Annotated in this window: 44 protein-coding genes (1 of these 44 running past the window's edge); 26 read left to right on the top strand and 18 right to left on the bottom strand. The window is 63.9% G+C overall.

The annotated features are described in order from the left end of the window. Window positions 1-53 precede the first annotated feature (53 nt). The 4 genes from JQ631_RS17515 (at window position 54) to JQ631_RS17530 (ending at window position 4,466) form a co-directional block, all read left to right on the top strand. Complete coding sequence (locus JQ631_RS17515; protein ID WP_212327927.1) at window positions 54-1,094, top strand: MBL fold metallo-hydrolase; 1,041 nt, start codon at window positions 54-56, stop codon at window positions 1,092-1,094. 89 nt (window positions 1,095-1,183) lie between these two features. Then, window positions 1,184-1,345, top strand: a complete 162-nt coding sequence (locus JQ631_RS17520; protein ID WP_212327928.1) for a hypothetical protein — start codon at window positions 1,184-1,186, stop codon at window positions 1,343-1,345. Between the two features lie 121 nt (window positions 1,346-1,466). Continuing rightward, entirely contained in the window at window positions 1,467-2,675 is a 1,209-nt protein-coding gene (locus JQ631_RS17525; RefSeq protein ID WP_212327929.1) for an MFS transporter, read from the top strand. Between the two features lie 75 nt (window positions 2,676-2,750). Beyond that, window positions 2,751-4,466 (top strand): N-acyl-D-amino-acid deacylase family protein, encoded by a 1,716-nt coding sequence (locus JQ631_RS17530; RefSeq protein ID WP_212327930.1) that lies wholly within the window; start codon window positions 2,751-2,753, stop codon window positions 4,464-4,466. An 85-nt stretch (window positions 4,467-4,551) separates the two neighbouring features. On the opposite strand, the gene JQ631_RS17535 is transcribed toward JQ631_RS17530, so the two are convergent. Continuing rightward, window positions 4,552-5,898: an MFS transporter gene (locus JQ631_RS17535; protein WP_212328636.1), complete on the bottom strand. Its 1,347-nt coding sequence runs from the start codon at window positions 5,896-5,898 to the stop codon at window positions 4,552-4,554. A gap of 144 nt (window positions 5,899-6,042) precedes the next feature. Between JQ631_RS17535 and JQ631_RS17540 the strand changes: the two genes are divergently transcribed. The 4 genes from JQ631_RS17540 to JQ631_RS17555 are packed head-to-tail and all read left to right on the top strand — an operon-like array spanning window position 6,043 to window position 10,645. Beyond that, window positions 6,043-6,696, top strand: coding sequence for an ABC transporter ATP-binding protein (locus tag JQ631_RS17540; RefSeq protein WP_212327931.1), 654 nt, complete (start codon window positions 6,043-6,045; stop codon window positions 6,694-6,696). Beyond that, entirely contained in the window at window positions 6,693-9,155 is a 2,463-nt protein-coding gene (locus tag JQ631_RS17545) for an ABC transporter permease (protein ID WP_212327932.1), read from the top strand. Before JQ631_RS17540 ends, JQ631_RS17545 begins: the two co-directional genes overlap by 4 nt. Continuing rightward, a complete protein-coding gene (locus JQ631_RS17550; protein WP_212327933.1) occupies window positions 9,145-10,227 on the top strand; it encodes a lipocalin-like domain-containing protein in 1,083 nt (360 codons plus the stop codon). The genes JQ631_RS17545 and JQ631_RS17550 overlap by 11 nt, the downstream gene beginning before the upstream one ends. 28 nt (window positions 10,228-10,255) lie before the next feature. Then, complete coding sequence (locus JQ631_RS17555; protein ID WP_212327934.1) at window positions 10,256-10,645, top strand: MAPEG family protein; 390 nt, start codon at window positions 10,256-10,258, stop codon at window positions 10,643-10,645. A gap of 92 nt (window positions 10,646-10,737) precedes the next feature. Here the strand turns inward: JQ631_RS17555 and JQ631_RS17560 are convergent, their stop codons facing one another. The 3 genes from JQ631_RS17560 to JQ631_RS17570 all read right to left on the bottom strand — a co-directional run bounded on the left by JQ631_RS17560 (window position 10,738) and on the right by JQ631_RS17570 (window position 16,465). Further along, complete coding sequence (locus JQ631_RS17560) at window positions 10,738-11,928, bottom strand: ABC transporter substrate-binding protein (protein ID WP_212327935.1); 1,191 nt, start codon at window positions 11,926-11,928, stop codon at window positions 10,738-10,740. Window positions 11,929-12,098: 170 nt separating this feature from the next. Beyond that, a complete protein-coding gene (locus tag JQ631_RS17565) occupies window positions 12,099-15,263 on the bottom strand; it encodes an efflux RND transporter permease subunit (protein WP_212327936.1) in 3,165 nt (1,054 codons plus the stop codon). Continuing rightward, complete coding sequence (locus tag JQ631_RS17570) at window positions 15,260-16,465, bottom strand: efflux RND transporter periplasmic adaptor subunit (protein WP_212327937.1); 1,206 nt, start codon at window positions 16,463-16,465, stop codon at window positions 15,260-15,262. The genes JQ631_RS17565 and JQ631_RS17570 overlap by 4 nt, the downstream gene beginning before the upstream one ends. Before the next feature lie 370 nt (window positions 16,466-16,835). Here JQ631_RS17570 and JQ631_RS17575 point away from each other — a divergent pair, with 370 nt between their 5' ends. From JQ631_RS17575 to JQ631_RS17605, 7 genes are all read left to right on the top strand, one after another. Continuing rightward, a complete protein-coding gene (locus JQ631_RS17575) occupies window positions 16,836-17,990 on the top strand; it encodes an iron-containing alcohol dehydrogenase (protein WP_212327938.1) in 1,155 nt (384 codons plus the stop codon). 17 nt (window positions 17,991-18,007) lie between these two features. Continuing rightward, on the top strand, window positions 18,008-19,558 hold the full coding sequence (locus JQ631_RS17580) for an AMP-binding protein (protein WP_212327939.1): 1,551 nt from the start codon (window positions 18,008-18,010) through the stop codon (window positions 19,556-19,558). Between the two features lie 233 nt (window positions 19,559-19,791). Then, window positions 19,792-21,390, top strand: a complete 1,599-nt coding sequence (locus JQ631_RS17585) for an ABC transporter substrate-binding protein (RefSeq protein WP_212327940.1) — start codon at window positions 19,792-19,794, stop codon at window positions 21,388-21,390. Window positions 21,391-21,419: 29 nt separating this feature from the next. Next, a complete protein-coding gene (locus tag JQ631_RS17590) occupies window positions 21,420-22,367 on the top strand; it encodes an ABC transporter permease (protein WP_212327941.1) in 948 nt (315 codons plus the stop codon). Window positions 22,368-22,376: 9 nt separating this feature from the next. Continuing rightward, window positions 22,377-23,270 (top strand): ABC transporter permease, encoded by an 894-nt coding sequence (locus JQ631_RS17595; protein ID WP_212327942.1) that lies wholly within the window; start codon window positions 22,377-22,379, stop codon window positions 23,268-23,270. After that, on the top strand, window positions 23,270-24,277 hold the full coding sequence (locus JQ631_RS17600) for an ABC transporter ATP-binding protein (RefSeq protein ID WP_212327943.1): 1,008 nt from the start codon (window positions 23,270-23,272) through the stop codon (window positions 24,275-24,277). The genes JQ631_RS17595 and JQ631_RS17600 overlap by 1 nt, the downstream gene beginning before the upstream one ends. Next, window positions 24,274-25,260: an ABC transporter ATP-binding protein gene (locus tag JQ631_RS17605; RefSeq protein ID WP_212327944.1), complete on the top strand. Its 987-nt coding sequence runs from the start codon at window positions 24,274-24,276 to the stop codon at window positions 25,258-25,260. The genes JQ631_RS17600 and JQ631_RS17605 overlap by 4 nt, the downstream gene beginning before the upstream one ends. A gap of 6 nt (window positions 25,261-25,266) precedes the next feature. On the opposite strand, the gene JQ631_RS17610 is transcribed toward JQ631_RS17605, so the two are convergent. The 7 genes from JQ631_RS17610 to JQ631_RS17640 form a co-directional block, all read right to left on the bottom strand. Continuing rightward, window positions 25,267-27,240 carry an acetyl/propionyl/methylcrotonyl-CoA carboxylase subunit alpha gene (locus JQ631_RS17610; protein WP_212327945.1) on the bottom strand — a complete coding sequence of 658 codons (1,974 nt, stop codon included), beginning with the start codon at window positions 27,238-27,240 and terminating at the stop codon, window positions 25,267-25,269. Continuing rightward, window positions 27,237-28,853, bottom strand: a complete 1,617-nt coding sequence (locus JQ631_RS17615; RefSeq protein WP_212327946.1) for an acyl-CoA carboxylase subunit beta — start codon at window positions 28,851-28,853, stop codon at window positions 27,237-27,239. The genes JQ631_RS17610 and JQ631_RS17615 overlap by 4 nt, the downstream gene beginning before the upstream one ends. A 114-nt stretch (window positions 28,854-28,967) precedes the next feature. Continuing rightward, window positions 28,968-29,834 carry a beta-keto acid cleavage family enzyme gene (locus JQ631_RS17620; protein ID WP_212327947.1) on the bottom strand — a complete coding sequence of 289 codons (867 nt, stop codon included), beginning with the start codon at window positions 29,832-29,834 and terminating at the stop codon, window positions 28,968-28,970. Between the two features lie 196 nt (window positions 29,835-30,030). Continuing rightward, window positions 30,031-30,834, bottom strand: a complete 804-nt coding sequence (locus JQ631_RS17625) for a helix-turn-helix domain-containing protein (RefSeq protein WP_212327948.1) — start codon at window positions 30,832-30,834, stop codon at window positions 30,031-30,033. Between the two features lie 176 nt (window positions 30,835-31,010). Then, entirely contained in the window at window positions 31,011-31,667 is a 657-nt protein-coding gene (locus JQ631_RS17630; RefSeq protein ID WP_212327949.1) for a glutathione S-transferase family protein, read from the bottom strand. Window positions 31,668-31,732: 65 nt separating this feature from the next. Then, entirely contained in the window at window positions 31,733-32,893 is a 1,161-nt protein-coding gene (locus tag JQ631_RS17635) for an acyl-CoA dehydrogenase family protein (RefSeq protein WP_212327950.1), read from the bottom strand. Window positions 32,894-33,023: 130 nt separating this feature from the next. Further along, window positions 33,024-34,160, bottom strand: coding sequence for an acyl-CoA dehydrogenase family protein (locus tag JQ631_RS17640; RefSeq protein ID WP_212327951.1), 1,137 nt, complete (start codon window positions 34,158-34,160; stop codon window positions 33,024-33,026). A 265-nt stretch (window positions 34,161-34,425) separates the two neighbouring features. Between JQ631_RS17640 and JQ631_RS17645 the strand changes: the two genes are divergently transcribed. Together JQ631_RS17645 and JQ631_RS17650 are read left to right on the top strand one after the other, a co-directional pair. Then, window positions 34,426-35,976, top strand: a complete 1,551-nt coding sequence (locus tag JQ631_RS17645) for an acyl-CoA synthetase (RefSeq protein WP_212327952.1) — start codon at window positions 34,426-34,428, stop codon at window positions 35,974-35,976. Window positions 35,977-36,053: 77 nt separating this feature from the next. Further along, the gene (locus JQ631_RS17650; protein WP_212327953.1) at window positions 36,054-37,274 is read left to right on the top strand and encodes an ABC transporter substrate-binding protein; all 1,221 of its coding nucleotides are present in this window, start codon (window positions 36,054-36,056) and stop codon (window positions 37,272-37,274) included. Window positions 37,275-37,350: 76 nt separating this feature from the next. Here the strand turns inward: JQ631_RS17650 and JQ631_RS17655 are convergent, their stop codons facing one another. Beyond that, window positions 37,351-38,121 (bottom strand): helix-turn-helix domain-containing protein, encoded by a 771-nt coding sequence (locus JQ631_RS17655; RefSeq protein WP_212327954.1) that lies wholly within the window; start codon window positions 38,119-38,121, stop codon window positions 37,351-37,353. 187 nt (window positions 38,122-38,308) lie between these two features. On the opposite strand from JQ631_RS17655, the gene JQ631_RS17660 reads away from it, so the two are divergent. From JQ631_RS17660 to JQ631_RS17675, 4 genes are all read left to right on the top strand, one after another. Beyond that, window positions 38,309-40,582: a marine proteobacterial sortase target protein gene (locus tag JQ631_RS17660; RefSeq protein ID WP_212327955.1), complete on the top strand. Its 2,274-nt coding sequence runs from the start codon at window positions 38,309-38,311 to the stop codon at window positions 40,580-40,582. A 126-nt stretch (window positions 40,583-40,708) separates the two neighbouring features. Then, on the top strand, window positions 40,709-41,278 hold the full coding sequence (locus JQ631_RS17665; RefSeq protein WP_212327956.1) for a class GN sortase: 570 nt from the start codon (window positions 40,709-40,711) through the stop codon (window positions 41,276-41,278). 184 nt (window positions 41,279-41,462) lie between these two features. Then, window positions 41,463-43,682 carry an acetate--CoA ligase family protein gene (locus JQ631_RS17670; protein ID WP_212327957.1) on the top strand — a complete coding sequence of 740 codons (2,220 nt, stop codon included), beginning with the start codon at window positions 41,463-41,465 and terminating at the stop codon, window positions 43,680-43,682. Window positions 43,683-43,829: 147 nt separating this feature from the next. Continuing rightward, window positions 43,830-44,660, top strand: coding sequence for an MlaD family protein (locus JQ631_RS17675; protein ID WP_212327958.1), 831 nt, complete (start codon window positions 43,830-43,832; stop codon window positions 44,658-44,660). Window positions 44,661-44,663: 3 nt separating this feature from the next. On the opposite strand, the gene JQ631_RS17680 is transcribed toward JQ631_RS17675, so the two are convergent. The 3 genes from JQ631_RS17680 to JQ631_RS17690 all read right to left on the bottom strand — a co-directional run bounded on the left by JQ631_RS17680 (window position 44,664) and on the right by JQ631_RS17690 (window position 50,283). After that, window positions 44,664-47,567: an autotransporter outer membrane beta-barrel domain-containing protein gene (locus JQ631_RS17680; RefSeq protein ID WP_349644986.1), complete on the bottom strand. Its 2,904-nt coding sequence runs from the start codon at window positions 47,565-47,567 to the stop codon at window positions 44,664-44,666. 332 nt (window positions 47,568-47,899) lie between these two features. Beyond that, complete coding sequence (locus JQ631_RS17685; protein WP_212327959.1) at window positions 47,900-49,402, bottom strand: flavin-containing monooxygenase; 1,503 nt, start codon at window positions 49,400-49,402, stop codon at window positions 47,900-47,902. A 122-nt stretch (window positions 49,403-49,524) separates the two neighbouring features. Next, window positions 49,525-50,283, bottom strand: a complete 759-nt coding sequence (locus JQ631_RS17690; protein ID WP_212327960.1) for a S1 family peptidase — start codon at window positions 50,281-50,283, stop codon at window positions 49,525-49,527. An 86-nt stretch (window positions 50,284-50,369) separates the two neighbouring features. Here JQ631_RS17690 and JQ631_RS17695 point away from each other — a divergent pair, with 86 nt between their 5' ends. Then, entirely contained in the window at window positions 50,370-51,005 is a 636-nt protein-coding gene (locus JQ631_RS17695) for an HAD-IA family hydrolase (protein WP_212327961.1), read from the top strand. A 59-nt stretch (window positions 51,006-51,064) separates the two neighbouring features. On the opposite strand, the gene mtnA is transcribed toward JQ631_RS17695, so the two are convergent. The 3 genes from mtnA to JQ631_RS17710 form a co-directional block, all read right to left on the bottom strand. Beyond that, window positions 51,065-52,174 carry an S-methyl-5-thioribose-1-phosphate isomerase gene (mtnA, locus tag JQ631_RS17700; RefSeq protein WP_212327962.1) on the bottom strand — a complete coding sequence of 370 codons (1,110 nt, stop codon included), beginning with the start codon at window positions 52,172-52,174 and terminating at the stop codon, window positions 51,065-51,067. A gap of 18 nt (window positions 52,175-52,192) precedes the next feature. Further along, window positions 52,193-53,068, bottom strand: a complete 876-nt coding sequence (locus JQ631_RS17705; protein ID WP_212327963.1) for an S-methyl-5'-thioadenosine phosphorylase — start codon at window positions 53,066-53,068, stop codon at window positions 52,193-52,195. Between the two features lie 118 nt (window positions 53,069-53,186). Continuing rightward, entirely contained in the window at window positions 53,187-53,459 is a 273-nt protein-coding gene (locus tag JQ631_RS17710) for a phosphopantetheine-binding protein (protein ID WP_212327964.1), read from the bottom strand. 356 nt (window positions 53,460-53,815) lie between these two features. Between JQ631_RS17710 and JQ631_RS17715 the strand changes: the two genes are divergently transcribed. From JQ631_RS17715 to JQ631_RS17730, 4 genes are all read left to right on the top strand, one after another. Next, the gene (locus JQ631_RS17715) at window positions 53,816-55,033 is read left to right on the top strand and encodes an acyl-CoA dehydrogenase family protein (RefSeq protein ID WP_212327965.1); all 1,218 of its coding nucleotides are present in this window, start codon (window positions 53,816-53,818) and stop codon (window positions 55,031-55,033) included. Window positions 55,034-55,072: 39 nt separating this feature from the next. After that, entirely contained in the window at window positions 55,073-56,053 is a 981-nt protein-coding gene (locus JQ631_RS17720) for an amino acid--[acyl-carrier-protein] ligase (RefSeq protein ID WP_212327966.1), read from the top strand. Between the two features lie 95 nt (window positions 56,054-56,148). Next, window positions 56,149-57,024, top strand: coding sequence for a GNAT family N-acetyltransferase (locus JQ631_RS17725; RefSeq protein ID WP_212327967.1), 876 nt, complete (start codon window positions 56,149-56,151; stop codon window positions 57,022-57,024). Window positions 57,025-57,201: 177 nt separating this feature from the next. Further along, window positions 57,202-57,671, top strand: the start of a protein-coding gene (locus tag JQ631_RS17730) for a PAS-domain containing protein (RefSeq protein ID WP_212327968.1). It continues 2,398 nt past the right edge of the window; the window shows 470 of its 2,868 coding nt (coding positions 1-470); it begins with the start codon at window positions 57,202-57,204; its stop codon lies beyond the right edge, outside the window.

The raw sequence follows: 57,671 nt of genomic DNA on the forward strand, positions 1-57,671 counted from the left end.
TCTACCCGCCCGCGTAGTAGAATTCGCGAGATCAGTCCACGCCGGATCTTGCCATGATTTTCCGCCAGCTCTTCGACAGCGTATCGGGCACCTACAGCTATGTCCTCGCCAGCCGCCCCGGCGGTGAGGCGCTGATCCTCGATCCTGTGCTGGAAAAGGTCGACCGTTACTGCCAGTTGCTGCGAGAGCTCGACCTCAAGCTGGTCAAGGCCGTCGATACCCATCTGCATGCCGACCACGTCACCGGCCTCGGCGAGCTGCGTGACCGCACCCATTGCATGACCGTGATGGGCGACCAGACCAAGGCCGACGTGGTGGCGATGCGGGTTGCCGACGGCGACAAGGTGACGATCGAAGGCCTTTCGCTCGATGTGATGTACACGCCGGGCCACACCGACGATTCCTATTCCTATCTTATGGGTGACCGCGTCTTCACCGGCGACACGCTGCTGATCCGCGGCACCGGCCGCACCGACTTTCAGAACGGATCTTCGCGCGCACAGTACGAATCGATCTTCAACCGGCTGCTCAAGCTGCCCGATGAGACGATGGTCTTCCCCGCGCATGACTACAAGGGCGATACCGTCTCCACCATCGGCGAAGAGAAGCGCTACAATCCGCGGCTCCAGGTGCGCTCGGTCGACGAATATATCGAGCTGATGGCGAACCTGAAGCTGCCCAATCCGAAGATGATGGACGTTGCGGTACCCGCCAACATGCGGGTCGGCCTGCATCAGGAGGAACTGGAAAAAGAAGGCCGCGCGCTCAGCGCCGTCGAGGCGATCCGCTCGCTCCACCGGCCCGATATCCTGCTGGTCGATCTTCGCGAAGGCAATGAGCGGATGAAGCACGGCATGCTCGAGGGCGCGCTCCATACGCCATATCCGAGCGTCGAAGAAAGCCTCAAGCCGGGCGGCATGCTGCGCGAGGTCGCGGCCGCGACAGGGCGCCGCGTCGTGTTCTTCTGCGCCTTCGGCGAACGCTCGGCGATGGCTGTCGCCGCCGCCAAGGAAGCCGGCCTTGCCAGCACCGCCCACATCGCCGGCGGTATTGATGCCTGGAAGAAGGCAGGCGGGCCGGTGGTGCACGGCTGACGACATCAGCGCAGGCCCTTGAGATAGGTCAGGAACCGCATAGATTTTATGGTTAGAAGCGGATGACGCATCACCATCCGGGACCCGCCATGGCCAAATCAGCCAAGCCGAGCGAAGCGCCGAAGACGAAGACCGCGGCCGACAAGGCCAGAAAGCCGTCGCCTCCGCGCGACACCGACGACGATTACGAAGACGGCGATATCGCCACCCCGAAGCGCGATCGTTACGGGAATGATGACGAGCCGTTGTGAGGGGTGATGCCTCCCACCTCACGCCCCTACCCGCACTACCAGCCATGCGCCTGCGTTCATGGACAAATAACCTGACAGCCCGATACTTTGCGCCTCCCTTAAGACGCAAAATGGAACTGCAATGGTCGACGTTCTCGCCGCACCGCAACAAGGCAAGGCGGATAGCGCGCTGCGCACGCTGACCGGGATTTCGATCGCGCATTGGGTCAGCCATTTTCATCTGCTGGTTCTGCCGATGCTGTTTCCGTTCCTGAAGAACCAGCTTGGCGTCGGCTATGTCGAGCTCGGCTTCGCACTGACCGTCTCTGCGGTCGTCTCCGGTCTGACGCAGGCACCGACCGGCTATCTCGTCGACCATTTTGGCGCGCGCAAGATCTTGCTTGGCGGCTTGACGCTCGGAGGGCTCGCGCTGATCATGCTCGGCCTGCATCTGAGCTACGCCTCGCTGATCGCCTGCGGCGTGCTGCTCGGGCTCGCCAACAGCGTCTATCATCCCGCCGACTACGCCATCCTCACCGAGCATATGGACGAGGCGCGGATGGGCCGTGCCTTCTCGGTCCACACCTTTGCCGGCTATTTTGGTGGCGCCGTTGCGCCCGCGATCGTGGCGGCACTCATCGCCGTCTCCGGCGGGACGGGTGCGATTATCGCTTCGGGCGCGATCGGCGTGCTGGTGGCGCTGTTGCTGGTCGCCATGAACATTCCCGATGCCGGCGCGCACAAGGCCAAGCCGGGCGCGGCGAATGTGCCGAAGCAGGCCGTCATCACGCCGGCGCTGATCACGCTGACGGCGCTGTTCATGCTGCTGAGCCTGTCGGTCGCCGGCATCAACAATTTCGGTGTGGTCGCGCTCATGAGCGGCTATGGCGCGACCTATTCCATCGCCAATGTCGCACTAACCGCATTCCTCGGCTCCAGCGCAGTGGGCGTGCTCGCGGGCGGCTTCCTCGCCGACCATACCGAGCGCCATGGTTATGTCGCGGCCGCCTGCTTCGCCGCCAATGCCGCGATCGTGCTGCTGATCGCACTGGTCACGCTGCCGGGCTGGGCTCTGACCGCCACGATGGCAACCGCAGGCTTCCTCTCAGGCGTCATTGCACCGTCGCGGGACATGCTGGTGCGCAATGCGGCGCCTCCCGGTGCGGCGGGCCGCGCCTTCGGCATCGTCTCCACCGGCTTCAATCTCGGGGGCATCGTCAGCCCGCTGCTGTTCGGTTGGATCATGGACCAGAGCGCGCCGCACTGGGTGTTCGGCGCCTCGGTGATCTTCATGGTCGCCACGGTCGTACTGTCGCCGTTCACGGAACGGAAGCCGCAAGCCAGGGCGTAGCCAGGAATTCATTGCCGTCGCGGCGAAGGCCGGGACGACAAGAACAGCAACAAAACAAAAAGCGGGAAGAAACGCATGAGCATCCCTGATCTCGTGATCCGCGGCGGCACTGTCGCGGACGGCCACGGCGGCGAGTTGTTTGAAGCCGACGTCGCCATCACCGGCGGCAAGATCAGCGAGGTCGGCAAGGTCTCAGCCACGGGTGCCGAAGAGATCGATGCGCGCGGAAAACTCGTGACGCCGGGCTTCGTCGACGTGCACACCCACTACGACGGGCAAGTGACCTGGAGCCAGGACATCACCCCATCGTCGCAAAACGGCGTCACCACCGCGATCATGGGCAATTGCGGCGTCGGGTTCGCGCCGTGCAAACCGGCCGATCACACCCGCCTGATCCAGCTGATGGAAGGCGTCGAGGATATTCCCGAGCCCGTGCTGAGCGCCGGCATTCCCTGGGCCTGGGAGAGCTTCCCTGACTATATGGACTGGCTGTCGAAGCGCGATTTCGACATCGATGTCGGCGCGCAGCTGCCGCACGCAGCGCTGCGGGTCTATGTCATGGGCGAGCGTGGCGCGCGGCGTGATCCCTCGACGGCGGAAGACAATGCAGCCATGGCGAAGCTCGCCGGCGAAGCCGTGCGCTCCGGCGCGCTCGGATTCTCGACCTCGCGCACACTCAACCACCGCACCTCGACCGGCGATTTCACACCGACCTTGAAGGCGGGCGAAGACGAGCTCACCGCCATCGCCGGCGCGATGCACAGCCAGGGCCGCAGCGTGCTGCAATTCGTGCTCGATCTCTCCACCATCCACGAAGATCTGCCAATGATGCTGCGGGTGGCGGACCAGACAAAGTGTCCGATCTCGTTCTCGATCACTCAGAACGACAAATCGCCCAACCGCTGGCGCCAGACGCTCGATGAGATCAACGCCGCAGCCAAGCGCGGCCTCTCCATCACCGCGCAGATCGCCGCGCGACCCGTCGGCCTGCTGCTCGGGCTCGAGCTTTCGCGCAACCCGTTCCAGACCCATCCGAGCTACAAGACGATCGCGCATCTGCCGCTGAAGGAGCGGCTGACGCGGCTGCATCAGAGCGATGTGCGCGAGGCGATCCTGAGGGAGACGGCGACGTCGACCGACGATCCGCTGTTCTTCCGTCCGAATTACGACAAGATGTTCCTGCTTGGCGATCCCCCTGATTACGAGCAGCCGCCGGAGAACGCGCTGGGCCCGCAGGCACGCAAGCAGGGCCGCCAGCCGGAGGAACTCGCTTACGATGCGATGCTGTCGGACGAGGGCCGCGGCATGCTCTACGTGCCGTTCCTGAATTATGCCGACGGCAATCTCGACGCGACGCGTGAGATGCTGATCGACCCGCAGTCGGTGCCCGGCCTCTCCGACGGTGGCGCGCATTGCGGCATCATCTGCGATGCGACCTTCCCGACCTATCTGCTGACGCACTGGACGCGTGACCGCACGCGCGGCGAGAAGCTGACGATCCCGTTCGTGGTCGCGGCACAGTCGCGCAAGACCGCGCTGTCGGTGGGGCTGACCGATCGCGGCTTGATCGCGCCGGGCTACAAGGCCGACGTCAACGTCATCGATTACGACCGGCTGCATCTGCATCCGCCAAAAGTGCATTACGATTTGCCGGTCGGTGGTCGCAGGCTGTTGCAGGATGTCGACGGCTATGACGCCACGATCGTGTCGGGCGTGGTGACGCGCCGGCACGGCAAGGCGACGGGACGCCGGCCGGGGAAGTTGATCCGGGGCGCGCAGGGGGTGAATTAACGGAGGTTGGGACTGAGGATTCTCGATTGTCGTCCCGGCCTTCGCCGGGACGACAATCGCGTTGTGGTTGGCTTTAAGCCAATCCTTACGTCGGCGACACCGCGCGCTTCAGCGGCGCGGCCTGCGCGGCAGCACCACGCGTCAGCCTGGCCTTTTCCGTGTTCGGCCAGAGCAGCAGCAGGCCGATGACGCCGGAGCCGATCATCACCAGCGCGTTGATGGTGAAGCCGGTCATGTAGCCGTTGAGCATGCTGCCGGCGCGCTGGATCACGGTGCCCATCACCATCGGCGCGATGATGCCCGAAAGCGTGTAGAGCGCGCCGTAGATCGCGATGATGGCGCCGCGCTGCGAAGCCGGCGTGAATTCGCCGAGCATCGGCGGGCAAACGACATAGATTGCGCCGCAGAGGCCGGAGCCGATCACGAGCAGCGCGATCTGGAGACCGGCGCCCGAGACGTGCGGCATCGTCGCCAGGATGAGGCCGCCGAGGATCAGCGGTACCGAGCCGAGCACCCCGCGCGAGATGCGCGTGGTGTAACCGCGCGCCATCATGACCTGCGAGATCCAGCCGGTCAGGATGACGATGGTCGCGCCGAACACCCAGGGCAGGATCGAGATGAAGCCGGCCTGCTGCTGCGAGAAGCCGAGACCCGTGATGATGAACGCGGTGAACCAGGTCAGCCCGAGCGAGAGCGCCCAGTAGGCGCCGAAGGTCGCGATCACGCAGCCGAGGAAGGTGCGCGAAGTCAGCAGATGGACGTAGGGAATTTTCGGCTCATTGGCAGCGAGCGCCTTCGTATCCTCGAGCGGACCTTCCTTGCCGAGCGCGAGCCAGGCACAGACCCAGATCAGGCCGGTCACGCCGAGCGCGCCGAAGGCGTAGTGCCAGGAATGATTGACGATGACCCAGTTCAGCGCCGGCACGGCGAGGATGACGCCGAAGGCCGATCCCTGCGACAGGATCGCGGTCGGCAGCGTGCGCTTCTCGTCCGGAAACCATTTGTAGATCGCATGCGCAGCAACCGAAAAGGCCGGACCTTCGCCCGCACCGAGCACGATGCGGCAGATCAAGAGCGTGGTGAAGGAGACGGTGCCGACCATCGGAAACTGCGCCAGCGCCCAGACCACCGCCAAGGCCAGCAGCACATAGCGCGTCGCCACCTTGTTGACGATGAAGCCGACCACGATGGCCGAGATCGAGAACAGGAAGAAGAACGAGGAGCCGAGCAGGCCGAATTGCGCTGGCTCGAGCTTCAGATCGGTCATGATCGGCACGCCGGCGAGACCGACGACGATCTTGTCCGCGAAGTTCACCACCATGAAGAGAAACAGGAGAAAAGTGACGGCCCAGGCACCTTTCGGCGTTTCTCTTGTCCCTTGGGATACCCCCGCCGTCGTGCCCGCCACATTGGGCGTTCCCTGAGCGCTCATCATTCTCCCCGCATGTCTTTTTGTCGGCACTTTTGATCTGGCCGTCTCGGGAGCTAACAACGGCTTGAACGGCAACGCAACCCCGGCATTTCCACGGTAAGTGTGCTACGCAGCATTGAGTTAATTCCGTCCGGCGCATTGATCTTGCTGAGCATCCGAAACCTCTCCAAAACCTTCACCTCGGCCGGCGAGCCGGTCCATGTGCTGCGCGGCGTCGATCTCGACCTCAAGGCCGGGGAGCGCGTCGCGCTGACAGGCGAGTCGGGCAGCGGCAAAAGCACGCTGCTGCACCTGATCGCCGGGCTCGATGCCGCCGATAGCGGCATGATCCGGCTGGAAGACACCGAGGTCACAGCACTCGCTGATGCCGGCCGCGCCGAGTTGCGGCGTGACCGGATCGGCCTTGTGTTTCAGCAGTTCAACCTGATCCCGAGCCTGTCGGTCGCCGACAACCTCGCCTTCCAGGCCCGGATCGCCGGCCGGCACGATGCAGTCTGGACCAGGGAGTTGGTCGAGCGGCTCGGGCTCGGCGGCCTGCTCAAGCGTTATCCGGAGCAATTGTCAGGTGGCCAGCAGCAGCGGGTCGCGATCGGGCGGGCGCTGGCGACCAAGCCATCGCTGCTGCTCGCGGACGAGCCGACCGGCAATCTCGACGAAGCTACTGCCGACGACGTGCTCGCGTTGACGCGCGACCTCGTCGCGCGCACCGGCTGCGGCTTCCTGATGGTGACTCACAGCCTGCATCTGGCCGGCACACTTGATCGCCGCATCGTCCTCCATGCGGGGCGGATCGCATGAGGCGCGCGCTGTGGGTGCTGGCGGTACTGCTCAGCCATTGGCTACGGCACAGGATGCAGTTCGCGACACTTCTGATCGGGCTGATCGCGGCGACCGCGCTGTGGAGCGGGGTGCAGGCGATCAACCAGCAGGCCCGCACGGCCTATGACCGCGCGGCAGCGACTTTTGGAGGCGTCCGCACACCGACATTGGTAGCGCCCAATGCGGCGACGTTCTCGCAGGATCTGTTCATAAAACTCCGCCGCGCGGGCTGGCCGGTCTCGCCGGTGCTGGAAGGCCGGGTGCAGATCAATGGACGCTCGATGCGGCTGCTCGGTATCGAGCCAGTGACGCTGCCAGCCGATGTCGGCAACGCACCGCGCCTCGGGGCTGCGGACTTGAGCAGCTTCGTCACGCCGCCCGGCCAGGCGTTGGTGGCGCGCGAAACGCTGAGCGATCTGCATGAACCAGAAGGTGTGACGCCATCGATCAGCAGCGGTGCAACGCTGCCGCCGCTGCATGTGCTGCCACAGCTCGTCCCTGATGTGCTGGTGGTCGATATCGGCGTCGCGCAGCGACTCCTCAACAAGCCGGATCAGCTGTCGCGCCTGCTGATCAGCAAGGCCAAGGGCAAGCCCGCGCTGCTGCAAAGCGTCGTCGGCGACCAGTTGCAACGGGTCGAGCCGACCGCCGAGACCGAGCTGGAACGGCTCACCGACAGCTTCCATCTCAACCTCACCGCTTTCGGCCTGCTGTCGTTCTTCGTCGGCCTGTTCATCGTCAACTCGGCCGTCGGCCTTGCCTTCGAGCAGCGGCTGCCGATGCTGCGCACCTTGCGCGCCTGTGGCGCCTCGGCGCGGCTGGTCAACAGCGTGCTGGTGCTCGAGCTGGTGGCGCTGGCACTGATTGCCGGCCTGATCGGGCTCGCCTGCGGCTATTTCATTGCGGCCGCACTGTTGCCAGACGTCGCGGCGTCGCTGCGCGGGCTTTATGGCGCGCAGATTCCGGGGCAGCTCACGCTGCAACCCGAGTGGTGGCTCGCCGGGATCGGCATCAGCGTTGCCGGTGCGATTGTGGCGGCGGCGACCAGTCTGATCAAGGCGATCAGGATGCCGGTGCTGGCGACCGCGCAGCCGCGGGCCTGGCAGCAGCGGCAGCGCCGCTGGCTCGTCCTGCAAAGTGGGGCCGCCTGCATCGTGTTCGCCGTCGCGCTTCTGTTGCTCCAATATGGGCAATCGCTGATCGCGGGTTTCGGCGTGCTGGCGGCCCTGATGCTTGGCGCGGCCCTGATCCTGCCGGCCTTCCTGGAGATGCTTCTTCTCGTCGGCCAGCGTCTTGCACGCGGGCCGCTGGCGTTGTGGTTCTGGGCGGACAGCCGGCAGCAGCTCTCCGGATTGTCGCTGGCGCTGATGGCGCTGTTGCTGGCACTTGCCGTCAATGTCGGTGTGTCCACCATGGTGGAAACGTTCAGTCGCACGTTCGTCGGCTGGCTCGATGGACGGCTCGCCGCCGACGTTTATATCAGCGCGGCCGACAACGCACAGGCGATCGCGATCCGCAACTGGTTGAAAGACCGCAGCGAAGTACAGGCGATCCTGTCGGGCGGACGCGCGGAGACACAAGTGCAGGGTCAGCCGGTAGAATTGTTCGGCCTGCCCGATCATGCGCTCTATCGCGAGCGCTGGCCGCTGCTGGAGGCCGCGCCGCGCGCATGGACGCAACTGGTGCCAGGCAATGCCGCCTTCATCAGCGAGCAGCTCAGCCGCCGCCTCAACGTCCGCGTCGGCGACGTCATCGAGGTGCCGGCGCCGGGCGGAACCTGGGAGCTCGACATCGTCGGCATCTATGCCGATTACGGCAATCCCAAGGGGCAGCTTGCAGTGAATGTCGCGGCGCTGATCCGGCAGTTTCCGCAGACACCACAGACGCGCATCGGGCTTATTGTTCCTCGGGACAAGATTTCCGGCCTGATCGCGGCGCTGCAGAGGCAGTTTGCGCTCGACGATCGCAGCGTGGCCGACCAGGCGACGGTGAAGGCGGAATCGATCCGCATCTTCAACCGCACCTTTGCGGTGACCTCGGCTCTGAACGCCTTCACTCTCGGTGTCGCCGGCATTGCGCTGCTGACCAGCCTGCTGACGCTGGCGAACTCGCGCCTGCCGCAGCTCGCGCCACTCTGGGCGATCGGCGTCACGCGCCCCCGCCTCGCCGCGATCGAACTGACCAAGACGCTGTCGGTTGCGCTGTTCACGTCGTTGCTGGCGGTGCCGCTCGGCCTGCTGGTGGCGTGGTGCCTGATCGCGATCGTGAACGTGAAGGCGTTCGGCTGGCGGCTTCCCTTCCACGTATTTCCGCTGCAGCTCGTCGAGCTGGTTGCGGTCGCCTTGATCGCCTCGTTGTTCGCCGCGTTGCTGCCGGTCTTGCGACTTGCGCGGATGCAGCCGGCGAGCCTCGTCAAGGTGTTTGCCAATGAACGTTGACAAACTCTCGCGCCGCGCCTTTGCCGGCGGCATCGTTGCGCTCGCGGCCGCCCGCCGCGCCAGCGCGCAAGGCTATGCCGGGCTCGGCGAGACGGCCAACGGCTTTGCGAAGGTCGTGCCCGGAAAAGTGTTTGCCTTTCCTGGGGATCACGGACCGCATCCGGAGTTTCGTATCGAGTGGTGGTATCTCACGGCCAACCTCGTCGACAGCGATGGTGCGGCTTGCGGGCTGCAATGGACCCTGTTCCGCCAGGCGACGCGGCCGGGGCCGCAGGCCGAAGGCTGGGCCAATCAACAGATCTGGATGGCGCATGCCGCAGTGACGCGCGCCGACGCCCACCGTTTCAACGAGCTGTTTTCGCGCGGTGGTATCGGGCAGGCGAGCGTCGAGGCAAAGCCGTTCGCGGCGTGGATCGACGATTGGGAGATGAAAGGGACCGAACGCACCGATAATCGCACTCTGGCGCCGGCAACGCTGAAGGCATCTGGCACGGATTTCAGCTACGCGCTCACGCTTGAAGCGGATCGCGCCGTGGTCTTGCAGGGTGACCACGGCTACAGCCGCAAGTCCGAACGCGGGCAAGCATCATACTATTACAGCCAGCCGTTCTACCGCGCGCGCGGCACGCTCACCATCGACGACAAGCCGGTCGATGTCTCCGGTCAGGCCTGGATGGATCGCGAATGGAGCAGCCAACCGCTCGACACCGACCAGACCGGCTGGGACTGGTTGTCACTGCATCTCGCATCCGGCGACAAGCTGATGCTGTACCGGCTGCGCCAGAAGGACGGCAAGGATTATCCATTCGGAAACTGGATCAACGCCAACGGCCACACGGAGATGATTGCGGGCAGCGACATCCAGATGACTCCGAAAGCGACAGCCGAGGTCGCCGGCCGCAAGCTGCCGGTGGAGTGGCAGATCGCGATCCCCCCGCGTTCGTTCTCGATCACCTGCAAGCCGCTCAATGCCAAGGCGTGGATGGGGACCGGCTTCTCCTATTGGGAAGGGCCGATCAGCTTCATCGGCACGCACGATGGCGTTGGCTATCTCGAGCTGACCGGCTATTGAAGCGCGATCTGTTTGAGAGGATTTCGCGATGTACCATTTCACCGCGTTCGTCACGCTGCTGGCAATCGCGTTTTATCTGTTCGTCACTGTCAATGTCTCGCGGGCGCGAGCGAGGACCGGCATCAAGGTGCCGGCGACGTCGGGCCATCCGGATTTCGAGCGCGCCTTCCGTATCCAGGCGAATACGCTGGAATGGATGCCAATTGTCCTGCCGTCGCTCTGGCTGTTCGCGGTCTATATCAGCGACGCCGTTGCCGCCGCCATCGGCGCGGTCTGGGTCATCGGCCGGATCGTTTACTTCATGGGTTACTCGAAAGCTGCAGCCAAGCGTGGCCCGGGCTTTGCAATCCAGGCGTTCGCCGCCATTGCCTTGTGGGTGGGGGCGTTAGGGGCGGTGCTGTTGCGGCTGGCGAAGTGAGGCACGAGGAGCGGCCACACATTCCGCGGTCGTCCCGGCGCGGGCCGGGACGACACTGAGAGTGCGGCGCGAGTACTGGTGTTACTCACTAGCTACTTCGTCAGCGGGCAGCCGCTTTCCTTGGCGGTAAAGAAGGCCTGGTCGCCGGGAACCACGGCGAGCTGCTTGTAATAATCCCACGGCTTCTTCGATTCCGAGGGCTTCTTGACTTCGAACAGGTACATGTCGTGGACCATGCGGCCGTTCTCGAGCACCTTGCCCTTGGCGAAGGCATCGTCGACCGGCAGTTCCTTCAGCTTCTTGGCGACCGCCTCGGTATCCTTGGTCCCGGCGGCTTTCACCGCCTTCAGATAGCTCAGCGTTGCCGAATATGTGCCGGCGTGAATCATGCTCGGCATTCTGCCGGTGCGCTTGAAGAAGCGCTCGGAGAAGGCGCGCGTGGTGTCGTTCTGATCCCAATAGAAGCCTTCGGTGAGGACCAGGCCTTGCGCTGCCTGGAGGCCGAGGCCATTGACCTCGGCGAGCGTCATCAGGAGGCCGGCGAGCTTCTGGCCGCCCGAGACGATGCCGAACTCGGCCGCCTGCTTGATCGAGTTTGTAGTGTCCTGGCCGGCATTCGCGAGGCCGACGATCTTCGCCTTCGAACTCTGCGCCTGCAGCAGGAAGGAGGAGAAGTCCGAGGAATTGAGGGGCACGCGAACGGAGCCCACCACCTTGCCGCCATTATGGGTGACGATCTCGCTGGTGTCCTTTTCCAGCGCGTAACCGAAGGCATAGTCCGCGGTGAGGAAGAACCAGCTGTCGCCGCCCGCCTTGGTCAACGCACCGCCGGTACCGACCGCGAGCGCATGGGTGTCGAACGCCCAGTGGAAACCGTAGGGCGAGCATGCGGAACCGGTAATGCTCGAGGTGGCCGCGCCGACCACGATGTCGATCTTCTTCTTTTCCTTCGACAGGTCCTGCACGGCGAGCGCCACCGAAGACGTCGTCAGCTCCGTGATCATGTCGACATTGTCAGCGTCATACCAGCGCCGCGCGATGGAAGTGGCGAGATCAGGCTTGTTCTGGTGATCGGCCGTGACCATCTCGATCTTCTGGCCGAGCACCTCGCCGCCAAAATCCTCGATCGCCATCTTGGCCGCTTCAACGGAGTACTTGCCGCCGTAATCGGCGTAGACACCGGACTGATCGTTGAGAATGCCGATCTTGACGCCTTGGGCGGAAGCCGGCGCGGCCAGCAGCAAAGCCGACGTTGCGACAGCGGCCAAAAGTGCTGATTTCATCTGTTATCTCCCAGCATTGTTCTGTTCTGAAATCGCGCGGATACTAGTGGAGAACCCCGGCCGTGCCCATCCATTTCGTCATGGAGATGGTGCGGCATTCTCCGCCGTTGGCCCGGCCTCACCGGGACGCTACTGTAATTGGGGATACGCCGATGGCCCCGGAGGCAGCCTTAAGCCGCCACCTCCGGCTTCTTCTCGTTCCGCCCTTCGGCCAGGTTTCGCACCACCACATAGAAGATCGGCGTGAACAGCAGGCCGAACAGCGTGACGCCGATCATGCCGAAGAAGACGGCGACGCCGACGGCCTGGCGCATTTCGGAGCCCGAGCCGGACGAGATCACCAGCGGCAGAACGCCCAGAATGAAGGCGAAGGACGTCATCAGGATCGGCCGCAAGCGCAGCCGGCAGGCGTCGATCACGGCCTCGAGCCGCGGCTTGCCCTCCTTCTCGATGTCGCGCGCGAACTCGACGATCAGGATGGCGTTTTTCGCCGCCAATCCCACCAGCACGACGAAGCCGATCTGGGTGAGGATGTTGACGTCCTGGCCCATGATACGCACGCCGATGGTGGCAGCGAGCAGGCACATCGGCACGATCAGGATCACCGCGAACGGCAGCGTCCAGCTGCCATACTGCGCGGCGAGCACGAGATAGACGAACAGCACGCAGATCGGGAACACATAGAGGCCGGCATTGCCGCCAGTGATCTGCTGATAAGACAGGTCCGTCCATTCAAAGGTGAAGCCGCTCGGAAGCGTGTCATCGGCGAGCTTCTTGATGGCCTTGAGCGCGGTGGTCGAGCTCGTGCCCGGCGCGGGTTCACCCTGGAGCTCGGACGCCGCATAGAGATTGTAGCGCGCGACCCGGTCAGGACCCGAGACATCCCTGAAGTCGACCACGCTGCCGAGCATCACCATGTCGCCGGAGGCGTTGCGCGTGCGCAGCCGCGCGAGATCGCTCGGTTCCTTCCGGAACGGAAAATCAGCCTGCGCGGTGACGTGATAGGTACGGCCGAACAGGTTGAAGTCGTTGACATAGGTCGATCCGAAATAGGTCTGGATCGTGTCATTGATGTTGGCGATGGGCACACCGAGCTTCTGCGCCTTGGTGCGGTCGATGTCGACGAACAGCTGCGGCGTGCTGGCCGAGAACGGCGAGAACACGGTGGGGCCGAGGAGCGCGGGCGATTTACGTGCGGCAGCGACGAGCTCGTCGGTCGCTGACGCCAGCAGCTCCGGCCCGCGACCCTGCCGGTCCTGGATGCGGATCGCAAAGCCGCCGCCGGTGCCGATGCCGGGCACGGCCGGCGGCGGAATGACGATGATGAAGGCGCCCTGGATCGCGGCGAGGCGCTTGCGCAGCTCGGCCGTGATGGCATTCGCGGTCAGCCCTTTCTTGATGCGCGCCTCTGGCTCATCGAACACCGGGAATAGCGCAGCTGCATTGCCCGCCTGTGTACGCGTAGCGCCGGAGAAGCCGGCAAAGGCGGCAACGCGGATGATGCCCGGCGTATCCAGCGCAATCCGCTCGATCTCGCGCACGATTTCAGTCGTCCGCGCCAGCGATGCCGCACCCGGCAATTGCACTGACACGATGACATAGCCGCGGTCTTGCGCGGGGATGAATCCCTGCGACGTCGTCCCGATCAGCCAGCCCGCGCTGCCGATCAGCACGACATAGATCAGGATCATCACCACTGAATGCCGGATCAGGAAATTGGCGAGGCCGGCATAGCCGTGCGCCAGACGGTCAAACACGCGGTTGAAGGCTCCGGTGAAGCCATTCCAGCCGCGCGCGAGAATATTCCAGTGCGCCGGTGGTCGCTTCTCCGCATGTGGCACCAGGAGCTGTGAGGCCAGCGCCGGCGACAGCGTCAGCGAGCAGAAGCAGGAGATCGCGGTCGCGACCGCAATGGTGACGGCGAATTGCTGGAAGAACTGCCCGGAGATTCCGCCGAGGAACGCCGTCGGCACGAACACCGCGCACAGCACCAGCGCAATCGAGACCAAGGCGCCGCCGACCTCCTCCATGGTCTTCAGCGCAGCGTCGCGCCGGCTCAGGCCATGCTCGAGATGCCGCTCGACATTCTCGACCACGACGATGGCGTCATCGACAACGATGCCAACGGCAAGCACGAGCCCGAACAGAGTGAGATTGTTGATGGAAAAGCCGAGCGCCGCCATCACCGCGAAGGTGCCGACCAGCGACACCGGAATCGCGATGATCGGGATGATCGCCGGACGCCAGCCCTGCAGGAACACCAGCACGACGACGACCACGAGCAGCATGGCCTCGTAGATGGTCTTGATCAGCTCGTGGACGGATTGCGCGATGAACTCGGTCGGGTTGTAGCCGATGTTGTAGTCGAGCCCTTTCGGGAAGCTCTCCTTAAGCCTCGCCATGGTGTCGGAGATGTGCTTCGCCGTCGCGAGCGCATTCGACCCCGGCCGCTGCGTCACCAGCATGGCGACCGCCGATTTGCGCAACAGGAAGCTGTTGGTCGAGTAGGCCAACGCACCGAGCTCGATGCGGGCAACGTCGCGCAGGCGCACCGTGCGGCCGTCGGAGCCGGCCTTGATCAGGATATCCTCGAACTGCTTCTGGTCTTTCAACCGTCCGGTGAAGACGAGGTTGGGCTGGAAGGCGCGGTCGGCGATGGGCGGCTCGGCGATCTGGCCACCCGCGATCTGCACGTTCTGGGCGCGGATCGCCGCAAGCACCTCGGTCGAGGTCAGGCCAAGATTGGCGATGCGGTCAGGATCGAGCCACAACCGCATCGAATAGTCGCGTGCGCCGAAGATCTGGATGTCGCCGACGCCGTCGATGCGCAGCAGCTGATCACGCACCTGGAGCAGTGCGTAGTTGGAGATATAGAGTTGGTCGAAGGTGTCGTCCGGCGACAGCATGAACACGACCATCAGGATGTCGGGCGAGTTCTTGCGGGTGACGACGCCGTTCCGCTGCACCTCGTCCGGCAGCTGCGGTTGCGCGATCGCGACGCGGTTCTGCACCAGCACCTGCGCCTTGTCGAGATCCGTGCCCAGTTTGAAGGTCACGGTGATGGTGAGCTGGCCGTTCGAGGTCGCCTGGCTGTAGAGATACAACATGTCCTCGACGCCGTTGATCTGCTGCTCGATCGGAGCGGCGACGGTGTCGGACACGGTTTGCGCCGAGGCGCCGGGATATTGCGTGGTGACGACGACGGTCGGCGGCACCACTTGCGGATATTCGGAGATCGGCAGCGTCGAATAAGCGAGTGCACCGACGATCAGGAGCACGATCGACAGCACCATCGCCAGAATGGGCTGGTTGATGGAGAGACGGCCAAGATTCATGATTTGCCACCGGCCGGCGCTTGAGCGGTCTTCGGCGCGACCTTGGCGCCGACGCGGGCGCGTTGGATGCCGTTGACGATGACGCGGTCCTCCGCCGTCAGCCCTTCGCGGATCACGCGCAGTCCGTCATCGAGTGGTCCGAGCACCACGGGGCGCGCTTCCACGGTGTCATCGGACTTCACCACAAAGACGATCTTGCGCGACTGGTCGGTCGCGACTGCGGCATCCGGAATCAAGAGCGCCTCATAGGGTGCGCTGCCAATCAGGCGGACGCGGCCGAACTGACCGGGCAGGATCGAGAGATCGGTGTTCTTGACCACGGCACGGCTGCGCAGCGTGCCCGTGGAGACATCGAGGCGGTTGTCGAGGAAGTTGATGGCGCCGTCATGCGACGGCTTGGTCTCGCCGGCGAGCGTCACCTGTACGGGATTCGCTGTGTCGCGCGAACTCGGCCGCTTACCTTCAAACCAGAGTTTGCTGTATTTGATGAAGGTCGTCTCATCCATGTCGAAATAGATGTAGATCGGGTCCATCGTCACGATCGAGGTCAGCAAGGTCGACGAGCCATTGTCGCTGCCCTGCACGAGATTGCCGGGACTGACGAGATGGCGGCCGACGCGGCCGGTGAGCGGCGCGGTGACGTGGGTGAACTCAATGTTGAGCCGGGCGGCCTTCAGCGCTCCCTCGGCCTGGGTCTCGGCGGCATGCGCGGCCTGCAGGGCCTGGCGGCGCTGGTCGACAACTTGCTCGGAGACGGCGCTGGTCTGCACCAGGTTCAGGCCGCGATCGAGCTCGCGCTTGGCAAGCTCGACTTTGGCGCGGGCGTCGGAGAGCTGGCCGTCCGCCTGCTCGGCAACGGCCTCGAACGGGCGCGGGTCGATGACGTAGAGCAGATCGCCCTGATGCACGATGGCGCCGTCCTGGAACTCGACCGAGTTGACGAACCCACCGACGCGGGGGCGCACCTGCACCTCCTCGACCGCCTCGAAGCGGCCGGTGTACTCGTCCCAATCGGTGACGGTGCGCTTGACCGGCTGGGCAACAGTCACCGGCGGAGGCGGCGGCGCGGCCGCTTGCGACGTCGGCTGCCCACAGCCGCTGAGCGCGAATGCCGCCGCGAGAAGGCCGGCCATGACGTAGGGCCGGGGCCGAACGAAATCGTGCGTTTTGACAAATTGCTCGCTTCCGTCTGGTCCGCTCATCCCAGGTCCTCGCATGAAAGCCGCGGAATATGCAGGGTACTCGCCGACCCGCGGGCGCCACAAGATGGGTGGCGATAATGAAATCTTCAAGACTACGCCGTGCGCAATGCTCCGGAGAATGCCCTGGCCGGATGACGGGTTGACACGAAGAGAGTTCGGCGTGTGCGCCGACCTTCCTTCGCGGGTGAGGGGAGTCTCCGCGAGACTATTTCCCCCGCCCCCATCCGACGGAGCCCCACCCCGCCCTCTCCCCGTGAACACGGGAAGAGCGAGACGAGAGCGCACCCAGCGTCTTCGCACATGACGGGCGCGGCCGGCTCGGCTAGATTACCCCTTACAAAACAAGACGAATTGTCCGGGGAGGACAGGCGTGCATCAGGGACGTGTCGTTTACGGCGCGATCGAGGAGGTCGTGTTCGGCCATCCGGCGACTGAGGCCATTGTCGCGCAGATGGACCGGTTGGGGACGCGCCGCGCCTTCCTGATGGTCTCGGGCACGCTGAACCGCGAGACAGACGAAATCGCGAAAATCGTGCGGGCGCTAGGCCCGCGCTGCGCCGGGCTGTTCGACGCCATGCCCGCGCATACGCCGCGCGAGGCGGTGATTGCGGCGACCAACGCAGCACGCGCGGCCGGCGCCGATTTGATCGTCACCGTGGGCGGCGGCTCGATCACCGACGGCGCCAAGGCGGTGCAGCTCTGCCTTGCCAACGGCATCGACGATATTGGCGGCATCGAGCGCATTCGCGTGCACAAGGGCGCCGCGCCTGACATGATAGCGCCGACGGTACGTCAGATCAGCGTGCCGACCACGATCGCCGGCGGCGAGTTCTCATCGATCGCCGGCGTGACCGACCGCAGCACGCATGTGAAGCAGATGCTGCGGCATCCGCTTGCCGTGCCGCGCGCGACCATCCTCGACCCTGCTATCACCGTGCACACGCCGGAATGGCTGTTTCTGTCCACGGGCATCCGCGCCATCGACCATTGCGTTGAGGCGATCTGTTCGCGCGAGACGCACCCTTACGCCGACGCCCAATCGGTGAAGGGTCTCGCCATGCTCGCCGACGCATTGCCGCGGGTGAAGGCCGATCCTCGCGATCTCGACGCGCGCATGGATGCGCAGATCGGCACCTGGCTGTCGATGGGCGCGCTTGCGGCCGGCGTGCCGATGGGAGCGAGCCACGGCATCGGTTACGTGCTGGGTGCGGCGTTCGACGTACCGCACGGTTACACCTCCTGCATCATGCTGCCGGCGGTGATGCGCTGGAATGCGAGCGCCAATGCCGAGCGTCAGATGATCGTCGCCGCCGCCATGGGCTTCCCCGGTCACAACGCCGCCGACGTGCTCGATGCCTTCATCCGTTCGCTCGGCATGCCGCGAAGCCTCAGCGCGGTGCACGTCCCGGCGGAGCATTTCGATGCCATCGCCGAGCAGGCGATGCGCACGAACTGGATCCCGCGCAATCCGCGCAAGATCGAGAGCCCCGCGCAGGTGCGGGAAATTCTGCTGCTCGCCGCATAATCCAAGCCGGAGGACTGATGTACCCAGGTCAGCATGCTCGTCTACGCCCGCTGCAACCCGCCTTCATCATGGCGGCGACAGGCGAGATCGTCACCTATCGTGAACTCGATGCCCGCAGCAATCGCCTCGCGCATCTGTTTCGCAAGCACGGCCTGAAGCGGCTCGATCACTATTCGATCTTCATGGAGAACAATTCCCGCTACCTCGAAGCCTGCAGCGCGGGCGAGCGGTCCGGGCTGTATTACACCTGCATCAACTCTTTCCTGACGCCGGGCGAGCTCGCCTATCTCCTGGTCAACAGCCAGTCGAAGATTTTGGTCACATCTCTGGCAAAGCTCGACATCGCGCGCGAGGCGATCCAGGCCTGCCCCGATATCAAGCTCTGCATCGTCGCCGACGGTCCCGGCGAAAACGATAGCATCGTTGGGTTGGCCGACGTCACCGCCGACCTGCCAAAGACACCGATCGCGGATGAATGGCTCGGTACCGCGATGCTCTATTCATCCGGCACGACCGGGCGGCCGAAAGGCATCATTCGGCCGCTGCCGGAAGAGCCGCCGAAGCACAATCTGCCGCTGTTCGATTTCCTGAACAAGCTCTGGCACTATCGCGAGGGCATGATCTACCTGTCGCCAGCGCCGCTCTATCATTCCGCGCCACAGGCCGCCGTCAACCTCACCATCCGCCAGGGCGGCACAGTGGTGATCATGGAGACATTCGACCCCGAGCGTTACCTCCAGCTCGTGCAGCAATGGGGCATCACTCACAGCCAGCTGGTGCCGACGATGTTCTCGCGCCTGCTGAAGCTGCCGGACGACGTGCGCGGCCGCTACGATTTGTCATCCTTGGAGATCGCGATCCACGCCGCTGCGCCCTGCCCGGCGCTGGTCAAGGACGACATCATCAAATGGTGGGGGCCGATCATCCACGAATATTACGGCGCCACTGAAGGCCTCGGCTTTACCGCCTGCAACAGCGAGGAATGGCTCGCCCATCGCGGCACCGTCGGCAAGGTGCTGCTCGGCGACCTCCATATTCTCGACGAGAACATGCGGGCGTGCCCGACCGGCACGCCCGGTCAGGTCTGGTTCAAGACGGGATCGCCGTTCGAATATTTCAACGATCCCGAAAAGACCAAGGAGGCGCGCTCGGCCGACGGCAGCATGAGCACGGTCGGCGACGTCGGCTATGTCGACGAGGATCGCTTCCTCTACCTCACCGACCGCGCCACCTTCATGATCATCTCCGGTGGCGTGAACATCTATCCGCAGGAATGCGAGAATTTGCTGATCACCCATCCGAAGGTCGCGGATGCCGCAGTGTTCGGCGTGCCCAATGCCGATCTCGGTGAAGAGGTAAAGGCCGTGGTGCAGCCGATGCCGGGCGTGATGCCCGGCGAAGCGCTCGCCGAGGAGCTGATCGCCTTCTGCGGCGCCTCGCTGTCGCGGCAGAAGGTACCGCGCTCAGTCGATTTCGAGAAGGAATTGCCGCGGCTGCCGACGGGGAAGCTCTACAAGCGACTGCTCAGGGATCGCTACTGGGGCAACAAGGCGTCGCGAATCGTGTGAGGAGCTCTCGCCCACACACTCGGTGTCGTCCCGGCGCAGCCTGTGGATGCAGCATCGCACAACATCAGCTCTGGAACCGTTCGCACCTGCACTCACATTGTGTCTCCTGCGGCGTCACGTCATCCAAATTGCCAAGGCGATAAAGCGCGTTGGCCGGTTGCCTCCCTCCACGCGGCTCGGCTATCGTTCGGTCAAACAGGCCGTAAACGGCCGATGTCCAGGGAGGACCGAGGATGCGGAGCGTATGGGCGCTCGCCGCGACGGCGGCGCTATCTTTGCTGGCGATTTCGACCATGGCGTTTGCGGGCGAGCCCAAACAGGGGGGAATCCTGCGGATGTATCACCGCGATAGCCCCGGCAACGCCTCGATCCATGAGGGTGCGACCTATTCGCTCAACGTCCCCTTCATGCCAATCTTCAACAATCTCGTCATCTACAAGCAGGACGAGCCGCAGAACAGTCTCAAGAACATTGTTCCGGAACTCGCCGAGAGCTGGGCCTGGACCAATGAGGGCAAGACGCTGACCTTCAAGCTGCGTCAGGGCGTAAAATGGCATGATGGCAAGCCCTTCACCTCAGCGGATGTGAAATGCACGTTCGACATGCTGATGGGCAAGTCGCAGCAGAAATTCCGGCAGAATCCGCGCAAATCCTGGTACAACGAGGTCAACGACATCACGACCAACGGTGATTTCGAGGCATCCTTCAATCTGAAGCGCCCGCAGCCGTCGCTGCTGGCGCTGCTCGCCTCGGGCTACACGCCGGTCTACCCCTGCCACGTCTCGCCCGGCGACATGCGCACGCATCCGATCGGCACCGGCCCGTTCAAGTTCGTCGAGTTCAAGGCCAATGAATCGATCAAGCTGACGCGGAACACCGACTATTGGCGCAAGGGCCGGCCCTATCTCGACGGCATCGAGTTCACCATCATCCCGAACCGCTCGACCGCGATCCTCGCCTTCGTCGCGGGCAAGTTCGACATGACCTTCCCGACAGAGGTTTCGATTCCGCTGCTGAAGGACGTCAAGTCGCAGGATCCGAGCGCGATATGTGTCGTCGAGCCCAATAACGTTTCGACCAACATCATCGTCAACTCGACCGCTGCCCCCTTCGACAATGCGGATATCCGCAAGGCCATGGCGCTGGCGCTCGACCGCAAGGCCTTCGTCGACATCCTGTTCGAGGGCCAGGCCGATATCGGCGGCACCATGGAGCCGGCACCGGCCGGGCTCTGGGCAATGCCCAAGGACATGCTGGAAACCATTCCCGGTTACGGTCCCGACGTGAAGGCCAACCGCGAGGAGGCCAAGAAGCTGATGCAGAAGGCCGGCTACGGCCCCGACAAGCACCTCGCCGTCAAGGTCTCGACGCGCAACATCCCGGTCTATCGCGATCCCGCGGTGATCCTGATCGACCAGCTCAAGAGCATCTATATCGACGGCGAGCTCGACGTGGTCGAGACCGCCAACTGGTTCCCGAAAGTTGCGCGCAAGGACTACATGCTCGGCCTCAACCTGACCGGCAACGCCGTCGACGATCCGGACCAGTCGTTCTACGAGAATTATTCCTGCGGCTCGGAGCGCAACTACACCAACTATTGCAACAAGGACATCGAGAAGCTCTTCGACGTGCAGTCGCAGGAGACCGACATCGCCAAGCGCAAGAAGCTGGTGTGGGAGATCGACAAGAAGCTGCAGGAGGACGTCGCCCGTCCGATCATCTTCCATGCCCGCACCGGCACGTGCTGGAAACCCTATGTCAAGGGCGTGACGGTCATGTCGAACAGCTCCTATAATGGGTACCGGTACGAAGACGTTTGGATGGACAAGTAGCAGGCTGACAATTCGGCGGAGGCCGCAGGATGTTTGCCTATCTGGTGCGGCGCCTGTTCCTGATGCTCGTGACCCTGTTCGGGATCTCGATCGTCATCTTCTTCCTGTTGCGCATCGTGCCCGGCAACATCGTCGACATCCTGTTCGCCGCAGCCGGCTATGTCGATCCCGCCGACAAGGCCAATCTGGAGAGGGAGCTCGGCATCGATCAGCCGCTGATCATGCAATATTGGCACTGGATCAGCGGCTTTCTGCGCGGCGATTTCGGTTACTCCTATGTCTCGGAGAAGCCGGCGCTTCAGGAGATTTTGCCGCGAATCCCGATCACCGCGCGACTCGCTGGACTCGCACTGCTGTTCTCCGCCTCGATCGGCATCCCGCTCGGCGTGATCAGCGCGGTGAAGCAAGGCACGCGGCTGGATTACGTGCTGCGTGTGGTGAGCCTGAGCGGACTGTCGCTGCCCTCCTTCTGGCTCGGCCTGCTGATCCTCACCGCGGCGGTGGCAATGTTCGGCCAGATCCCGATCTTCAATCCCAATCCGGCCACCTGGCTCGAAGCCTTTGCGACCTACGCGGTGCCGGCCGCCGCCGTGGGCTTCCGCAGCGCGGCTCTGACCATGCGCATTACGCGTTCCTCGATGCTCGAGGTGCTGCGGCAGGATTACATCCGCACCGCACGCGCCAAGGGCGCATCTGACGCTGCCGTGAACTATCACCACGCGCTGAAGAACGCGATTTTGCCCGTCATTACCGTCATTGGAATCGAGGCGGCATTCCTAATCGGCGGCTTGATCGTCACCGAGACCGTGTTCAACATACCCGGCGTCGCGCGCTTCCTTGTCGAGGCGATCCGCTGGCGCGATTATCCGATCGTGCAGAACCTCGTGATGCTGATCGCCGTCGTGGTGGTGAGCGCGAACTTCATCGTCGACATGCTCTATGCCGTGTTCGATCCACGTATCAGGTACACGGACTAGGAGATCAGCTTGGCTGCGATCGACTTTGACGTTGAACTGAGGCGGGCCGGCGCGCATGCCACCGGCGGTTGGCGACGCGTGCTGTTTTTGGCGCAGCGGCACGTGCTGGGAGCGGCCGGGCTCTTCATCATGACGGTGTTCGTTCTGACGGCGATCTTCGCGGATGTCATCGCGCGCTATGACCCGCTGAGCGTCGATTCCGCCCATGCGCTGATGCGTCCGAGCCTGGCGCACTGGATGGGCACGGATTCCTTCGGCCGCGATGTGTTCAGTCGCATCATCCACGGCGCGCGGATCTCGCTCGCCGTCGGGATCGGCTCGACCGCGCTCGGCGGTACGATCGGCGTGATCGTCGGGCTGACCTCCGGCTATCTCTCCGGCTGGGTCGATCTCGTGTTCCAGCGCGTGTCCGATATTTTGCAGGCGCTGCCGCTGCTGGTGCTCGCCCTGATCATGACGGCCGCACTCGGTCCATCGCTGCCGAACGTCATCCTCGCCATTGCCATTCCATTGATCCCGACCGTGTCACGCGTCACCCGCGCCAACACGCTGGCACTGCGCGAGCAGCCTTTCGTGGAAGCGGCGAAATCGATCGGCATGAGCGAGGTGCGGATTGCGCTGCGCCACGTACTGCCGAACACGCTCGCGCCGCTGATCGTGCTTGCGACCGCCCAGCTCGGCTCGACCATTTTGACCGAGGCCTCGCTCTCGTTCCTCGGCCTCGGCATCCCCGAGCCGTACCCATCATGGGGCCGCATGTTGTCGGAATCCGCCGCCGAATATGTGCGCACCGCGCCGTGGCTGGTGATTTTCCCGGGCATCGCGATCAGCCTTGCCGTGTTCGGCGCCAATCTGTTCGGTGACGCCCTGCGCGACATCCTCGATCCCCGGCAGCGCGGCTGATGGCTGATACCTCCGATCTCGTGCTCGACGTGAAGAACCTGAGGACGGTCTTCTTCACCAACTCCGGCCTGTTCAAGGCGGTCGACGACGTCTCCTTCACGGTAAGCCGCGGCGAGACGCTGGCGATCGTCGGCGAGTCCGGTTGCGGCAAGAGCGTTACCGCGCTGTCGCTGATGCGGCTGGTGCCCGATCCGCCCGGCCGTATTGTCGGCGGCTCCGTCTCGCTCGAAGGCACCGATCTCTTGGCGCTGGACGAAGCCGAGATGCGCAAGATCCGTGGCAACCGCATCTCCATGATCTTCCAGGAGCCGATGACCTCGCTCAATCCCGTCATGCGGATCGGCGACCAGATCGTCGAGGCGGTGCGGCTGCACAGAAACCTGTCGACCAAGGAAGCGCAGAATATCGCGGTCGAGATGCTGCGGCTGGTCCGCATCCCCGAGCCGGCGCGGCGCGTGAAGGAGTATCCGCACCAACTCTCCGGCGGCATGCGCCAGCGCGCGATGATCGCGATGGCGCTGGCATGCCGGCCGGCTCTGCTGATCGCGGACGAGCCGACCACAGCGCTCGACGTCACCATTCAGGCGCAGATCCTGGCGCTGGTCCTCGATCTGCAGAAGGAACTCGGCACCGGCCTCGTGCTGATCACCCATGATCTCGGCGTCGTCGCGCAGACAGCGCAGCGTGTGATCGTGATGTATGCGGGACGCAAGGTCGAGGAAGCCAGTGTCGAGGCGCTGTTCGCCGCGCCAAAGCATCCCTATACACGCGGGCTGATGGCCTCGATCCCTGCTGTGCCCGAGTCCGGCATCGCTGCCCAGGAGCGGCTGAACGAAATTCCGGGCACCGTGCCGTCGCTGGTGCGGCTGCCCAAGGGCTGCGCCTTCGCGCCGCGCTGCAAGCTCGCAGTGAAGCGCTGCGAGGCCGAATATCCGCCGCTGGTCGATTGGGGTGGCGGCCATTTCGCCGCCTGCTGGCGCGCGGCCGAAGTGGCGGAGGTCGCATGAGCAACGCGCTACTCGAAATCACCGATCTCAAAAAGCACTATCCCGTGCGGGCCGGCGTGCTGCGCCGGCAGGTCGGCACCGTACACTCCGTGGACGGCGTCTCGTTCTCGCTTGGCGCCGGCGAAACGCTTGGCCTCGTCGGCGAATCCGGCTGCGGCAAGTCGACGGTGGCGCGCAGCGTGCTGCGGCTGGTCGAGCCGACCTCAGGTCAGATCCGCCTCGACGGCGAAGACATCACGCATCTGTCCAAGGCGGCGCTGCGCCCGCACCGCCGCTCGATGCAGATCGTGTTCCAGGACCCGTTCGCGTCGCTCAATCCACGCATGACTGCGGGCGACATCGTCGGCGAGCCGCTTGCCGTGCACGGGCTCGCCACCGGCAAGGCGCTGGAAGCCCGCGTCGCAAGGCTGTTCGAGCAGGTCGGCCTGCGGCCCGACCAGATGCGCAACTTCCCGCATCAATTTTCCGGTGGCCAGCGCCAGCGCATCTGCATCGCGCGGGCGCTGGCGCTGGAGCCGCGCCTGATCGTCTGCGACGAGCCGGTGTCGGCGCTCGACGTCTCGATTCAGGCGCAAGTGATCAATCTGCTAATCGACCTGCAAAAGCAGCACGGCTTCTCGTACCTTTTCATCGCTCACGACCTCGCGGTGGTCGCCCATATCAGCCACCGCGTCGCCGTGATGTATCTCGGCCGCATCGTCGAGATCGCCGACAAGGACGAGCTGTTCCGCAATCCGCGCCATCCCTACACTCAAGCCCTGCTCGCCTCGGTGCCGATCGCCAATCCGCTGGCGAAGAAGCTCGCGCCGCTGGTCGACGGCGACGTACCGAGCCCGGTCAATCCGCCGCCCGGCTGCGCGTTTCACACGCGCTGCCGGTTTGCGATGGAACGATGCAAGGCGGAGCGGCCGGTGCTGGTCGATGCAGGCGACGGACACCAGGTGGCGTGCCTGCTCAATGACGGGACGGGGCGACCGGCGTAGGTCTCGTTACACACCGATCTCCGCCACGATCCTGCCTGTCGTCACCTGCTCGCCCTCGGCGACACCGATCGCGGCGACGACGCCGTCAATGCCGGCCTTGTGGACGTGCTCCATCTTCATCGCTTCGAGCGTCATCACGGGCTGGCCGGCGGTGACACGATCACCTGCCTTGACGAGAACGGCAACGACGCGACCGTTCATGGCGGCGCGGACCTTTCCGTCGCCGCCATTGCTCGCGGCAGCCTTTGGCGCAGCGAGCGTGAGATCATTCACCGCGAGCGAATTGCCGCGGTGCTGGACGAACAGCCGATCGCCGTCGCGCAGGAATTTGGCGCTATCCATCACGCCGTCGTGGCGGAAACGGATGGCGTCGGGATCGAGCTGATCGATCTCGAATTTGTCTTGCCGCGCGACAGTGGCGACAGTGTAGCTCCCATTGCGCTCGCGCGTGACGTCCAGTTCATTCACATGACCGGCGATTTCGAGCTTGGCAGGTAGCGGGAATGTTGCCGACAAGCTCCGGCCACCGCGCCATGCCGGTGCGCGCGGATTGGTGGCGTAGAGCAACAGGCCGGCGAGTGCCGTGTCGAATGCAGCATCGGTACGCGGCGCCAGCAGCTCGTCGCGATGCGCGCCAATGAACGCCGTCGTCGCTTCGCCCTTGGCAAAGCCGGGGTGACGCAGGCACGAGATCAGGAACGACTGATTGGTCGTCACGCCGAACGCGGTAAGTTGCTCCAGCCCGACAATCAGCCGTCCCCTCGCCTCCTCGCGCGTCGCGCCATGGCCGATCACCTTGGCGATCATGGAATCGTAGAACGGCGGGATCTCCGATCCCGACTGCAGCGCGTGCTCGACGCGTATGCCGTCAGGCACCTGCCAGCGCGCCATGAGGCCGGACTGCGGCATGAAATCCTGCGCTGCATCTTCCGAGCACAGGCGCACCTCGATAGCATGCCCTGTGAACTCGACGTCCTGCTGCTTCACCGGCAGCGGCTCGCCGCGCGCGACACGCAGCTGCAGCTCGACGAGATCAAGGCCAGTGATGGCCTCCGTCACGGGATGTTCGACCTGGAGGCGCGTGTTCATCTCCATGAAGTAGAATTCCCCGCTCCGGTCGAGCAGGAACTCCAGCGTGCCGGCGCCTTCGTAACGCAGCGCCTTCACGGCTGCGACCGCGACCTCGCCCATCTTCGCGCGCAGCTCCGGCGTCATCGCCGGCGATGGCGCTTCCTCGATCAGCTTCTGGTGCCGGCGCTGCACCGAGCAATCGCGCTCGCCGAGATGAATGGCGTTGCCATGGCGATCGCCGAACACCTGGACCTCGATGTGCCGCGGGTTCTGGATAGCACGCTCGAGGATCACCGTGGGGTCACCGAACGCCGCCTTCGCTTCCGAACGCGCACTGCGCAGTGCATCGGGGAAGGACGCCTCGTCATTGACAAGCCGCATGCCGCGACCACCGCCACCCGCCACCGCCTTGATCATCACGGGGAAGCCGATCTTTTTAGCCTCCGCAAACATGATGTCATCGCCCTGATCAGCGCCCTGGTAGCCGGGTACAACAGGCACGCCGGCCTTCTTCATGATCTCCTTGGCGCCGGCCTTGTTGCCCATCGCCTCGATCGCCTGCGGCGACGGACCGATGAAGACGAGGCCGGCTTCCTTGCAGGCCTGCGCAAAGTCTTCGTTCTCGGCAAGGAAGCCGTAACCGGGATGCACGGCGTCCGCGCCGCTCGCCTTGGCTGCTGCGATGATCGCGGGGATGTTGAGATAGGACTGCGCCGGCAAGGCTTCGCCAATGCGGACGGCCTGATCGGCCTGCTTGACATGGAGCGCGTCGCAATCAGCGTCCGAATAGACCGCAACGACGCCAAGCCCAAGCTGCCGCGCGCTGCGCATCACGCGCAATGCGATCTCGCCGCGATTGGCGACCAGAACCCGAGAGAACGGCCGGTGTTGCACTGATCCGTTCCTCATGGGCGGGCCACCGAGAATTGCATGCGCTGGGGTGTCCGCCTGTCGCCCTCGCGGCAGATCGCGAGCACTTCGGAGAGGACCGCGCGGGTGTCGCGCGGATCGATCACGCCGTCGTCGAGCACGCGGGCGCTCGTCGAAAACACATCCATTTGGCCGTCGAAAACGCCGACGATCTGCGCCTTCATGGCCTCCAGCTTGTCTTTCTCGATCGGCTTGCCACGGCGCGCGGCGGCAGCTTCGGTCACGATGGCCATGGTTTCGGCGGCCTGCTCGCCGCCCATCACGGCGGTCTTGGCGTTCGGCCAGGAGAAGCAGAAGCGCGGATGGAAGCCGCGCCCGCACATGCCGTAATTGCCGGCGCCGAACGAGGCGCCGCAATAAATGGTGATCTGCGGCACCGTCGCCGACGTTACCGCCTGGATCATCTTCGAGCCGTGCTTGATCATGCCGGCCTCTTCATAAGCCTTGCCGACCATGTAGCCGGTCGTGTTGTTGAGATAGAGGATCGGCGTGCGGGTCTGGCAGCAAGCCTGGATGAAATGCGTCGCCTTGTTGGCGCCATCAGGATCAAGCGGGCCGTTGTTGGTGATGATACCGATCGCCTGCCCCTCGATGCGGGCATGGCCGCAGACAGTGGCCGGGCCGTAATTCGGCGCCATCTCGGTGAAGTCGGAATCGTCGACGAGGCGGGCGATCACCTGCTTCATGTCGACGGGGCGCTTGTGGTCTATCGGCATGATGCCGAGCAGCTCGTCCTGATCGTAGCGCGGCGGCTTATACTCCGGCACGGCCCTGCCTGGCCGCTCCCATTCCAGCGCCGCCATGATGTCGCGCGCGATGCGCAACGCGTCGCGATCGTCCTCGGCGAGATAGTCACCGAGGCCGGACACCTGCGTGTGCATCTCGGCGCCGCCGAGTTCTTCCTCCGTTGCGATCTCGCCGGTTGCGGCCTTCAACAGTGGCGGCCCGGCAAGGAAAGCGCGGGTGCGGCCGCGAACCATCACGATGTAGTCGGACAGGCCGGTCTGGTAGGCGCCACCGGCAGTCGACGAACCGTGCGTGACCGTAACGACCGGCAGGCCCGCGGCGGAGAGCCGTGCGAGATTGCGAAAGATGTTGCCGCCACGAACAAAGTCCTCGACGCGATAGCGCAGCAGATTGGCGCCGGCACTCTCGACGAGCTGCACATAGGGCAGCTTGTTCTCCAGCGCGAGTTCCTGAACGCGAATCGTCTTATCGAGGCCGTAGGGCTGCAGCGCGCCGGCATCGATGCCGGCGTCGTTGGCGCTGACCATGCAGCGAATGCCCGAGACGAAGCCGATGCCGGCGATGACGCCGCCGCCCGGCACGCTCTTGGCCGCATCCGGCACGTCGAACATGTAGCCGGCCAGCGTCGAGAGTTCGATAAAGGGCGCGCCGGGATCGAGCACCAGCGCGACGCGCTCGCGCGGCAACAGCTGGCCGCGCTTATGGAAGCGATCCTTGGCTGCCGCCGATGCCGCACGCGTGCGCTCTTCCAGCGCGCGCATGCGGTCGATCAAGCCGAGCATGCCATCGCGATTCGCATGGTAGGCGGCACTGCCGGGGGAGATGGTGTTTTCGAGAATGGACATGATTCTTTCCCAGTCGTCATTGCGAGGAGCGCTTGCGACGAAGCAATCCAGACTGCCTCAGCGGAACGATTCTGGATTGCTTCGCTCGGCTCGCAATGACGGGTGAGGCGATACCTACCTGTTCGTCCCAAAGATCTTCCGTGCCTCGGCGGGGCTTGCGATCTCGCGGCCGGCACGGCGGGCGCAGGCCCCGATGGCCTCGATCAGCTGGCCGTTCGAGGTCACCTTCTTGCCGTCGGCGAGATAGAAGGCGTCCTCGAGACCAGTACGGAGGTGACCGCCGAGCTCGGCGCAGCGCTGGTGCAACGGCCAGATCTCTTCGCGGCCGATCGCAGTGACCTGGAATTGCGCTTCGGGGCGCTTCAGCTTGATCAGGATCGGCAAAAGCTCGGGATCGGATGGCATGCCGGAGGCGACGCCCATGACGAAGTTGTATTCGAGCGGCCCCTTGTACATGCCAACCTGGTGGTACATGCCGACGCAGCGCACGATGCCGACGTCAAAGCATTCGAACTCGGGGATAGTGCCCACCGCGTTCATGACGTCGAGATAGTCCTTCACCTTCTCGACTGCGTTGTCGAACATCATCGGCGGCCAGGCCCAGGTGTTGTCGGCCTTCACCTTCAGATAATTCAGCGAGCCTGCATTGCAGGCGGCGATCTCCGGCCTGGTCTCGCGGATGCAATCGAGCGCGCCGCTATAGTTTGGACCGGAGACGCCCGAGGTGTGGTTGATGATCACACCGGGGCAGGCTTCCCGGATCGCCTGCTGGATCTCCTTGCTGACGGCGACGTCCCAGGACGGCAGATGGCCCTTGTTCGGAGCCTGCTGGCGCAGATGGATATGCATGACGGAGGCGCCCGCATCGAACGCCGCCTTGGCCTCGCGCGCCATCTGCTCGGGCGTCACAGGCACGTTGTGCTGCTTCGGGTCGGTGAGCACGCCGTTCAGCGCGCAGGTGATGACGGCCTTGTCGCTCATACCACTGATGTCTCGCACGTTGAGAATTCAACGCCTGCGATCATGTGATGCGGGGCATGCGGCTTCTTGCGCGGAGAAGCTGAAAAAAGGCATCAATCGTAGGGTGAGTTAGCCAAAGTAACCCAGCAAGGCCTCTCACCGCGGATGCAGAACTGGTGGACTACGCCTTCGGCCAATTCACCCTACCAGAGCAGCGTCAGCCCGCTTCCGCGAGCTCCCGCACCGTCTCGGTGCTGCGATAGATCGCAAGATCGCGCGAGCCGACGAAGATCGCGCGCGGCTTCAAACCGTAGAAGCGGCGGATCGAATGGCTGAAATGCGTGCTATCGGGATAGCCGATGTCCTGCGCGAGATGGGCGAGGTTGAGATCCTGGTTGGCGAAGTGCAACAGATGCCGCGCGCGCTTCCAGGCGCGGAAAGAGCGGAACGAGATGCCGGTCTCCTCCTTGAACAGATGCAGGAAGCGCGAGGCCGAGAGACCAGCTTCGGCCGCACAGGTATCGGCCGTTACCGGCTCGCCCGAGAAGCGCTCGATGCGGGCGACGGCGCGCGTCACACGCCGGTCGAGCACACGGCGCGGCAGCGCCTCGCCAAAACACATCTCGTCGAATTCGGCGGTGTTGATGTCGCCATAGCGGCGCTGGCGCAGCAGCGCGTAGGCGGCGAGGATTTTGCGGGCATACACCGCTCGGTCCGGCCCCATCAGCCGCCGAGCCAAATCCTCCAGCACGCCGTCCGGCATGCTTTCCGGCTCGAGCGTGACGCTGATTGCAGTGCGGTAGTCGCTGGCAATGGAATGCCGCTGGTTTGGGAGAGTGATGAACAGTTCGCCGCTGGCGAGGACGTCGTCGATCGTGAGATGCAAGCTGCCTTTCACCGCGACATAGACGTGGCAACAACCTGGGGTCCGCTTGCGGGGCCTGCCGAGCAAGCCGGCATAGAAGACCCGCTCCGGCGTGATCAGCATCAAATGGTCGGATTCGCGACCGTTATCTTCCATGGGGATCCTCCTCGCGCGGCTCTTTGGCCGCTGCGGACGGAGGCCACCTTAGCGGAAATTTGGGCGCTGTCACGGCGCGATAGCGCTGTCATCGCGCGCAAAAGATTGCCAGTCCGGGACGAGAGATGAGCCCGCCCGGAACCACGGTGAGACGGTAGTCCCATCCTGCGGAATGCCTATGCTCTCACGCGCGGCGCAACATTCTGTTCAGTGCCGGCCTTCTGCTCCGCGGCAACCGCGCGCTTGAAGCCGTCGCGCTGCTGCAATCGCGCCCAATAGGCTGTGACATTCGGCCCGAAATCCTTGGCGAGACCAATATTGCTGGCCAGGCGAAGCGCATAACCGATGACAATGTCAGCGGCGGTAAAACGACCCGCGCACAAAGTTTCGGCATGCGCGGTCGCCGCCTCGACCGCACGCAACCGCCCCAGGAACCACTTTGCGTAGTCGGTGGCGACCTGCGGATTGCGGCGCTCCTCCGGCTCAAGCTGGGTGTAGCGGAGCACCAGCGTCTGCGGGAAGGTTAATGTGGCGTCGCTGAAATACATCCAGTTCAGGAACGCGCCATAGGCGGGATCTTCAGGGCCGACCATCAGCGGCGTCGGCCCGTGCTTGACGCCGAGATAGTGGCAAATTCCGGAGGACTCCGTCATCCTGGTCTCGCCATCGACCATGAAGGGAATCGTGCCGAGCGGATTGAGCGCGAGGTATTCCTTGGCGAAGACCCGCGGCGGAAATGGCAGCATCTTCAGCTCATACGGCAGTCCCATCTCCTCCAGCATCCAGAGCGGGCGGAACGAGCGCGCGGCGTCGCAGTGATAGAGCGTAATCATCAGGTCGCCTTCCCTTCAGAGCATGATCCGGAGAAGTGTGAAGCGGTTTTCCGACAAGATCATGCTCACACTTTATGACTTCCGGGCAGCGTGCCCATCATCTTGCACAGGACCATCAGCATGACCTCGTCGGCGCCACCGCCGATCGAGGTCAGGCGGCTGTCGCGATAGGCGCGGCTGACCGGCGTCTCGTTGGTAAAGCCCATTCCGCCCCAATATTGCAAGCAGGCGTCGGTGAGCTCGCGGCCGAGCCGACCGGCCTTCAGCTTGGCCATGGTCGCAAGCCTTGTGACATCCTCGCCGGCGACCAGTTGCTCGGCGGCGCGATAGATCAGCGCGCGCAACAGCTCGACCTCGGTCTGCATCTCCGCGAGCTTGAAGTGGACGACCTGATTGTCGAGGATGCTCTGGCCGAAGGCTTTTCTGTTGCGGGTGTATTCGATGGTCTCGTTGATGACGTATTCATGCGCCTTCAGGCAGGCTGCCGCGCCCCAGAGACGCTCCTCCTGAAACTGGATCATCTGATAGGTAAAGCCCTTGCCCTCCTCGCCGATCCGGTTGCGCTTGGGCACGCGGACATTATCGAAGAAGATCTGCGCCGTGTCCGAGGAGCGCATGCCCATCTTGTCGAGCTTTCGCGCGACATTGACGCCCTTGCTCTTCATGGGCACGCAGATCAGCGATTTGTTGCGGTGAACGGGACCGTCACCGGTGTTGGCGAGCAGGCAGATCCAGTCGGCCTGGGTGCCGTTGGTGATCCACATCTTGCCACCGGTGATGACGTAGTCGTCGCCATCCGAGCGTGCGCTGGTCTTGATCGAGGCGACGTCCGAGCCCGCGCCTGGCTCGGAGACGCCGATGCAGGCAACGAAGTCGCCTGAGATCGAGGGCGTCAGAAATTCACGTCGCACCTCGTCCGACCCGAACCGGGCCAGCGCCGGCGTTGCCATGTCGGTCTGCACCCCGATCGCCATCGGCACGCCGCCACAGGTGATCGCACCAAGCTCCTCCGCCATCATCAGCGCATAGGAATAATCGAGGCCCGAGCCGCCGAACTCGGTGGGCTTGTTCAGTCCGAGGAAGCCGAGGCTGCCCATCTTCTTGAACAGCTCGTGCGCCGGGAAGATATCGGCCTTCTCCCATTCATCGACATGGGGATTGATCTCGTTGGCGATGAATTTCTGCAGGGAACGGCGGATATCGTCGTGGTCGGCGGTGAACAGCATTCTCTCTCAGCCTCGTCGTTCCGGGACGCGCCTCTTGGCGCGGGCCCGGAATCCATAACCACCATCGTGAGCATGGATTCCGGCTCGCTCCGCTTCGCTCGCGCCCCGGAATGACGCGAGGAGAGAGTATTCACAACCCCATCTGCCTCGACGCCAGATCCTTCATGATCTCCTCGGTGCCGCCGCCGATCGCGTTGACCTTGACCTCGCGATAGATGCGCTCAGCCTTGATGCCGCGCATGAAGCCGGCGCCGCCAAAGATCTGCACCGCTTCCGAGGCGCAGAATGCCATCGTCTGCGTCGCCTGGTTCTTCATCATGCAGATTTCGGCGACCGGACTCTCGCCCTGCTCCAGCCGCCACGCCAGCATCTCTAGCATCGCCTGAGAGGCTGCGACCTTCTGTGCCATGTCGACGATCTTGTGGCGGATGACCTGGTGCTGGGCGAGCGGCTTGCCAAAGGTCTTGCGTTCCTTGGCATAGGCGACGGCTTCATCGAGACAGACGCGGGCGAACGCGGTGCAGCCGGCGGCCATGCCCATGCGCTCGCTGTTGAAGTTCTGCATGATGATCTTGAAGCCCTGGCCTTCTTCGCCGATCAGGTTCTCGATCGGCACGCGGCACTCGTCGAAATGCAGGGTCGCGGTGTCGGAGGCCCACCAGCCCATCTTCTTCAGCTTGGTCCGTGACAGACCGGGCGTATCGCCCTCGATCAGGAGCAGGCTCACGCCGCCGGCGCCCTCGCCGCCGGTACGCACCGCAACGGTCAGATAGTCGGCGCGGACGCCCGAGGTGATGAAGGTCTTCTCGCCGCTCACGACGTAGTGATTGCCATCGCGCCGTGCCTTGGTGCGGAGGTTCGCAACATCAGAACCGCCGCCCGGCTCGGTGATCGCGAGCGCGGAGATCTTCTCGCCGGAGAGCACCTGCGGCAGCACACGCGCCTTCACCTCCGGCCGCGCGGCGCGCGCGATCGGCGGCGAGCCGATGGTGTGGCTCATCAGGCTGGCGCTGACGCCGCCGGCGCCGGCCCGCGCCAGCTCCTGGCTCGCCACGATCTTCATGAACTGATCAGCGGCGATCCCGCCATATTCCTCAGGGAATCCGAGCCCCAACAGGCCGATCTCGGCCGCCTTGCGATAAAGCGCGCGGGGAAATTCGCCGGCCTCATCCCACTCATGGGCGAACGGTGCGATCTCCTTGTCGACGAAGCGGCGCATGACGTCGCGGAAAGCGTCGTGATCGACGGTATAGAACGGGCTCATCATCGCATACGCGTCTCCGACGACTCTCTTCTCGTTCCACCATGGCCGGAAGGTCGGCGGCTCACTTGCGCGGAGTGGCTGACTGCGGGCGCGGCGCCTCTCCGGCCGTAACCTAGCAACTCAACGCAAGACGGTTTTCACCCCTCGCAGGCCAACTCCAAATCAAAAAAAGACTGCTGCACCAAACTCCGGCTGGCCCTAGGGCCACGCCGGCCATGCTGCACAGCAATAAATTCAGGCGGCACAAGACCGCCCGAGGGAGGAATTTTTGGCCGTTCGTTACTACGACTGGATCGCTCATCACGCGCGCCGCTCGCCCGGCAAAGTCGCGGCCATCGACCTCGCGAGCGATCGCCGCTTTACCTATGCGCAGTTCGACGCCCGCGTCTCTCGCCTTGCCTCGTTCTTCCGCCATATGTTGGGGGTCTCGCGCGGCGACCGCGTCGCGGTGCTGGCGCTGAACACCACCGATACGCTGGAGGTGCAGTTCGCCTGCGGACGGCTCGGCGCCGTCTTCGTGCCGCTGAACACCCGCCTCACCGTTCCCGAGCTTCAGTTCATCACCGGCGATTGCGCGCCGAAGGTGATGATCCACGACGCTGATCTGGCCGAGACGGCGCTCGCTGTCGCAAAACTCTGCAACGTCGCGACAAGCCTTCTGCTCGGTGCCGGCGGCGCCTATGAAGCCGGCATCGCTGCCGCGAAGCCATTCGATCATGCGGAAGAGGTCACGCTCGATGATGTCTCGACCATCATGTACACGTCGGGCACGACGGGTCACCCCAAGGGCGCGACCATCACCCATGGCATGACGTTCTGGAATTGCGTCAACCTCGGCGGCCCCGCCTGTATCGGGCCGTCTTCCGTGCTGCTCACCGTGCTGCCGCTATTCCACACCGGTGGGCTGAATTGCTACACCAATCCTGTGCTGCACGCCGGCGGCACCGTGACGATCATGCGCGCCTTCGATCCCGCCACCGCACTCGGCCTGATCAACGATCCCGCGCAGGGCATCAACGTGTTCTTCGGCGTGCCCGCGATCTATCAGTTCATGGCGCAGCAGCCTGCTTTCGCGACGACGGACCTTTCCCGGCTGATCGTCTGCGGCGTCGGCGGCGCTCCGATGCCCGTGCCGCTGCTGAAAGTATGGGAGGCCCGCGGCGTCGCACTTCAGCAGGGCTACGGTATGACCGAGACGTCTCCGGCCGTGCTGGTTCTCGACCGCGAGGACGCGGCGCGCAAGGCCGGCTCGGCCGGCAAGCCGGTGCTGCACACGGAGGTGCGCATCGTGCGTCCCGACGGCAGCGATGCCGATGTCGGCGAGCTCGGGGAGCTCTGGGTCAAGGGCCCCAACATCACCCCGGGCTATTGGAACAGGCCGGAAGCGAACAAATCCTCGTTCACCGACGGCTGGCTGCACACCGGCGATGCGACCCGCGTGGATGAAGAGGGCTTCTACTACATCGTCGATCGCTGGAAGGACATGTACATCTCCGGCGGCGAGAACGTCTATCCGGCCGAGGTCGAGAACGTCCTGCACCAGCTCGCCGCAATTGGCGAAGCCGCCGTGATCGGCATTCCCGACCCGCAATGGGGCGAGGTCGGCCTCGCGATCGTTGCGGTGAAGCCTGGCCAGCGCCTGACCGAGGCCGACGTCTTCGCACATTGCGCCGCGAACCTGGCGCGCTTCAAATGTCCGCGCCAGATTCGTTTCGTCGACGCGTTGCCGCGCAACGCCACCGGAAAAATCCACAAGCCAACATTGCGCAAGGAATTCTCGATCACCTCGGAAGTAGACAAGAAAGTCGCCAACGCCTGATCAAAGCGTCCGTCTCGTGGGCGCTTTTCTTCTTTGACGTGCCTGCCCAAAAACCAGAAGAACCCCAAGGAATTTTCATGAACAAGAAACTCTCGCTACTTGCCGCAGCAACAGCGATGACGCTGCTTGCGACACAGTCTGCCTATGCGCAGAAGAAATATGACACCGGCGTCACCGACACCGAGATCAAGATCGGCAATGTCGAGGCCTATTCCGGCCCGGCATCCGCCTACGGCGTCATCGGCAAGACCGAAGAGGCCTATTTCAAGATGATCAATGATCAGGGCGGCATCAACGGCCGCAAGATCAACTGGATCTCCTACGACGACGGCTATTCGCCGCCGAAGACGGTGGAGCAGATCCGGAAGCTGATCGAGAGCGACGAGGTCTTCCTGGTGTTCAACGCGCTGGGCACACCGACCCAGACCGCCGTGCAGAAATATCACAATTCCAAGAAGGTGCCTCAGCTCTTCCTCGCGACCGGCGCCAGCAAGTGGAACGACCCGCACAACTTCCCCTGGACCATGGGCTTCCAGCCGAGCTACCGGGTCGAGGCGCGGATCTTCGCAAAGTACATTCTGAAGGAGAAGCCAGACGCGAAGGTCGCAATCTTCTATGCCAATGATGATTTCGGCAAAGACTACCTCGCCGGCATCAAGGACGTGTTCGGCGACAAGGCCTCGAAGCTGATCGTGGCCGAAGAGAGCTACGAGACGTCGGAGCCGTCGATCGACGCCCATATCGTCAAGCTCAAGGACACCGGCGCCGACGTCTTCGTGAACATCGCAACCCCGAAGTTCGCGGCTCAAGCCATCAAGAAGATGGCCGAGCTTGGCTGGAAGCCGATGCACCTGATGACCGACGTGTCGGTCTCGATCGGCGCGGTGATGAAGCCCGCCGGCCTCGAGGCCTCCGAGGGCGTGCTCTCGGCCGGTTACCTCAAGGATGCGTCAGATCCGCAGTGGAAAGACGATGCCGGCATGAAGGAGTTCATGGCCTTCATCGAGAAGTACATGCCGGGCGCGAACATTTCGGACGCCAATCTGGTTTACGGCTACGCCGCAGCCCAGACCATGGTGCAGGTGCTGAAGCAGGCGGGCGACAATATGACCCGCGAGAATGTAATGAAGCAGGCCGCCAGCCTGAAGGACTTCACGCCTGATACGCTGATCCCGGGAATCACGATCAACACCTCGGCTACCGACTTCGCCCCGATCGAGCAGCTCAAGATGTGGCGGTTCAAGAGCGGACAGTGGGAGTTGTTCGGCCCCATCATCAGCGCCGAACCGAGCGGTTAGTTCACGACGAGCGTGCACATTTCAAGGAAATAGCGGCCGCAAGGCCGCTATTTTTTTTGCAAGCCGCGAGGACGCATTATCCCGGCAGGAAGAGCGCGAACGAATCGTCGACGGTCCGGCGCAAATGATCGCGGTAAAGCGCATGGTTTGCGTCCCCAGGCGCGACCCGCCCGAGCGACGGCGTCGGGACATTCTTGAGTGGCACATAGGCGATCGGCGCCGCGACCGGCGTCAGTTGCGAGCCGGAGCCGGCGCGCAGCGTCGAGATGATGCCATACATCGCGCCGGTCACGGTCGGCCGCGACACAGTGATGACCCGGTGCTGGCCGTGCTTGTTGATGACGAGATAGATGAACCCGGACTGATGCGGCACCGCGACCTCGCCGGTGTGCTCATAGGCCGCATCCGTCCGCTCGCCCTCACGGAAGACCAGGGATGAGACCTTCGGCTCCCAGACGATCTCGGTGCGATAGGCGAAGATCGCATCCTTGTCGCCAAAGGACGGCCGCAGCGTGATGTAGACGCCCTCGAGCCAGGTCACGGCGCGATGCGAATAGGAGCCGAGGCTGTCTGGCGCGACATCGTTGCCGGCTGCGGGCGCCGCCGCAACCGGGCTCTTGCGCAATGATACGCCCAGCGCCTGCTCCAGCCGGACCGTGGTTGCCAGCGTGAACGGGCGTCGGCCGCCGAGCGCCTTTTCCAGTGTCGACAGGCTGAGCTTGGCCTGCTCGGCCAGCGCCTGCCGTGAGATGCGGCGCCTGGCGATCTCCTCTCGGATCGTCTCCGCGACTTCGCGGCTCTGCTCGTCCGAAAGCTGCCCGTCAGAGAGCTTGTCTTGCGTCTGCATCGTTAACCCTGCTCCACGGCCACCAGTCTAGCAGGCCGGACAAGTCAGCACAAAACCGGACATGACCGCCAAGGCGGCGGGCCGCCGAGGCCGGCCATGGCGGAACAATGCCGATCAATCTGCTCGCGAAACCAGCCCCTCCCGACCGATGCTCGGCATCACCAAACAGCTTTCGGGAGCAGGCCAAATGGACAATTACGACACGGTCGACAGCCACGAACATCCCTGGCTCGAGAGGCTCATCAAGGTCGGACTGTTCCTTCTGGCGCAAAGCATTGCCGTGCTGCTGGTCAGCTTCGTGGCCCTGCTGGTGAGCTTCGAGACCTCCTGGTCTGCGACGACGGAGCAGGCAAGCGTGCTCCAGCCCGGCGACGCCAGGTCCGGCAGCCTTCTCCTGAAGGAAGACGGCGCCTATACCGAAGCCATCCGCCTCGGGACCGACATCGACGTCACGGTCTCAGGTCCCACGCTGCGCACGCGCGTCACGCAAGTTTTCCGTAATCCCACCAAGGACTGGGTCGAGGCGACCTATGTCTATCCGCTAGCCAGTGACGGCGCCGTCGACACGCTGAAGATGGTGGTCGGCGATCGCGTTATCGTCGGCGACGTCAAGGAGCGTCAGCAGGCACGCGTGATCTACGAACAGGTACGCCGCGCCGGACAGAAGGCCGCGCTCACCGAGCAGGAGCGGCCCAACATCTTCACCAATTCGGTTGCCAATATCGGCCCCGGCGAAACCGTGCTGGTGCAGATCGAATATCAGGAGCCGGTGCATCAATCCGGCAGCGAATACTCTCTGCGTGTGCCGTTGGTGGTCGGGCCGCGCTACAATCCGGCGCCGATCGTGCAAAGCGTCGACTTCCGCAAGGACGGCTCGGGCTGGGGCACGACCAATTCTGACCCGGTGCCGGACCGTGATCGCATCTCGCCGCCCGTGCTCGATCCCGCCAAGAATTCTCCAAACAACGCGCCCGTCAATCCGACCAGCATCACGGTGCACCTGAATTCCGGCTTTGCGCTCGGCGAGGTGAAGAGCCATCACCACAATGTCAGGATCGAAAGCCCTGATAACGCGACGCGCATCGTGACGCTGGCCGACAACACCGTAGCCGCCGATCGCGACTTCGAACTGACCTGGAAGCCGGCGGCGGCGAAGGCACCGTCGGTCGGTCTGTTCCGCGAGCACGTCGGCGACGCCGACTATCTGCTCGCCTTCGTCACGCCGCCGGCCGCCGAGCAGGCGACGCAGAAGCCACTACCGCGCGAAGTGGTATTCGTGATCGACAATTCCGGCTCGATGGGCGGCACGTCGATCGAGCAGGCCAAAGCGAGTCTTCTCTATGCGCTCGGCCGCCTCCAGCCGAATGACCGCTTCAACGTGATCCGGTTCGATGACACCATGGACGTGTTGTTTCCAGCCTCGGTTCCCGCCGATGCCGCGCATGTCGGCGAAGCGACCTCGTTCGTCGGCGCATTGCAGGCCCGCGGCGGCACCGAGATGGTGCCGGCGATGCGCGCAGCGCTCACCGACAAGCTCGGCGACACCAACATGGTCCGCCAGATCGTGTTCCTCACCGACGGCGCGATCGGCAACGAGCAGCAATTGTTCGAGACCATCACCACGATGCGCGGCCGCTCGCGCATCTTCATGATCGGAATCGGCTCCGCGCCCAACACCTATCTGATGACGCGGGCCTCCGAGCTCGGCCGCGGGGCCTTCACCCATATCGGCTCCGTTGAGCAGGTCGAGGAACGGATGCGCGGCCTGTTCGCCAAGCTGGAGAACCCCGCCGTGACCGGCCTCTCCGCGAAATTCTCCGAGGCCAAGGCCGATATTACCCCCGCGATCATTCCCGACGTCTATCGCGACGAGCCGCTGGTGCTGGCGGCGAAGCTCGACAAGCTCGCGGGCTCGCTGGAGATCAAGGGCCGAGTCGGTGACCGTCCGTGGTCCGTGACGCTGCCGCTGCAAAACGCCGCCGCAGGCAAGGGCCTGTCAAAACTCTGGGCCAGGCGCAAGATCGGCGATGCCGAGGTGGCACGGACGCTCCGCGAGATGACGCCGGAGGATGCCGACAAGTCGATCCTTGCGCTGGCGCTCGACCATCAGATCGTCACGCGGCTGACCAGTCTCGTCGCGGTCGACAAGACGCCGAGCCGCCCCGAAGGCGAGCCGCTCAAGCTCAGTGAGTTGCCGATCAACCTGCCGGCCGGCTGGGATTTCGCGAAGGTGTTCGGCGAACGTCCGCAACTGACGCCAACGCAGCTGCGCGAACGCCGCGCCGATGCAGGCCAGCCCGCGGCAAGACGGCCGGCTCCCGTCACGTCAGATACGATTCGCCTGCCAAAGACGGCGACTTCAGCCGAGCTGAAGATGATCGCGGGCCTGATCATGATCGTGCTCGCCCTGATCCTGTTCGTGTTCAACCGGCGTCAGACCTTGCTCACTGACGCCGCTTGAGAGAGGAGTCCCCCCGAACTCCTCTTGCTTGGCGCGCGCGGCTGCCCGTCCCATACCGGTCGCGCGCGCATTTTTTCCTGTCATTGCGAGCAGCGAAGTGACGAAGCAATGACGAGAGAGCCTGTCATGCCCCGCCTCGTCTCCCCTCTGGTCCTTGTGCTCGTCGGAACGATCCTGTTCGGCGATGGCGCCTACATTTACGCCAAGGCCTGGCTCGCGCAGGTGCTACTGGAACGTGCGTTCGATCGGAGCATTACGGCCGGCCAGCCGGTCAAGCCGTGGTCCTGGGCCGATACCTGGCCGGTGGCGCGGATCGAGGTGAAGCGGATCGGCGCCAGCGCCATCGTGCTCTCCGGCACGAGCGGCCAGGCCCTTGCCTTCGGCCCCGGTCATATCGACCAAACGGTGGATGCCGGCGAGCGCGGTGTTGCCGTATATGCTGCACATCGCGATACCCATTTCCGCTTCTTGCGGAACGTTGCCATTGGTGACGTGATTGATGTTACACGAAGCGACGGCAAACACTTTCGCTACCGCGCCGACGCTTCCGCGATTGTCCGCTTCGACGCATCGGGCATTGATCCAGCGACGCAGGATTTCGAGCTTGTCCTTTCGACTTGCTGGCCGTTCGACGCCGTCACATCCGGCCCCGAACGTTACGTGCTGCATGCCACTCTGATCGAAGAGCGTGAATAGTTGCCCGCCATCGGCGCCTCCTTGCGCTACTGAGGAGGAGACGCACGACGGCGATGAAGTCGCCGAAGGCAGTCCACCTCTCATTCCGCCGTGCGGCATGCAGCCCTGCTGGTTGCCACTCCACGCAACTCACCCTACGATCCCGTGACGCACCAGCAAGAAGAACAACAGGTGAGGTCACGCCATGGAAGCTCAGGTTTCTGCTGCATCGGTTCCTGCCCGCCCATGGTCGCCGCCGCCCGATGCCAGTGACATCGTCAAGGGCATCCACGCCATGCTGCATCCGCGCAACATCGTGCTGGTGGGCGCGACCGACAAGCCGGGCAATTACGCCGAGCGTATCTGGAACAATCTGGTCAAATACGGCTACGGGGGCGGGCTCTATCCTGTCAACGCCAAGCGCGAGACCATCTGGGGCGTGCCCTGCTACAAGGATTTTGCCAGCCTTCCCGAGAAGCCTGATCATGTATTGGTGCTGGTGCCGGCGCGCTTTGCCGTGCAGGTGATCCGCGACGCCGCCGCCGCGGGTGCGCGGTCGGCCACCATCGTCACCTCCGGGTTCAGCGAGTTGCAGGACGAGGACAGCCAGAAGCTCGCCGCAGAGCTGCAACAGGCCGTGCGCGAGACGGGGCTCGCCGTCACCGGTCCGAACTGTCTCGGCAATTTGAGCGCCGGCGAAAAGCTCTTCACCAATATCGACGACCGCATCGTCACCATGGAACAAGGCGCGGTGGCGATCGCCGGCCAATCCGGCGCCATCGTGATGGCGATCCGGCAGGCGCTGGAGGACCGTGGCGTCGGGGTCGGCTACATGGTGACGACAGGCAACGAGACCGGGCTCGAGACACCGGACTTGATGCGCTATTTCGCCGAGGATCCCAGCATCAGGGTGATCGTCGTCTACCTCGAAGGCGTGCGCAACACCAAGGCGTTTCGCGACGCCTGCAAGGCCGCGCGTGCCGCGAGCAAGCCGGTGATCGCGCTCAAGCTCGGATCCTCGGAAGGTGGCCGCGCCGCCGCGATGGCGCATACCGGCGCGCTGGCGGGATCGATCGAGACATTCGACGCGATTGCAACCCGCGAAGGCGTGATCCGCGTGGACGGGCTCGATGAGCTGATCGAAGCCACTGAATGCTTTGTCCACGCGGCCGTGCCGAAAGGCAATCGGCTCGCGGCGGTCTCGCTCTCAGGCGGCAAGCGCGGCATGCTGATCGACGCTTTCTACGCTGAGGGCCTGAATTTTGCGCCGTTGAGTCCGCATACCGGCGGCGAGCTCGCAAAAATGCTGGGGCCGGGATCGATCGTCGGCAATCCGCTCGACGCCGGCTTTGCAGCGGTGGTCGACCCCTCCGTCTACATGAAGTCGATCAAGCTGATGATCGACGATCCCGACATCGATGTCGTCATCATCGATGCCGAGCTGCCCAAGGCACCGCATGAGTTGCGCGAACGGAACCTGCGGATCGTCGACGAGATGGCGAGCCGGGCCTCAAAGCCCGTGATCTATGTCAGCGCGATGTCGATCGGCTTCACCGAGTTCACCAAAGGTTTGCGCAAGTCGCTACCCCATCTCACAGTCATGCAAGGGCTCGACCGCGCGGTCACCGCGATCAAATCGCTGCTTGCCTATGCGAAGCTGCGTAAGGAAGTGCCCGACATCGTCTCGGGCTCGAAGCCCGCCGCGCGCGCCGTGCTGGAGAAGGCGCTGAGCTCGGCGAGCGGCGCCGCGCTCGACGAGGTCGCCTCGAAGAAGCTGCTGAAGGCCTATGGCATCCCCGTTTCGAAGGAGGGAATCGCGCAGACGGCGGCAGAGGCCGTGAAGATCGCCAAGCAGATCGGCTTTCCGGTCGTAGCCAAGGTTGTCAGCGCCGAGATCCTTCACAAATCCGACATCGGCGGCGTGGTGCTGAACCTCAACAGCGCGGCCGAGGTGAAGAAGGCATTCTCCGACATCACCGCGCGGGTGAAGAGATTGAAGGGCAAGCCTAACCTCGACGGCATCCTGATCGCCCAGCAGGTCAAGGCCGATCTCGAACTCGTGGTCGGCGCCTCGCTCGACGCAGAGATGGGACCCGTCGTGTTGTTCGGCACCGGCGGCATCGATATCGAGCTGATGAAGGACGTGGCGCTGGCGGGCGCGCCGTTGGACGAGGGTGAGGCGAAGCTCCTGATCGGCCGCACCAAAGCCGGCATCAAGATGCGCGGCTATCGCGGCAAGCCGGCTCTGCACGAGGCCTCCGCCGTGAAGGCGCTGGTCGGCCTGTCCAATTTGATTGCGGATGCCGGCGACCGGATCGCATCGATTGACGTCAACCCGTTCCTGATCAACGCCAAGACCGGCGTCGCGGTCGATGCACTGATCGTGCTGAACAACGCAGCCGCCAGGCGCGCCGCAGGCCATTGATGTCGCGTGGGCCCGATTAGCGCAGCTAAATCCGCCAATTCTGCCCATAAGTACACGAGAACCTGGCGGGTTACGCTTCGCTAACTCGCCCTGCGTACCATTGCGGCTCCTTCCAACTTCCCCGCTTTGGTCGTAGAATCCCAGCGCATGGCACGCGCGAGCAATCTGGTGATCGGAACGACGACGCTGGCGGTGATCGCCGTGGCGTTCGGCGGCCTGCTTGGCGTGCAGAAATGGCGCAGCATCCAGAGCCGCAGCCAGTTGCGCGTCGTGTTCGAGGGCGGGTCCGCGAGCGGGCTGCGTCGCGGCGGTCCGGTCAATTTCGACGGCGTGCCGGCCGGCCAGATCCTGTCGATCAAGCTGGAGAGCCCGCGCAAGGTCGTGGCCCTGGTGTCGCTCGACAACGTCGCGCCGCTTCGCAAGGACACGGTGGCCGGCATCGAGTTCCAGGGCCTCACGGGTGTCGCGGCGGTCTCACTGATCGGCGGCGCTCCGTCCGCCCCGCCGGTGCCGCTGGATTCGGACGGCGTCCCGGTCCTGACCGCCGATCTCAGTGACGCCGAATCCATCGTCGACACGCTGCACAGCGTCGATCGCAGCATCGTCAGCAACGCGCCCGCGATCAAGGAGGGCCTGCGCACCTTCGAGAACTATACGGCCGATCTCAGAGGCAAGGGCGACGAAATCGACGCGGTGATGCTCAAAGTCGACAATGCGTTTGCGGGATTCGACAAGGCAGTCACCAAGATCGAGGGCGTGGTGCCGGGCTTCGTCGACGGCAAGGCCGACGAACTGTTCGAAAAGATCAAGGGACTCCACGAGCTCGCCGACACCATGAAGAAGAAATCGGCAAGCTTCCTCGAGGACACCCGTCGCTCGCTGCTCGATGTCAGCGAAGCCGCCAACAAGATGAGCGGAGCGCCCGCGCCCGCCGCCGCCCCTCGCCCGCCGCGCAAGCCGGCGCAACCGAAGCGTTAGAGCCTACCAGGTGTAGCGGACGACGCCCTTGCCGGCGTAGGAGCGCGTGACGTTCGAGAACTCGCCCTCGAACGTGGCGGATACAGACCAGCCGTTCATCCAGTTCATCTGCACCGACGCCGTGGTCAGCGCGGAATCGCGCGCCAGCGCTGCCCCGTTCACGACGAAGGCCGACCCCGGCAGGGTCTGGAACACCGCGCCGACGGTGCGATCCGGATTGAAATCATGCGCCCAGGCTGCGCGGCCGCGCAGCGTCATCACGCCGCCGGCAGCGGCGAACGATCTGTCGGCGCGCAGGCCGAGCTCGGTGCGGGTGTTGGTCACGTCCTTGGCGGCATAGTTGAGCGCGAAAGTGTTGTTGCCGACCACGGCAAATTCCGAATAGCTCGGCAGGCTGAACAGCGTGGCCTGGACCGCGGCATAGGGCGTCAGCCCGATCCACGGCGTTGCCTGGCGATAGCCGCCTTCGATACGGCCCGACACGGCGTTGGCATTGAACTGCGCACGCAACTGATCTGTGCCGGCTGCCGTGACGACGCGGTTGGTGGTGACATCCTGCCAGCCATAAGCCAGTGCGGCCGTGAGATAGGCGGGGCCGGCGTTGTGACGGACGAAAGCGCCGGCCTGGAACAGGTCTGAGTGGCCCCAGCCCAGTCCATTGACACCGAAGCCGGTGCCGCCGCCGGCGAGCGCGAAGCCTGCAACTGTCGACGGCGAGAAGCGGTAATCGAGGCCAACCGCGGTGCCGTAGACGCTGCTGGTGGTATTGTTGGAGCCCAGCCCCGCATGGCCGTCGGTAGTCTGCGAGCCACCGAAGCCGGCCGCCCAGACATCCCAGCGCTGCTCGAACGTCGCAACCGGCGCCTTGCGATAGATCGAGGCAAAGGCATCGCTGGGGCGCTTGCTGGCCGCGGCGTAAGAATTCGCGCTGGTCTCGTCTGCATAAGGCGTCGCGCCGGGCGTGCCACTGCGTCCTGCGCCGAATACGTCGGTCAACAGGCCCATGAACAGGTTCATCGCATTGAACGTCGTCTGCTGCGACCCCGTTGCGGATTCTCCCGAGGCTTGCGTCAGGCCGGCGGGGCCGAGACCCGCGAGCCCAGCCGGCAGGACACCGTTGGTGTTGAAGAAATTCTGCAGCACCGTGGCTACGTTCTGCTGGTTGATATTGAGCGCGTATTTCGCACCGTAGTTCAGCGTGAAATCGAGGAAGGCCTCGTTCGACCCGACGGTCGTTGTGCCGATCAGTCCTCCCGGCGCGGCCACGCCGGTAAAATTGCCAGTGGCGGTGCCGAAGAAGTCCATGATCGAATAGTGCTTCATCACCATGCTGCCGGGATAAAGCGCAACGCCGACCGTACCGTTCAGCGTGACGTTGCCGGTGACGAGCGCGTGGCTCGTGCTGGATCCGCTGCCGACCTGGACGACATAGACCGAGCCGGCCTGAAGGGTGAGATCGCCCTGAACCTGCATGCTCGAGCCCGGACCGCCGTCGCCGGGCGCGTAGATGCCCCCGGCGATGACAGTGGTGCCGACGATACCGGCGCCATACAGCGCGCCGCCTGCGTTCACGGTGGTCAGGCTCGACTGCGAGATGTCGCCATCGACGCGCAGGACGCCGCCATTAACGGTCGTTGTGCCGGTATAGGTGTTTGTGCCCGAAAGGATCAGCGTTCCACTGCCGACTTTTTCGAGAGAGCCCGATCCGGCGGGACCGCAACCGCAAGGATTGGCGTCGGCGATGACGCCGCTGACCTCGGTCGACAGGTTGTTGCCGCCGACAACGAGCGTGTTGCCGCCACCAATGTAGTAGAGGCCGCTGCCTTCGATCGATCCGGCGGTGATGCGGCCATCGCCGGCCGGGCCGGCTGGGCCTGGTCCGCCGCCGAAATCGGTGATGCCGGTCCCCGTGGTGATGAAACGTGCATTGCCGCCGGTGGAATTGTCGAAGAACTGGGTTTCACCGCCGTCCTTGGTGATAATCGTGGCATTGCCGGCCGTCGACCGGCCGGCGAACAGCGTGGTGCCATCGGCCTCGTTGGTGATCGTGGCGCTCCCGGCAGTTACCGTGTCGGCGATAGTTTGACCGAAGAACGTGACCCCGAAGCTTTGGTTGACGATCGCCGCTGAGCCGGCCGTCGATTGCTCCAGAAAGATCGTGCCACCGCCGTTTTGATTGGTAATGCTGGCTCCGCCAGCACTCGTCTGCGCAAGAAAGACCGTTCCGCCACCGTCGTTGACGATGGCAGCCTTGGCCGCCGTTACTGTTTCGGTTCCGCCAAAAGTACCGAAGATCGTCTGACCTCCGGCGTTGAGGATCGACGTAACGCCCGACATGTCGGCATTGACGATGTTGAACGTGCCCTCGTTGTTGACGGCGCCGATGATGCTGGCGGTATGGGTTGCATCACCAAGCTGCAGCGCCGCACAGGAACAAATGAAAGTGTCGCCCGTGTAGGTGTTGGCGCCGAGCAGCGCCAGAATGCCGGGGGACTGCACCGAAATGCCGCCAGCGCCGACGATGCGGGAAGCGATCACGGCCGAGGGATCCGAGGTGCCGGTCACATCACTGGTGAAGAACGTGGTGCCACCCGAGGCCAGCCTGAGATCGCCGCCCTGGATCGTGTAGATCGTCCCATCGCCGGTGAGATCGAAGCCTACGAGACTTGTGAGCTGGATACCGCCCGGCGTGACCGTAACCGTGCCGCCCGTCGCCGGCGTCGAAGGACCGCTGCTGCCGAATATTGTGCCGGCCGACGCGGGATCATAAGCCGAGCTGGTCGTCCCAAAAAAATCTGTCCAGTTGGTCGTGGTGTTGTCCCAGACACCGCCACCACCATTGACCGAACCGTTGGGCGTGGTCTGCGATCCGTTGAATATCTGCTGCGCGGACGCGGGGCTCGTCACGACGGCCGCGCTGAAGGCCAAGCCAAGCCAGATTGCAGCGGCAACACACCAGCGCGCGCGACCCTGCCCGCTCGATGGCAACCCAGATTTCACGCGCTCGACCCCTACCCCGCGGCGCTCCCGACGGCGCCGCCGGGAACTTAGGACAAGGGGATGATCAGTAGAACTACGGTCGGATCAGAATCCGTCCCGCGGCCTGCAACTTGGGTGGATTCGAAACATGCTGTTGCAACCGCGCCACGCTTTGACACGTTCGGCTGCGGCAGAATGACCATCCATATGGACGGCCATTCACATCAATCATGCATGGTCATCGGTCGGCGGCAGAGCCGTCACCCATACACAAACGCCTTATCGTCCAGATCCGTTTTCGGGATCTCGTCCTTCTCGGTCCAGTAGTCCTGGCTGTGCTGCCATTCCGGCTTGTCGCCGCGCTTGGGCAGCAGATCCATGTTGCGCAGGATGTAGCCGGGATTGAAGTTTTCCGGATCGATCCAGGGCAGGATCGGCATGTTGTGGTCTTCGGCGCGCAAGCTGACCTCGACCTTCTTCTTGCCCTTCGCCTTCATGTGACCGAGCAGGCGACAAACGAAGTCCGCGACGAGATCGACGCGCAGCGTCCAGCTCGCACGGAAGTAGCCGAACACCCAGACCATGTTCGGCACGCCCGTGAACATCATGCCGCGATAGGTGACGGTTTCGCCGAAGGCGAGCGGCTTGCCGTCGATCTCGAAGGCGATGTCGCCGAGCGCCGCCAGATTGAAGCCGGTTGCAGTGACGACGACGTCGGCTTCCAGCACCTTACCCGATTTGAGCTGGATGCCGTTCTCGACGAAGCATTCGATCTCATCGGTGACGACCGACGCCTTGCCGCTGGCGATACCCTTGAACAGGTCGGCATCCGGCACGAAGGCGATGCGCTGGCGCCACGGCCGGTAGGTCGGCGTAAAGTGCGTCTCGACGTCGTAGTCCGGACCGAGCACGGCACTGATCTGGCCAATCAGTTCCTTCTTCACCTGTTCAGGCTTGGACAGGCAGAGCTTTGTGAACGCGTCCTGCTCGAACAGGATCTTGCGACGGACGATCTCGTGGATCCATTGCTCCTCGACCTGAAGCCTGCGCAGCTCTTCTGCAATCTCGATGGCATTGCGGCCGAGCCGGAAGTAAGTGGGCGAGCGCTGGAGCATGGTGACATGTGCGCATTTGTCGGCAATGTTCGGCACCAGTGTCGCTGCGGTCGCACCCGAGCCGATCACGACCACCTTCTTGCCCGCAAGGTCGATGTCGTCCGGCCAAGTCTGCGGATGGACAATGCGACCGTTGAAGCGGTCCATGCCCTTCCATTCCGGCGTGTAGCCTTCGGAATGACGATAGTAGCCCTGGCACATCCAGAGGAAGTTCGCGGTGAAGGTCCTCGCCTCGCCGGTGTCCGTGGTCACCGACTCGATGGTCCAGAGATTCCGCTCGCTCGACCAGCTCGCTGAAATGATCTTGTGCTTGTAGCGGATATGGCGGGCGATATCGTTGTCGTCGATCACCTCGTTCATATAGGAGAGGATCTCCTCGGCGGTGGCGATCGGCGGCCCGACCCACGGCTTGAAGCTGTAGCCGAAGGTATGGAGATCGCTGTCCGAGCGAATCCCGGGATAGCGATGCGTGCTCCAGGTGCCGCCGAACGTCGCCTGCGTCTCCAGGATGACGTAGCTCGTGCCCGGAAGCTGTTTCTCGATATGATAAGCACTGCCGATCCCGGAGATGCCGGCACCGACGATCAGCACGTCGAAATGTTCTGAAGCCTGCTTGGCCGTGGCGTGACTGCGAACCGCGACATTCATTGTTGCTTCTATGCCTTGTCATTTTCAGGCCGCCTTTGACCGGCGACGCGTTTCCTCCGCGACAGGCTTGGTCCGCCATCGCGCTTCCCTTGCAAAATGACATAGATCACGTCGCGATCAAACTACAACGCCGCGCCCCAGTTCCGCGCCGTCTGCAAGATCCAGTCGCGGTAAAGCGTGAGCGGCGTGACCCCGGTCAGTCCGCCGCAGCCGGCCGCTCCGTTCGGTCCCGTGGACCAGCTGATGACACCGACGAGCACGGCGCCACCAGGCTTGTCCTCGAAGACCGGACCGCCAGAATCGCCGGTGCAGGCGCCGATTCCGTCGCGAACACCGTTGGTTACGGGATCGACCAGGCGGATCTGGAATGTGCCGGGCTGGCCTGTGGCCACGAGGCCGGCAACGCGCGTCGCGCCGCCACTCTTGCCATCGCCGCGCACGGTGACGCCAATGCCGACGATGGTGAAACGGCTGCCGAGACGGATTGGAATATTCGGTGCGCCGACCGTCACCGTCGATTTTCCCTTCAGTGGAATTTCGAGTTGCAGCAATGCCACGTCGGCGGTGGCGCGATGCGATTGCATCGCCTGCATGTTGAAGCTCGGATGGATCGCGACGGTGCGCACGTTCAGCAATTGCGGCTGACCGTCCTTGCTGCGATCTACGATCTTGTAGTCGGCGCCGGGCTGCACGCAGTGGGCGACCGTCAGCACAAGCTGCGGCGCGATCAGGCTGCCCGTGCAGAAATTGCCGCGCGAGCCAACGATGGTGACGACCGCGCGCGCAACGCCATCCATCTGCGGCGTGCCGCCGCCGACAATGGCATGAGCCGGCGTGGCGAGCAGCAGCGCAGATACGATGAGAGTTGCAAGCTTCTTCATGGGAACACGCTCGTATGTCGGCAGGACTGGCCCTTGCCGATAGCGCATGCTAGCCCTCTTGAAAAGGAATTGACGAGGGCAGGACAGTGGCGATCGAGGCTGTGATCTTTGATTTTGGCGGCGTGTTGACGAGCTCGCCATTCGAGGCGTTTTCGCGATTCGAGACTGAGCGCGGCTTGCCGATCGACATCATCCGGCGCACCAACGCCGCCAATCACCTCGAAAATGCATGGGCGAGGTTCGAGCGCGCCGAAGTCGACATCGAAACTTTCGATAAGCTGTTCGCGGCGGAATCGCTTGCGCTCGGCGCCGAGGTGGGCGGACGCGACGTGCTGCCATTGCTCCAGGGCGATCTGCGCCCCGAGATGGTCGAGGCGCTGAAGCGCATCAAGGCCAAATTCAAGACCGGCTGCATCACCAACAATCTGCCGGCCAACGCCATCGGCAGCATGACCGGCCGCTCGCTCTACATCGCCGAGGTGATGGTGCTGTTCGACCACGTCATCGAATCGGCCAAGATTGGCCTGCGCAAGCCGGATCCGCGCATTTACCAGCTGATGGTGGAGACGCTGAAGGTCGATCCGAAGAAATGCGTTTATCTCGACGACCTCGGCGTCAATCTGAAGCCGGCGCGCGAAATGGGCATGACCACGATCAAGGTTGCGAACGGCGCACAGGCGATCGCGGAGCTCGAGGCGGCAACGGGATTGAGGCTGGGGTAGTCTATCCTTCGTCATCGCGCTCGCAACGACGGCTGGGGCGAGATATCGCCTAACCAGGATTATTCGGCCGCAGTCGCGATCCGTTCTGGGAACGCGGCTGCAAGCGAAGCACGATCCGGCTTCAGCACACCACGCTCGGTGATGAGACCGGTGACAAGGCGCGCCGGGGTAACGTCGAAAGCGTAATTCGCAACCGGCGAACCCTCTGGCACGATACGCACTGTCTCCAGGCGACCATCGGCGGTACGGCCGGTCATGTCGGTCACTTCAATGCCGCTGCGCTGCTCGATCGGGATGTCGCGAATGCCGTCGTTGACGGCGAAATCGATCGTCGGCGAAGGCAGCGCGACATAGAAGGGCACGCCATTGTCATGCGCGGCGAGCGCTTTCAGATAGGTACCGATCTTGTTGCAGACATCGCCATTGGCAGCGACGCGGTCGGTGCCAACGATGGCAAGATCGACCATGCCATGCTGCATCAGATGCCCGCCGGTATTATCGGGGATCACCGTGTGCGGCACGCCGTGGTGGCCGAGCTCCCATGCGGTAAGCGAGGCGCCCTGGTTGCGCGGGCGGGTCTCGTCGACCCAGACATGGATCTTGATGCCGCGCTCGTGCGCGAGATAGATCGGTGCCGTCGCAGTGCCCCAGTCGACGGTGGCGAGCCAGCCGGCATTACAATGGGTCAGCACGTTGACCGTTTCGCCCGGCTTCTTCCTCGCCGCGATTGCTTCGATCAGCTTCAGGCCGTTGCCGGCAATACCGCGGTTGATCTCGACATCCTGCTCGACGATCTCGTCGGCGCGGGCGTAAGCCGCTTCCGCCCGTTCGACAGGATCGATCGGCGCGAGCACCGCGCGCATCTCGTCAAGCGCCCATTTCAGATTGATCGCGGTCGGCCGCGTCACGACCAGCGTGTCGTAAGCGTGCTTCAGGCCGGCGTCCGAGGCGTCATCGCGCATCGCGAGAGCCATGCCGTAAGCCGCAGTCGCGCCGATCAGCGGCGCGCCGCGCACCAGCATGTCGCGGATCGCCACCGCTGCGTCGTCGCACGAGGTCAGCCTTGCGATGATGAACTCGTGCGGCAGCCGACGCTGATCGATTGCGCCGACGGACCAGCCGTCACGTTCGCGCCAAATGCTGCGGAAATGCTTGCCGTCGACCTTCATGGCGTTCTGCCTTTCGTTTCAGCCGCGCAGAATGCGCCCGGCTACCGCGTCGAGCTTTTTCAGAAGCTCGGGATCGCGCGCCTCGGGCGCGGTAATCAGCGCGGTGTCGAGCGCGCGATCCGAACCGATCGGGCACGGCTCATGCTCGCGCGGAAAATCCTTGGCGAGCCGCGCCACCAGCGCCTTGGCCTTGTCGGCATTGGACGTCAGCACGCGAATGATGTCCTGCACGGTGACGGCGTCGTGGTCGGGATGCCAACAGTCGAAATCCGTCACCATCGCGACGGTCGCGTAGCAGATCTCGGCCTCGCGGGCGAGCTTTGCTTCGGGCATGTTGGTCATGCCGATCACGGAATAGCCCAGCGTCTTGTAGGTCATGCTTTCCGCATAGGTAGAGAACTGCGGTCCCTCCATGCAGACATAGGTGCCGCCGCGCGCGAACGCGATGCCCTCGGCTTCGGCCGCGGCAGCAAGATGGATGCGCAGCCGCGGCGAGACCGGATGCGCCATCGAGACATGCGCGACGCAGCCCTTGCCGAAGAACGAACTCTCGCGTTTGTGGGTGCGGTCCACGAACTGATCGACGAGAACGAAAGTACCGGGCGGCATCTCGTCCTTGAAGGAACCGCAGGCCGACAGCGAGATCAGATCGGTGACACCGGCGCGCTTCAGCACGTCGATATTGGCGCGATAATTGATGTCGGAGGGCGAGAGCCGGTGCCCCTTGTCGTGCCGCGGCAGGAACACGATCGGCAGGCCGGCAATGGAGCCGCGCCGTACCGGCGCCGACGGCTCGCCCCAGGGACTCCTGATCACCTCTTCGTGCGCGCCTTCGAGGCCTGGCAAATCATAGATGCCGGAGCCGCCGATGATGCCCAATACCGCCTGCGTCATGCCCGCTCCACCCTGTTCGCCACGTGCGACATGGTTAAGCTATGCCAGTTTTGCGGCGGTTTTGGAACGGGGTGGTGAGGGGATTGGGTCCGGGCGTTCGCGAGGACGAGCCCGGTCTTTAAGCCGCGGTCGCCGGCTGCAACTGGGTCGCGACCATCCGTTCCAGCGTCTCGACAGACTGGAAATTATCCGGCGTGATCTCGGTTTGCGGAATGGTGAAGTCGAACTCGGCCTCGACACCGAGCATCAGATTGACCATGTCCATCGAGGTCAGGCCGGCGTCGACGAGCTTCGTGGACGGCGCAACGTCGGCGGTGAGCGAATTCTGCTCGAGGATGCCCTTCACCAGCTTGATGATGCGGTTACGCACGTCAGTGTCGAAGGCCTGCATGGTTAAATTCCCGTCTGTCCATAATAGATCGAACCTGTCGCTTGGTACGATGGGCGCGACGGGCCGATCTCACAATGGGCGCCAGCATTACTTCGCGTTTCTTAGTAAACGATGACTCAGATTGTCCGGAATTCGGGCATCTTCCAAAACCCTAACGTGATCGCGGAAATCCGCGCTCTGCAAACAACCGGACCTTAACTGTTCGTTCGGAATTGCAGTTCGTTTACCCTCTATTTCATCGACGAATTTGAATTAAATCCGTAGCCTCCTCTCACAAGCAAAGATGGTCGGAGGATCGCCGATGGCATCGCGAATGATGCCGGCGGTCCCTAACGACGAAGCGGAGGCGGACGAGTATGAACGTGCGTGAAGCAGTCCTCACTGTCGACGAAACGCAGCCGAGCCTTCTTGAGCACGGCCCCTCTTTGATCGAGCGCGCGGCGCGCACCGCCAGCGTGGCTGCGGCCGACGCTGACGGCGTTGATCGCGACGCCCGCTTCCCGCACAAGGCTTTCGACACCGCGCGCGAGCAGAAGCTGCTCGGCGTGATGATCCCGGTCGAGTTCGGTGGCTTCGGCGCTTCCATCTATGACGTCACCGACATCTGCTACACGCTCGGTCGTGCATGCGCCTCGACCGCGATGATCTACGCGATGCACCAGACCAAGGTCGCCTGCGTCGTCAGGCACGGCCACGGCATTCCCTGGATGGAAACCATGATGCGCCGGGTCGCCCGCGACCAGTGGCTGCTCGCCTCCTCCACCACCGAGGGCCAGAACGGCGGCAACATCCGCGCCAGCGCGGCCGCGGTCGACCACGCCGGCGAAACCGTCTCGCTGGTGCGCGACGCCACTGTGATCTCGTACGGCGCCCAGGCCGACGGCCTCGTCACCATCGCCCGCCGCGCCACCGACGCCGCTGCTTCCGACCAGGTGCTGCTGGCGCTCGCCAAGGACGATTATTCGCTGAAGCAGACGCAGGGCTGGGAAACGCTCGGCATGCGCGGCACCTGTTCGACCGGCTTCGAGCTGAAGGTCGATTGCTCCGCCGATCGCGTCTTCCCGGAAGCCTATGACAAGATCCATGCGCAAACCATGACGCCGTTTGCGCATCTGTGCTGGTCGTCGGTCTGGGCCGGCATTGCCGCCGCCTCGGTCACGCGCGCGCAGGCTTTCGTCCGCAAGGCCGCCCGTAGCTCCGGCGGCCAGATGCCGCCGGCCGCCGCGCACTTCACCGCCGCTAAAATGTCGCTGGCAAAGCTTCGCGCATTGATCGCTGCCAATGTCGACGCCTTCGCCCGCGCCGAGCATGACGAGCGCGCGCTCGGCTCGCTCGACTTCCAATCCTCGATCACGCTGCTGAAGGTGCAGGCCTCCGAGATCGCGGTCGAGACCGTGATGCATGCGATGCGCACCGCTGGCCTGTCCGGCTACCGCAACGACGGCGAGTTCACCATGGGCCGCCATCTGCGCGACGTGCTGTCGTCGCCGATCATGATCAACAACGACCGCATTCTTGCCAACGCCGCCACGTCGACCCTGATGAGCGGCGTACCGACAAGCCTTCGTGACTAAATCAACAAGAACAAATTTGAGATAGCAGGACACCCTCCCATGAACATTGCCGTCCTTCCCGATTCGCCCGAGACTGCGCCTGAGATCGTCGATCCGCTCGATCATCTCGCCGACAAGCTGTTCCACCGCATGGGCTCGGACGGCGTCTACGCCCGCACCGCGCTTTATGAGGGCGTCGTCGAGAAACTCGCCGCGCTGATCACCAGCCATCGCGAAGCCGGCACCGAAGCACTGCGCTTTCCGCCGGTCATGAGCCGCGCGCAGCTGGAGAAGTCCGGCTATCTCAAGAGCTTTCCGAACCTGCTTGGCTGCGTCTGCGGCCTGCACGGCACCGAACGCGAGATCAATGCCGCGGTGAGCCGCTTCGATGCCGGCGGCGACTGGACCACATCGCTCTCGCCCGCCGACCTCGTGCTCTCGCCCGCCGCCTGCTATCCGGTCTATCCGATCGCGGCGAGCCGCGGCCAGTTGCCGAAGGGCGGCCTGCGCTTCGACGTCGCGGCCGACTGCTTCCGCCGCGAGCCGTCGAAGCATCTCGACCGGCTGCAATCGTTCCGGATGCGCGAATATGTCTGCATCGGCACGCCCGATGATGTCGCCGATTTCCGCGAGCGCTGGATGGTGCGCGCCCAGGCAATCGCGACCGATCTCGGCCTGACCTTTCGCGTCGACTACGCCAGCGACCCCTTCTTCGGCCGCGTCGGCCAGATGAAGGCGGTGAGCCAGAAGCAGCAGCAGCTCAAGTTCGAGCTCCTGATCCCGCTGCGCTCGGAAGAGCAGCCGACCGCGTGCATGAGCTTCAACTATCACCGCGAACATTTTGGCACGACCTGGGGAATCCAGGACGCCAACGGCGAGGCCGCCCACACCGGTTGCGTCGCCTTCGGCATGGATCGTCTGGCTGTCGCGATGTTCCACACCCACGGCACCGATCTCTCCGCCTGGCCCGCCAAGGTGCGGGAGATGCTGGCCATGCAGCCGCAGGTCGCGGCCGACGCTCACGGCGAGGGCTGGCGCTAGAGCATGATCCGGAAACGTGCGAAGCCGTTTTCCGGAAAGATCATGCCGAAACGATAGACTCTAAGAGGCCGGCCATTTCTACGGGCAAGACGAGCGTGATCCACACCAAGGTCCGATGCCGCGAGATCACCGAAGCCGACGTCGAGGCGGTCGCTGACCTCTTGACGCGCGGCTTCGTCGGCCGCTCGCGCGACTATTGGATCCAGGGTCTCCGCCGGCAGGCCTTCCGGCCTGTGCCGGAAGGCTATCCGCGCTTTGGCTACATGCTCGACAATGACGGCGTGCCGGTCGGCGTGCTGCTGCTGATCTACACAACGCGGAAGGTCGGCGACGAGACCGCCATCCAGTGCAATTTGTCGAGCTGGTATGTCGAGCCGGCCTATCGCAATTACGCGCCGATGCTGACCAAGATCGCGCAGCGACACAAGCACGTGACCTATCTCAACATCAGCCCGGCGCCGTGGACCTGGCCGATCATCGAGACCCAGGGTTTTCGCGCCTATTGCCGCGGCCTGTTCGTCTCGGTGCCGGCGCTGTCGCGTGCCCCGCGCTGGAGCAAGATCGAGGTCATCCCGCCGCACGCCAAGACGATCGAGGGACTTTCAGAGGCCGAGACCGAACTGCTGACGCGGCATGCGCGCTATAATTGCCTCAGCCTGGTCTGCCGCACGCCGAAGGGCGTCTTCCCCTTCATCCTGCAACCGGTGCGCATCCGACGCGGTTTCATCGCACCGCCCGTGATGCAGCTGATCTACTGTCGCAGCGCCGCTGAATACGCCGCCTGCGCGGGCCGCATCGGCCGGCTGCTGCTCCGGCTCGGCAAGATGTCGGTGATCGTCGATTCCAACGAGCCCATCGCGGGCCTTGTCGGTATTTATACCGAGCGCCGCGGCCGCAAATATTTCAAGGGCCCGCATCGTCCGCGGCTGGCTGACCTCACCGATACGGAACTCGTGCTGTACGGGCCGTAGGAGCGTTCGCACCTACGATACCCCGACGTGCTGCGCTGCCTAACGCGTGGACTCTCCGCATTTGTAGTCACCCTCCGTAAACTACGGCGCTTAAGGGAATTTTCCCGCCTCTTCGCTAGGCTCGGTGGCTGAATAACGTTGCGTTAAGTCTATTGCCACCGAGATCCCGCTGATCCCATGACGTCGACCCGCGACAACGAGCTCGGTGCGTGCCGCGAGCAAGGCCAGCAGGCCCTGCTGTCGCTGAGCCAGCTTGCGCTCGACGGCATGGAACAGGGCGTTTGTGTTTACGACGCCGACAACCGCATCGTGCTGGTCAACACCCGTTACCTGACGCTGTTCAACTTGTCGTCCGACATCGTCCGGCTCGGAACGTGCTACCGCGACGTCCTCGCTCATAGCGTGGCGCAGGGAAATATCCCGGCACGTGAGCTCGACGCGCTCTACGCCTCGCGAATTGCGTTGATTGCGGCCGGCAAGCCGTTCCAGACCCGGCAGACGCTCGCAAGCGGCGTCGTCATCACGCTCGAACTGAAGCCGCTTCCGTCCGGCGGCTGGATGACGATCTGCGACGACGTCAGCCGTCTCGCCAGGCTCGAGACCGAGCTGCAACTCCAGACCGAGCGCAGCCAGCATGCGCTCGCGCA

This window comes from Bradyrhizobium manausense, from assembly GCF_018131105.1.
In the GTDB taxonomy this organism is placed as follows: domain Bacteria; phylum Pseudomonadota; class Alphaproteobacteria; order Rhizobiales; family Xanthobacteraceae; genus Bradyrhizobium; species Bradyrhizobium manausense_B.

Coding starts and splice junctions, on each gene's coding strand:
- JQ631_RS17685 (WP_212327959.1), bottom strand. CDS start 49,402: ATGAATGTCGCGGTTCGCAGTCACGCCACGGCCAAGCAGGCTTCAGAA.
- JQ631_RS17565 (WP_212327936.1), bottom strand. CDS start 15,263: ATGAATCTTGGCCGTCTCTCCATCAACCAGCCCATTCTGGCGATGGTG.
- JQ631_RS17605 (WP_212327944.1), top strand. CDS start 24,274: ATGAGCAACGCGCTACTCGAAATCACCGATCTCAAAAAGCACTATCCC.
- JQ631_RS17600 (WP_212327943.1), top strand. CDS start 23,270: ATGGCTGATACCTCCGATCTCGTGCTCGACGTGAAGAACCTGAGGACG.
- JQ631_RS17710 (WP_212327964.1), bottom strand. CDS start 53,459: ATGCAGGCCTTCGACACTGACGTGCGTAACCGCATCATCAAGCTGGTG.
- JQ631_RS17650 (WP_212327953.1), top strand. CDS start 36,054: ATGAACAAGAAACTCTCGCTACTTGCCGCAGCAACAGCGATGACGCTG.
- JQ631_RS17585 (WP_212327940.1), top strand. CDS start 19,792: ATGCGGAGCGTATGGGCGCTCGCCGCGACGGCGGCGCTATCTTTGCTG.
- JQ631_RS17590 (WP_212327941.1), top strand. CDS start 21,420: ATGTTTGCCTATCTGGTGCGGCGCCTGTTCCTGATGCTCGTGACCCTG.
- JQ631_RS17555 (WP_212327934.1), top strand. CDS start 10,256: ATGTACCATTTCACCGCGTTCGTCACGCTGCTGGCAATCGCGTTTTAT.
- JQ631_RS17715 (WP_212327965.1), top strand. CDS start 53,816: ATGAACGTGCGTGAAGCAGTCCTCACTGTCGACGAAACGCAGCCGAGC.
- JQ631_RS17720 (WP_212327966.1), top strand. CDS start 55,073: ATGAACATTGCCGTCCTTCCCGATTCGCCCGAGACTGCGCCTGAGATC.
- JQ631_RS17545 (WP_212327932.1), top strand. CDS start 6,693: ATGAGGCGCGCGCTGTGGGTGCTGGCGGTACTGCTCAGCCATTGGCTA.
- JQ631_RS17560 (WP_212327935.1), bottom strand. CDS start 11,928: ATGAAATCAGCACTTTTGGCCGCTGTCGCAACGTCGGCTTTGCTGCTG.
- JQ631_RS17660 (WP_212327955.1), top strand. CDS start 38,309: ATGGACAATTACGACACGGTCGACAGCCACGAACATCCCTGGCTCGAG.
- JQ631_RS17525 (WP_212327929.1), top strand. CDS start 1,467: ATGGTCGACGTTCTCGCCGCACCGCAACAAGGCAAGGCGGATAGCGCG.
- JQ631_RS17550 (WP_212327933.1), top strand. CDS start 9,145: ATGAACGTTGACAAACTCTCGCGCCGCGCCTTTGCCGGCGGCATCGTT.
- JQ631_RS17615 (WP_212327946.1), bottom strand. CDS start 28,853: ATGTCCATTCTCGAAAACACCATCTCCCCCGGCAGTGCCGCCTACCAT.
- JQ631_RS17610 (WP_212327945.1), bottom strand. CDS start 27,240: ATGAGGAACGGATCAGTGCAACACCGGCCGTTCTCTCGGGTTCTGGTC.
- JQ631_RS17570 (WP_212327937.1), bottom strand. CDS start 16,465: ATGAGCGGACCAGACGGAAGCGAGCAATTTGTCAAAACGCACGATTTC.
- JQ631_RS17530 (WP_212327930.1), top strand. CDS start 2,751: ATGAGCATCCCTGATCTCGTGATCCGCGGCGGCACTGTCGCGGACGGC.
- JQ631_RS17515 (WP_212327927.1), top strand. CDS start 54: ATGATTTTCCGCCAGCTCTTCGACAGCGTATCGGGCACCTACAGCTAT.
- JQ631_RS17625 (WP_212327948.1), bottom strand. CDS start 30,834: ATGGAAGATAACGGTCGCGAATCCGACCATTTGATGCTGATCACGCCG.
- JQ631_RS17655 (WP_212327954.1), bottom strand. CDS start 38,121: ATGCAGACGCAAGACAAGCTCTCTGACGGGCAGCTTTCGGACGAGCAG.
- JQ631_RS17670 (WP_212327957.1), top strand. CDS start 41,463: ATGGAAGCTCAGGTTTCTGCTGCATCGGTTCCTGCCCGCCCATGGTCG.
- JQ631_RS17635 (WP_212327950.1), bottom strand. CDS start 32,893: ATGCTGTTCACCGCCGACCACGACGATATCCGCCGTTCCCTGCAGAAA.
- JQ631_RS17675 (WP_212327958.1), top strand. CDS start 43,830: ATGGCACGCGCGAGCAATCTGGTGATCGGAACGACGACGCTGGCGGTG.
- JQ631_RS17690 (WP_212327960.1), bottom strand. CDS start 50,283: ATGAAGAAGCTTGCAACTCTCATCGTATCTGCGCTGCTGCTCGCCACG.
- JQ631_RS17705 (WP_212327963.1), bottom strand. CDS start 53,068: ATGACGCAGGCGGTATTGGGCATCATCGGCGGCTCCGGCATCTATGAT.
- JQ631_RS17665 (WP_212327956.1), top strand. CDS start 40,709: ATGCCCCGCCTCGTCTCCCCTCTGGTCCTTGTGCTCGTCGGAACGATC.
- JQ631_RS17535 (WP_212328636.1), bottom strand. CDS start 5,898: ATGAGCGCTCAGGGAACGCCCAATGTGGCGGGCACGACGGCGGGGGTA.
- mtnA (WP_212327962.1), bottom strand. CDS start 52,174: ATGAAGGTCGACGGCAAGCATTTCCGCAGCATTTGGCGCGAACGTGAC.
- JQ631_RS17580 (WP_212327939.1), top strand. CDS start 18,008: ATGTACCCAGGTCAGCATGCTCGTCTACGCCCGCTGCAACCCGCCTTC.
- JQ631_RS17520 (WP_212327928.1), top strand. CDS start 1,184: ATGGCCAAATCAGCCAAGCCGAGCGAAGCGCCGAAGACGAAGACCGCG.
- JQ631_RS17630 (WP_212327949.1), bottom strand. CDS start 31,667: ATGATTACGCTCTATCACTGCGACGCCGCGCGCTCGTTCCGCCCGCTC.
- JQ631_RS17620 (WP_212327947.1), bottom strand. CDS start 29,834: ATGAGCGACAAGGCCGTCATCACCTGCGCGCTGAACGGCGTGCTCACC.
- JQ631_RS17640 (WP_212327951.1), bottom strand. CDS start 34,160: ATGATGAGCCCGTTCTATACCGTCGATCACGACGCTTTCCGCGACGTC.